Source organism: Methylobacterium sp. E-012 (assembly GCF_057836545.1).
In genome coordinates this window covers 1,649,559-1,695,000 of record NZ_JBYQEY010000001.1, presented here as the reverse complement: position 1 = coordinate 1,695,000, position 45,442 = coordinate 1,649,559, and the positions used below count along the sequence as shown (strand labels likewise).

Annotated in this window: 45 protein-coding genes (1 of these 45 running past the window's edge); 21 read left to right on the top strand and 24 right to left on the bottom strand. The window is 70.3% G+C overall.

Annotated features, from left to right (window positions below):
* The 10 genes from AC3IF1_RS08035 to purC form a co-directional block, all read left to right on the top strand.
* A protein-coding gene (locus AC3IF1_RS08035; protein WP_489217071.1) for a sigma-70 family RNA polymerase sigma factor crosses the window boundary here: on the top strand, positions 1-259 show its 3' portion. 338 nt of this gene lie to the left of the window's left edge; the window shows 259 of its 597 coding nt (coding positions 339-597); its start codon lies off the left edge, out of view; the stop codon is at positions 257-259.
* A 6-nt stretch (positions 260-265) separates the two neighbouring features.
* Entirely contained in the window at positions 266-1,273 is a 1,008-nt protein-coding gene (locus tag AC3IF1_RS08030; RefSeq protein ID WP_489217070.1) for a DUF4880 domain-containing protein, read from the top strand.
* Positions 1,274-1,570: 297 nt separating this feature from the next.
* The gene (locus tag AC3IF1_RS08025) at positions 1,571-2,383 is read left to right on the top strand and encodes an energy transducer TonB family protein (protein ID WP_489220351.1); all 813 of its coding nucleotides are present in this window, start codon (positions 1,571-1,573) and stop codon (positions 2,381-2,383) included.
* Between the two features lie 120 nt (positions 2,384-2,503).
* Positions 2,504-3,475, top strand: a complete 972-nt coding sequence (gene exbB, locus AC3IF1_RS08020; protein ID WP_489217068.1) for a tonB-system energizer ExbB — start codon at positions 2,504-2,506, stop codon at positions 3,473-3,475.
* 4 nt (positions 3,476-3,479) lie between these two features.
* The gene (gene exbD / locus AC3IF1_RS08015) at positions 3,480-3,911 is read left to right on the top strand and encodes a TonB system transport protein ExbD (protein ID WP_489217066.1); all 432 of its coding nucleotides are present in this window, start codon (positions 3,480-3,482) and stop codon (positions 3,909-3,911) included.
* A 129-nt stretch (positions 3,912-4,040) separates the two neighbouring features.
* Entirely contained in the window at positions 4,041-5,345 is a 1,305-nt protein-coding gene (locus AC3IF1_RS08010; protein ID WP_489217064.1) for a M16 family metallopeptidase, read from the top strand.
* Positions 5,346-5,431: 86 nt separating this feature from the next.
* Positions 5,432-6,712: a M16 family metallopeptidase gene (locus AC3IF1_RS08005; RefSeq protein WP_489217062.1), complete on the top strand. Its 1,281-nt coding sequence runs from the start codon at positions 5,432-5,434 to the stop codon at positions 6,710-6,712.
* Between the two features lie 90 nt (positions 6,713-6,802).
* Positions 6,803-9,388: a TonB-dependent siderophore receptor gene (locus AC3IF1_RS08000; protein WP_489217060.1), complete on the top strand. Its 2,586-nt coding sequence runs from the start codon at positions 6,803-6,805 to the stop codon at positions 9,386-9,388.
* A 132-nt stretch (positions 9,389-9,520) separates the two neighbouring features.
* A complete protein-coding gene (locus tag AC3IF1_RS07995) occupies positions 9,521-11,314 on the top strand; it encodes an ABC transporter ATP-binding protein/permease (RefSeq protein WP_489217058.1) in 1,794 nt (597 codons plus the stop codon).
* A gap of 290 nt (positions 11,315-11,604) precedes the next feature.
* The gene (gene purC, locus AC3IF1_RS07990; RefSeq protein ID WP_091789573.1) at positions 11,605-12,399 is read left to right on the top strand and encodes a phosphoribosylaminoimidazolesuccinocarboxamide synthase; all 795 of its coding nucleotides are present in this window, start codon (positions 11,605-11,607) and stop codon (positions 12,397-12,399) included.
* A 5-nt stretch (positions 12,400-12,404) separates the two neighbouring features.
* Here the strand turns inward: purC and AC3IF1_RS07985 are convergent, their stop codons facing one another.
* From AC3IF1_RS07985 to AC3IF1_RS07970, 4 genes are all read right to left on the bottom strand, one after another.
* Positions 12,405-13,982 carry a glycosyltransferase gene (locus AC3IF1_RS07985; protein ID WP_489217056.1) on the bottom strand — a complete coding sequence of 526 codons (1,578 nt, stop codon included), beginning with the start codon at positions 13,980-13,982 and terminating at the stop codon, positions 12,405-12,407.
* Positions 13,979-15,859, bottom strand: a complete 1,881-nt coding sequence (locus tag AC3IF1_RS07980) for a glycosyltransferase family 2 protein (RefSeq protein WP_489217054.1) — start codon at positions 15,857-15,859, stop codon at positions 13,979-13,981. Before AC3IF1_RS07980 ends, AC3IF1_RS07985 begins: the two co-directional genes overlap by 4 nt.
* A 151-nt stretch (positions 15,860-16,010) precedes the next feature.
* Positions 16,011-16,676 (bottom strand): hypothetical protein, encoded by a 666-nt coding sequence (locus AC3IF1_RS07975; RefSeq protein WP_489217052.1) that lies wholly within the window; start codon positions 16,674-16,676, stop codon positions 16,011-16,013.
* A gap of 23 nt (positions 16,677-16,699) precedes the next feature.
* Positions 16,700-17,245 (bottom strand): invasion associated locus B family protein, encoded by a 546-nt coding sequence (locus AC3IF1_RS07970; RefSeq protein WP_409564807.1) that lies wholly within the window; start codon positions 17,243-17,245, stop codon positions 16,700-16,702.
* Positions 17,246-17,430: 185 nt separating this feature from the next.
* Here AC3IF1_RS07970 and AC3IF1_RS07965 point away from each other — a divergent pair, with 185 nt between their 5' ends.
* Entirely contained in the window at positions 17,431-17,805 is a 375-nt protein-coding gene (locus tag AC3IF1_RS07965; RefSeq protein ID WP_243968427.1) for a hypothetical protein, read from the top strand.
* A 16-nt stretch (positions 17,806-17,821) separates the two neighbouring features.
* Here the strand turns inward: AC3IF1_RS07965 and AC3IF1_RS07960 are convergent, their stop codons facing one another.
* From AC3IF1_RS07960 to AC3IF1_RS07950, 3 genes are all read right to left on the bottom strand, one after another.
* On the bottom strand, positions 17,822-18,556 hold the full coding sequence (locus AC3IF1_RS07960) for a M48 family metallopeptidase (protein ID WP_489217050.1): 735 nt from the start codon (positions 18,554-18,556) through the stop codon (positions 17,822-17,824).
* A gap of 112 nt (positions 18,557-18,668) precedes the next feature.
* On the bottom strand, positions 18,669-19,220 hold the full coding sequence (locus AC3IF1_RS07955; RefSeq protein WP_489217048.1) for an A24 family peptidase: 552 nt from the start codon (positions 19,218-19,220) through the stop codon (positions 18,669-18,671).
* 185 nt (positions 19,221-19,405) lie between these two features.
* Entirely contained in the window at positions 19,406-19,570 is a 165-nt protein-coding gene (locus AC3IF1_RS07950; RefSeq protein ID WP_243968360.1) for a Flp family type IVb pilin, read from the bottom strand.
* Between the two features lie 318 nt (positions 19,571-19,888).
* Between AC3IF1_RS07950 and AC3IF1_RS07945 the strand changes: the two genes are divergently transcribed.
* The 4 genes from AC3IF1_RS07945 to AC3IF1_RS07930 all read left to right on the top strand — a co-directional run bounded on the left by AC3IF1_RS07945 (position 19,889) and on the right by AC3IF1_RS07930 (position 23,146).
* Positions 19,889-20,377: a pilus assembly protein N-terminal domain-containing protein gene (locus AC3IF1_RS07945; protein ID WP_489217045.1), complete on the top strand. Its 489-nt coding sequence runs from the start codon at positions 19,889-19,891 to the stop codon at positions 20,375-20,377.
* A gap of 171 nt (positions 20,378-20,548) precedes the next feature.
* Positions 20,549-21,190 (top strand): RraA family protein, encoded by a 642-nt coding sequence (locus tag AC3IF1_RS07940; protein ID WP_489217043.1) that lies wholly within the window; start codon positions 20,549-20,551, stop codon positions 21,188-21,190.
* Positions 21,191-21,245: 55 nt separating this feature from the next.
* Positions 21,246-22,409: a mandelate racemase/muconate lactonizing enzyme family protein gene (locus AC3IF1_RS07935; protein WP_489217041.1), complete on the top strand. Its 1,164-nt coding sequence runs from the start codon at positions 21,246-21,248 to the stop codon at positions 22,407-22,409.
* A 59-nt stretch (positions 22,410-22,468) separates the two neighbouring features.
* Positions 22,469-23,146: a metallophosphoesterase family protein gene (locus tag AC3IF1_RS07930; RefSeq protein WP_489217039.1), complete on the top strand. Its 678-nt coding sequence runs from the start codon at positions 22,469-22,471 to the stop codon at positions 23,144-23,146.
* Here the strand turns inward: AC3IF1_RS07930 and AC3IF1_RS07925 are convergent.
* From AC3IF1_RS07925 to hemA, 8 genes are all read right to left on the bottom strand, one after another.
* Entirely contained in the window at positions 23,138-23,515 is a 378-nt protein-coding gene (locus AC3IF1_RS07925) for a DUF423 domain-containing protein (RefSeq protein ID WP_489220350.1), read from the bottom strand. The genes AC3IF1_RS07930 and AC3IF1_RS07925 overlap by 9 nt on opposite strands.
* Before the next feature lie 2 nt (positions 23,516-23,517).
* Positions 23,518-24,171: a ribosome biogenesis GTP-binding protein YihA/YsxC gene (gene yihA / locus AC3IF1_RS07920; protein ID WP_243968365.1), complete on the bottom strand. Its 654-nt coding sequence runs from the start codon at positions 24,169-24,171 to the stop codon at positions 23,518-23,520.
* Between the two features lie 11 nt (positions 24,172-24,182).
* Complete coding sequence (yidC, locus tag AC3IF1_RS07915; protein ID WP_489217037.1) at positions 24,183-26,042, bottom strand: membrane protein insertase YidC; 1,860 nt, start codon at positions 26,040-26,042, stop codon at positions 24,183-24,185.
* The gene (gene rnpA, locus AC3IF1_RS07910) at positions 26,032-26,643 is read right to left on the bottom strand and encodes a ribonuclease P protein component (protein ID WP_489217035.1); all 612 of its coding nucleotides are present in this window, start codon (positions 26,641-26,643) and stop codon (positions 26,032-26,034) included. Before rnpA ends, yidC begins: the two co-directional genes overlap by 11 nt.
* 61 nt (positions 26,644-26,704) lie before the next feature.
* Positions 26,705-26,839, bottom strand: coding sequence for a 50S ribosomal protein L34 (gene rpmH / locus AC3IF1_RS07905; RefSeq protein ID WP_039893469.1), 135 nt, complete (start codon positions 26,837-26,839; stop codon positions 26,705-26,707).
* Positions 26,840-27,008: 169 nt separating this feature from the next.
* Positions 27,009-27,554, bottom strand: a complete 546-nt coding sequence (locus tag AC3IF1_RS07900) for an adenine phosphoribosyltransferase (protein WP_243968368.1) — start codon at positions 27,552-27,554, stop codon at positions 27,009-27,011.
* Between the two features lie 70 nt (positions 27,555-27,624).
* Positions 27,625-28,422: an inositol monophosphatase family protein gene (locus AC3IF1_RS07895; RefSeq protein WP_243968369.1), complete on the bottom strand. Its 798-nt coding sequence runs from the start codon at positions 28,420-28,422 to the stop codon at positions 27,625-27,627.
* Positions 28,423-28,730: 308 nt separating this feature from the next.
* Positions 28,731-30,011 carry a 5-aminolevulinate synthase gene (gene hemA / locus AC3IF1_RS07890; RefSeq protein ID WP_489220349.1) on the bottom strand — a complete coding sequence of 427 codons (1,281 nt, stop codon included), beginning with the start codon at positions 30,009-30,011 and terminating at the stop codon, positions 28,731-28,733.
* A gap of 330 nt (positions 30,012-30,341) precedes the next feature.
* On the opposite strand from hemA, the gene AC3IF1_RS07885 reads away from it, so the two are divergent.
* Positions 30,342-30,569: a hypothetical protein gene (locus tag AC3IF1_RS07885; RefSeq protein ID WP_489217032.1), complete on the top strand. Its 228-nt coding sequence runs from the start codon at positions 30,342-30,344 to the stop codon at positions 30,567-30,569.
* 85 nt (positions 30,570-30,654) lie between these two features.
* Positions 30,655-31,944, top strand: a complete 1,290-nt coding sequence (murA, locus tag AC3IF1_RS07880) for a UDP-N-acetylglucosamine 1-carboxyvinyltransferase (RefSeq protein WP_243968432.1) — start codon at positions 30,655-30,657, stop codon at positions 31,942-31,944.
* A gap of 187 nt (positions 31,945-32,131) precedes the next feature.
* On the opposite strand, the gene AC3IF1_RS07875 is transcribed toward murA, so the two are convergent.
* Together AC3IF1_RS07875 and AC3IF1_RS07870 are read right to left on the bottom strand one after the other, a co-directional pair.
* A complete protein-coding gene (locus AC3IF1_RS07875) occupies positions 32,132-33,775 on the bottom strand; it encodes a DHA2 family efflux MFS transporter permease subunit (protein WP_489217030.1) in 1,644 nt (547 codons plus the stop codon).
* Positions 33,776-33,780: 5 nt separating this feature from the next.
* Positions 33,781-35,064 carry an HlyD family secretion protein gene (locus AC3IF1_RS07870; protein WP_489217028.1) on the bottom strand — a complete coding sequence of 428 codons (1,284 nt, stop codon included), beginning with the start codon at positions 35,062-35,064 and terminating at the stop codon, positions 33,781-33,783.
* 205 nt (positions 35,065-35,269) lie between these two features.
* Between AC3IF1_RS07870 and AC3IF1_RS07865 the strand changes: the two genes are divergently transcribed.
* Entirely contained in the window at positions 35,270-35,905 is a 636-nt protein-coding gene (locus tag AC3IF1_RS07865; protein ID WP_489217026.1) for an HdeD family acid-resistance protein, read from the top strand.
* A gap of 103 nt (positions 35,906-36,008) precedes the next feature.
* On the top strand, positions 36,009-38,459 hold the full coding sequence (locus AC3IF1_RS07860) for a PBP1A family penicillin-binding protein (RefSeq protein ID WP_489217024.1): 2,451 nt from the start codon (positions 36,009-36,011) through the stop codon (positions 38,457-38,459).
* Between the two features lie 4 nt (positions 38,460-38,463).
* On the opposite strand, the gene AC3IF1_RS07855 is transcribed toward AC3IF1_RS07860, so the two are convergent.
* Positions 38,464-38,892 carry a DUF1810 domain-containing protein gene (locus tag AC3IF1_RS07855; RefSeq protein ID WP_489217022.1) on the bottom strand — a complete coding sequence of 143 codons (429 nt, stop codon included), beginning with the start codon at positions 38,890-38,892 and terminating at the stop codon, positions 38,464-38,466.
* A 98-nt stretch (positions 38,893-38,990) separates the two neighbouring features.
* Here AC3IF1_RS07855 and AC3IF1_RS07850 point away from each other — a divergent pair, with 98 nt between their 5' ends.
* Positions 38,991-39,356 carry a hypothetical protein gene (locus AC3IF1_RS07850; protein WP_489217020.1) on the top strand — a complete coding sequence of 122 codons (366 nt, stop codon included), beginning with the start codon at positions 38,991-38,993 and terminating at the stop codon, positions 39,354-39,356.
* 27 nt (positions 39,357-39,383) lie between these two features.
* Here the strand turns inward: AC3IF1_RS07850 and AC3IF1_RS07845 are convergent, their stop codons facing one another.
* On the bottom strand, positions 39,384-39,584 hold the full coding sequence (locus tag AC3IF1_RS07845) for a hypothetical protein (protein WP_489217018.1): 201 nt from the start codon (positions 39,582-39,584) through the stop codon (positions 39,384-39,386).
* A gap of 280 nt (positions 39,585-39,864) precedes the next feature.
* On the opposite strand from AC3IF1_RS07845, the gene AC3IF1_RS07840 reads away from it, so the two are divergent.
* Positions 39,865-40,140, top strand: a complete 276-nt coding sequence (locus AC3IF1_RS07840; RefSeq protein WP_243968378.1) for a DUF2061 domain-containing protein — start codon at positions 39,865-39,867, stop codon at positions 40,138-40,140.
* Positions 40,141-40,254: 114 nt separating this feature from the next.
* On the opposite strand, the gene lanM is transcribed toward AC3IF1_RS07840, so the two are convergent.
* The 5 genes from lanM to AC3IF1_RS07815 all read right to left on the bottom strand — a co-directional run bounded on the left by lanM (position 40,255) and on the right by AC3IF1_RS07815 (position 45,211).
* The gene (gene lanM, locus AC3IF1_RS07835) at positions 40,255-40,668 is read right to left on the bottom strand and encodes a lanmodulin LanM (RefSeq protein ID WP_243968379.1); all 414 of its coding nucleotides are present in this window, start codon (positions 40,666-40,668) and stop codon (positions 40,255-40,257) included.
* A gap of 183 nt (positions 40,669-40,851) precedes the next feature.
* Positions 40,852-42,471 (bottom strand): ABC transporter substrate-binding protein, encoded by a 1,620-nt coding sequence (locus tag AC3IF1_RS07830; protein ID WP_489217015.1) that lies wholly within the window; start codon positions 42,469-42,471, stop codon positions 40,852-40,854.
* A gap of 130 nt (positions 42,472-42,601) precedes the next feature.
* The gene (locus AC3IF1_RS07825; protein ID WP_489217013.1) at positions 42,602-43,663 is read right to left on the bottom strand and encodes an MBL fold metallo-hydrolase; all 1,062 of its coding nucleotides are present in this window, start codon (positions 43,661-43,663) and stop codon (positions 42,602-42,604) included.
* Between the two features lie 88 nt (positions 43,664-43,751).
* Positions 43,752-43,988, bottom strand: coding sequence for a DUF6894 family protein (locus AC3IF1_RS07820; protein ID WP_243968382.1), 237 nt, complete (start codon positions 43,986-43,988; stop codon positions 43,752-43,754).
* Between the two features lie 185 nt (positions 43,989-44,173).
* Positions 44,174-45,211: an aromatic ring-hydroxylating oxygenase subunit alpha gene (locus AC3IF1_RS07815; protein ID WP_489220348.1), complete on the bottom strand. Its 1,038-nt coding sequence runs from the start codon at positions 45,209-45,211 to the stop codon at positions 44,174-44,176.
* Positions 45,212-45,442 lie beyond the last annotated feature (231 nt).

Below are 45,442 nucleotides of genomic sequence, written 5' to 3'. Positions count from 1 at the left end.
GGCCGAACTCGCGCGGGCCCCCGTCGGCACGGTCGCGTCCCCCGAACACCAGCTCATCGTGCTGGAGGCCCTGCGCGAGATCAGCAGGATCCTGGCGTCGATGTCGCCGCGGGCCCGGGCGGCCTTCCTGCTCAGCCATATCGACGGCATGACATACACCGATGTCGCCCGGGAACTCGGCGTGTCGGTGACGATGGTCCGACGCTATATCGCGCAGGGCCTGATGCGCTTCTACCAACACCACCCGGACCGGGGCTGAGAGCCCGTGGCGAAGTCCAGATCCTCCGAGAGATTTCGCGCCGATGCGCCGGTCTCGGGTTCGTCCGAAGAGGTTCCTCCCGCGGTGATCGAGGCGATCACCTGGATGGTCAATCTGAATTCCGGCGCGGTGACGGCGTGCGAGCGCCGGGACTTCGCCGCCTGGTATGAGGCCGATGCCGCGCACAGGGAGGCCTGGGGCCGCCTGTCCGCGTCGCTCGCCCGGGCGGATCTCGTCCGCGACGCGCAACCCGTATCAGGGGACGGCCTCGGCCGGCGCCTCGTCCGAGGCGAGATGAGCCGCCGCCGCTTCGTCAAGACCGTGGCCCTCGGCGGCGCCGCGGTGGCCGGAGCCGGTTTGGCGGACAGGGTGCGCCCCCTCGGTGATCTCCTCGCCGACCAAACAACATGGACCGGCGAGCGGCGGGCGCTCGACCTCGCGGGCGGTGGGAGCCTGATCCTGGGGCCGCGCTCGGCCGTCAATCTGGGCGGCGACGCGGGGACCGACCGCATCGATCTCCTGACCGGCGACCTGTTCGTGACGCTCGATGCCGCACGGCGCCGGCCCCTCCACGTCACGATGGGCGACTGGCTGCTCGAACCGACGGCCGGGCGCCTGTCGCTGCACCGGAACGGCCCGTCCCGCGCGATGGTCGGCCTCGATGCGCCGGTGCGGGCGACCGTCGGGGGGCGGCGGCTCAGCATCGAGGCGACCGAGACCCTCACGTTCGAGGACGGCGCGCTGCGTCAGGGACGTGCCGATGTCGAGGTCGAGGCCGCCTGGACCAGGGGCCTCCTGATCCTCCGCGACGGCCATCTCGCCGGCGTGGTTCGCGCGTTGCAGCCGTATTTCGTCGGCCTCATCCGGGTCTCGCCGGCGGCCGCGGCGGTGCGGGTGGCGGGCGTGTTCGACGTCAGCGACCCGCACGGCACGCTCGACGCCCTCACCGAAATCGCCCCGGTCACGATCCGCGCCGTGACGCCCTTCTGGCTGAGCGTCGACGTGATCGCCTGAGCCGACCGGAGGACCATGCATTCCCGCAAACTTTTTCGCCGCGGGGGGTGTCACTCCGGGCGTCAGCCCCGTCTTCCTCGAAGCGGTGCTGCGAAGCGGCCGTGCCGTCGCGGGGCGGTGTCTTCAAGGAGATGAAGCATGTCGGCTCGGGGATGGCCAGCCTTGCAGCTCTTCGTCCCGCGTCTGGAAGCGCGGCGCCCCCTCCATGAGGCCGAGATCGGCCGTCGGGGCACGCATGGCCGCGCACGGCCGGGTCGCGAGGGGGGCTCCGATGGGCGAATGTGGTCCGTGGCCGCGATGCCCCCCACCGCCCAGGGTCGGATCCATCCGGATCGCAGGCGGGCGCTTCAGGCGGAGGAGAGGAGCCGCCGCCGGGCGCTGGCCGCCGGATGGGGCGCCGCCGCCCTCCTGGTGGTCGGGCTGCATGTCGGCGCCGCCTTTCTCCTGACGCGCGCCCGGATCCCGGACCCGGCCCGCCCCGACGAGATGGGGGCGATCGTGATCGACCTCGCCCCCGAGATCCGGCAGGCCGCCTCGCAGGTGGACGCCGCCGTCGCCAAGCCGGAGGAGCAGGCCGAGCCCACCATGCCGGAACCGGCACCACCGGAGGAGACGGTCGAGCCGGTACCGAAGGTCGCGGAGGCGCCGGTCGAGGCGGTCGCGCCGCTTCCGCAGCACAGGGAGAAGGCGAAGCCGGCCGAGCGGAAGCCGGTGACGCGCAAGCCGCCCGAGCGGACGCCGCGGGTCGTGCGCAAGGTCGGCCTCCGCACCGCCAGCGCGCCGCGCTCGGAGCAGCACGCCGCGGCGACCGCCGCGGCTGCGGCCGGAGCGGCCAATTCCCTGTCCGCCGCCGACTGGAAGAGCCTCGTCTCGGCGGCCCTCAACCGGAACAAGCGCTTTCCCTCCGGCGTGGCGCTGAGCGGCAGCCCGACGCTCCGGGTCGGCATCGCCGCCTCAGGGCAAGTCACCGCCGCGGCGGTGATCGCGTCCTCCGGCTCGCCGGAACTCGACGCCGCCGCGGTCCAGACCGTCCACCGGGCCTCGCCGCTGCCGCCGCCGCCCGCGGGCCCGCAGACCCTGACGTTCCGGATGAACTTCCGCCCCCGCTGAGCGGCCCCTGAACCCGGAGCAGCGCCGGCGCGAGGCGAAGAAAATCGCGGCGCCCCGTTTCGGATTCCGGGGCTCGTCGCACAAGCATAGGGAACCGTCTTCTCCAGGGGGCTAGAAACGATGCCGGCATGGATCGCAGCAATCCATCCGTTCCTCCCGTCCGGCGCGGTGCGCCGGCTGCTGAGGCTTGTCGTGCTGGCCATGCCGCTCATCGGCCCGGTCGCGGGATCCGCAGGCGCCCAGGATGTCGAGACAGTCGGTCAGACCGCGCCGGCCGTATCGGGCGGGGAGACCGGCGCGCCGTCCGTCGCGGCTCCGCCGTCCTCGTCGTCGGCAGAGGCCCCGTCACCGCCCGTCTCCGCCGGGCCCGCGGTCGCGGCCACGACCCCGAAGGACCACGACCTGACGCCGGCCGGCATGTTTCTCCACGCCGACCCGGTCGTGCAGGGCGTGATGATCCTGCTGGCGTGCGCCTCCATGGCCTCCTGGGTGGTGCTGCTGATCAAGGGACTCGGCCTCCGGCTCGCCAGATGGCGCCTGAACGCGGACCTCGCGGCGATCGGCGCGGCGCGCAGCCTCGCCGAGGCGGGGCTCAGGGTCCGCCGGGGGATCGCCGCCCACCTTCTCCTGGAGGTGGAGGAGGAGCTCGCCGCCTCGCAGGGTCTGGCCGCCGAGGGGATCAAGGAGCGCGCCGCCATCGGCCTCCAGCGCATCGAAGCCGCCGCGGCCAGGCGCATGGCGGTCGGCACCGGCATCCTGGCCACGACCGGTTCGATCGGTCCCTTCGTCGGCCTGTTCGGGACCGTCTGGGGCATCATGCACAGCTTCGTCGGCATCGCGAAGTCCAACACGACGAACCTCGCCGTGGTCGCCCCCGGCATCGCCGAGGCGCTGCTCGCCACCGGCATCGGCCTCGTCGCGGCGATCCCGGCGGTGGTGATCTACAATGCCCTGACCCGCTCGATCGGAGGCTACCGGATGCTGGTCGGCGATGCCGCCGCCCTCGTCCTGCGTCACCTCTCCCGGGACCTCGACCGGCGCGACTCCGAGGCCGCCGGGCCGACGGTCGGCCTGCGCGCGGCGGCGGAGTGACGCGATGGCCTTCCAGGTCGGATCGGGCGACGGCGGCGATCTCAGCGAGAACGCCGACATCAACATCACGCCGTTCATCGACGTGATCCTGGTGCTGCTGATCATCTTCATGGTGGCGGCCCCGCTCTCGACCGTGACCGTCCCGGTCGAACTGCCGACGTCGAACGCCAAGCCGCAGCCGCACCCGAACAAGCCGATCTTCCTCAGCGTGCGGGCGGACCTGTCCCTGGCCCTGGGCGAGGAGCCGGTGGCCCGCCCGGCCCTCGCCGCGGCCCTCGACGCCGCCGCGAACGGCTCGAAGGAGGAACGCATCTTCCTCCGGTCCGACAAGGGTGTGCCCTATGGCGAACTCATGCAGGTGATGAACCTGCTGCGGGCGGCGGGCTACCTCAAGATCGGCCTCGTCGGCCTCGAAGACGCGACCGGCGCCCTCTGAGCCCAACGGCGGCCGGTCACGCAGATCGGCCAGCGCGCCATGGACCGGCGCCCGCTCAAAAGATCCGTCCGGCCTACCGAGGGGCCGAGGCGCCCGTCCGAAACCCGCCGGCCCAGGATGCCGCCCGTGATGCATCGTCCCACCGCATCCAACAGCCCGGCGCCCAACGGCGGCGAGCCGGTCGCTGTCGAGGCCGCATGCCTGCCGAACGGCCTGCAGATCGTCGTGATCCCGGACCGGCGCAGCCCCGTGGTCACCCATATGGTCTGGTATCGGACCGGGGCGGCCGAGGATCCGCCCGGACGATCGGGCACCGCGCACTTCCTGGAACACCTGATGTTCAAGGGTACGGCGCGCCACCCGGCCGGGGCGTTCAGCGCGTTCCTGGGAAGCGTCGGCGGCCAGGAGAACGCGTTCACGAGCTGGAACTACACCTGCTACCACCAGCAGGTTCCCCGTCCGCACCTGAGTGCCTGCATGGCGTTCGAAGCCGACCGGATGGGCCGGCTCACCATCGACGCGGCGGTGGCCGCGACCGAGCGCGCGGTCATCCTCGAAGAGCGCGCCCTGGTGGCCGACGGCCGGCCGCAGGCGCTCCTGGAAGAGGCCATGGCGGCCGCCTTGATCCCGGAGCATCCGGCCGGGCGCCCGATCATCGGCTGGCGGCATGAGATCGCCGGCCTCACGGGCGCCGACGCGCAGGCCTATCACGGGCGCTTCTACGCACCCGCCAACGCCACCCTGATCGTCGCCGGCGACACCACGGCCGAGGAGGTCGTGCGGCTCGCGGACGACGCCTACGGCCCGGTTGCCGGCGGGGCGGCCTTCATCCGGCACCCGGCGCCGAACCCGCTGCCCCCGGTCGGCCGGCGGATCACCCTGGCGGATGCGCGCGTCCGCCAGCCGCAACTGCAGCGCCTTCACGCGGTACCCTCGCCCCGTACGGCAGCCCCCGGCGAGGCGGAGGCCCTGGAGGTTCTGTGCCACCTGCTGGGCGGGGGCCGGACCTCCGCGCTGCACCGGCGGCTGGTGGTCGAGACGCGCTGCGCGACCTCGGTCGGCGTGTACTACCTGAGCGAGTACTTCGCCCAGCAATCGCGCTGCTACCTCGTCGCCGAGCCGGCCGCCGGGGTCACGCCGGAGGGCCTCGACGACGCGGTGGAGGCGGCCCTTCAAGCCGTGCGCGACACCGGTTTCGCGCCGGCCGCGCTCGCGCGGGCCAAGACGCAGATCGGCGCCGACGCCCTCTATGCCCGCGACAGCCAGGTGCAGCTGGCGACCTGGTATGGGCGGTCCCTGGCCCTAGGCGCGAGCCTCGCCGATCTCGGGGGCTGGCAGGACCGCATCGAGGCGGTGACGCCGGAGGCGCTGGCCGCGGCGCTGACATTCCTCGACCGCCGGCACGGCGTCTCCGGCTACCTCGTCGGCGGCTGAGGGCGCCGGGGGCCCGGCGCGACCCGGCCTCCGGGAGATCGACCGTCCCCAGCCGTGCCGTTTCCACCCGGATCGAGACCGCGTCCATGCCATCGCAGCCCCCCTCGCCCGCCCCCTCGACCTACGCGGAGCGGATCCGAATCCTGCGCAGTCCCGGCGGCATCGCGGCCTGGCTGATCGAGGACCACACCCGCCCGGTCCTGACCTGTGCCTTCGATTTCCGCGGCGGCGCGCGTCTCGATCCAGAGGGCGCCGCCGGGGCGACGCGCATGCTGGGGGGCCTGCTCACGGAGGGGGCCGGCGCCCTCGACGGGACCGCTTTCCACGAGGCCCTCGGCGACGGGGCGATCCGGCTGGGGACCAGCGTCGGGCTCGATGGCCTCCAGGGCAGCCTCACCTGCCTCGTCCGGACGGCGGAGAGCGCCTTCACGCTGCTGGGGCTCGCCGTCCGGGAGCCCGCTTTGGCGCCCGACGCGGTGGAACGGCTGCGCGCCGTGATCGCCGCGCAGATCCGGTCCGCCGGCGGCCGGCCCGAGGCGGTCGCCCGGCAGGCCTTCATGGCGCGGGGCTTCCGGGGCCATGCCTATGCGCGGCCGGTCCAGGGCGACCTCGCCTCCATCGCGCGGATCGGCGAGGCCGACCTCCGGGCCGTCCAGGCGCGGCTGCTGACCCGGGACAACCTTCACGTGGCGGTGGTCGGGGCGATCACCGCAGACGCGCTCGGGCCGCTCCTCGATTGCGCCTTCGCGGCGCTCCCCGGCGGGGCCGCGCCGCCGGTCGCCCGAACCGAACTCGGCGGCCTGGGCGAACTGGTCCGGACCGACCACGCCGCGCCGCAGACCGCGATCGCCTTCGGCCGGCCCGCCCTCCCCCGGGACGATCCGGATTTCGCCGCCGCGATCGTGGCGAACCATTCCTTCGGCGGCGGTGGCCTGACCTCCCGCCTGTTCCGGGCGCTGCGGGAGAGAGACGGGCTCTGCTACGCGGTCGGAACGAGCGTGGCCCCGTTCCGGGGGGCAAGCACGCTCATCGGCTCGACGCGGACCGGCAACGACCGCGTGCCCGAGATGATCGACCGGCTCCACGGCGAGATGCGACGCCTCGCCGAGACGGGCCTGGACGCCGCCGAATTGGAGGCGGCGAAGAGCTACCTGATCGGTTCGCACGACATGGGGCTCGCCAGCTCCTCCGCCCTCGCCGGCGCCCTGCTGACGCTTCAGGTCGAGGATCGGCAGCCAGACTGGCTCGACGCATGGCCGGCGATGATCGCGGCGGTCGGCGCGGCGGAGGTGGACCGGGCCATCGGCCGCGTCTTCGGAGACGGCGCGCTGCTGTTCTCCGTCGCGGGCCCAGCAATCAACACCTGACGCGCCGGAACCGGTTGCGCTTTCGCGATCTCGCTCGTCCTCCCAGGACAACAGAAAGGGCTGGAACAGCCCGGTTCGTGGGGGCGTGGCATGAGCTTGCGGCGTATCGGAAAAGTATGTCTGCTATCGAGCCTGCAAATATTATTGGCGGTGCCGGCAAACGTAATACTCGGCAACTTGGCACGCGCCGAAGACGGCGCGGTCGACTTCGCGATAAACTCTGGTACACTCGGCGACGTGCTCACGCAGATCGGAACGGCTTCGGGGTCGCCGATCTCGTTTCCGCCGCAGGCGGTCCAGGGCCTGAAGGCCGGGCCGATCCGGGGACGGATGAGCAAGACGGATGCGGTCGCGCGGGCCATCGCGGGCACGCCCCTGCGGATGAGCGTGGGCGCCAACGGCATGGTGATGGTCACGGCCCGGCCGGCCCCCGCGGCGTCCGGGGGCGCCGCCACCGACATCGCCGACATTGACGTCACCGGCAACGGCATCAACGCCAACGGCAGCAGCGACCCCCTGGCGACCGAGGGATCGGGAAGCTACGGCGCCGCCGCCGCCAACGTGGCCAGCAAGACACCCCTGTCGCTCAAGGAGACGCCGCAGAGCGTCTCAGTCATCACGCAGCAGCAGCTTCAGGATCAGAAGATCACGACCCTCGATCAGGCCGTCGATGCCGCGCCGGGCCTGATAAGGCAAACAGGCGGCGGCGCCGGCCAGAGCAACCTCAGCAGCGCCTATTATTCCCGCGGCAACCAGATCACCAGCCTGTCGGTGGATGGCGGCACCCCGATCCTGATCGGTGACCTCGGCGAATCGTTCAGATCCAACTACATCCCGGTCATCGACCTGTCGCAATACGACAGCGTGCAGATCCTGCGCGGCTCCGGCGGCCAGTACAGCGGCACCGGCTCGCCCGGCGGCACCCTCAGCCTGCAGCGCAAGCGGCCCCTCGACCGGCTGACGGGCTCAATCGACCAATCGTTCGACTCGTTCGGAAGCAAGAGAACCGTCGGCGATATCAATACCGGCCCCATGCTCGACGGACTGGTCAGCATCCGGGGCTCGTTCGTCCACGACGACACCGAGAATTTTTACCGGATCTCGAACAAGACCGTCAATCAAGGCTATCTCAACGCCGAGATCCGTCCGGCGGAGGGGACGCAGATCAATCTCGGCGGGACCCACAACGAGACGAACGCGGTGCCGTGGTTCAACGGTCTGCCGACCTACAAGGGCGGCGCCTTCATCCCGTTCTCAAGGTCGATCTGCCTCTGCGCACCGTGGGCCAAGACCGATATCGTCACCGACGAGTATTTTGCCCAGATCCGGCAGGATATCGTGGAGGGTTGGCAATTCAATCTGAACAGCTCCGTCAATTTCCAGAGCTCGAAGAACGACAATCTGAATTTCAACGCCAGAGACAATAACGGCATCCTTGCGAACAACACCGGATCGCGCTGGTTTGCGACATACAACCAGAGCAAATCCGATCAGTATCTGCTCGACAGTTTCATTACCGGAAAAGACGATCTTTTTGGGGTGCCGATCGAGACAACGTTCGGCACCAGCATCCAATACATCAACCAGGCCCTGCCGAATCAGCCGCTCAGTTATTCCTATCCCAACGCGACACGCATCAACGTCCTCGGGTATTCGGGATATGAACTGCCGCGGATGCCCCTGTCCAAATATTTCAAGGTGGATCAATACGACAAGGCCTATGACCTCACCCAGATCGGCGGTTACGCAAGCATACGTCTGTCGCCCGTTCCGTGGGCGCATCTCCTGATAGCCGAACGGATCAGCGGCTTCCAGCAGAATATCCAAGAGTATAATAATGGAACGACCATTACCTCCAACAGCGGCAACATTCACATCCCGATCCCGGATGTCGGGCTGACGCTGGATATCGATCCGCAGACATCGATATACGGAAGTTACACGACGATCTATCAGATCACCCAGAACCTGTCCGCGCCGGGTAAGCTGATGCCGCCGATGGAGGGCCATACCTGGGAGGCCGGCATCAAGCGCAGCGATTTCGATAATCAACTCCAATCGTCGCTGGCATTCTATCAATCGGAATTAATCAATGTGCCCCTCCTGGATCCGAGCCAACCCTACAATCAGGATCCGACATCGCTGCTGAGCTGCTGCTTCCTGCCGGCCGGCCGGGCGATCTCGCAAGGGTTCGATGTGGCCGTGTCGGGCAAGGTCACGCCGGATTGGGATGTAAACGCGAACTACACGTTCAACGACAACAAATCATTTTCCGGCGACGGGTCGAACCAGAAGACAACCTCCCTGTTCCCGAAACATATTGCCAAGCTGTTCACGACCTTCCGGCCCCGGACCGGGTGGGACGAACTGGATCAGCAATTTCGGCGGGTACGGATCGGGTTCGGTACCGATTTCCGCAGCACAACGGTCCATTCGGGCGTGTATTACGATGTTGTCGGACGCCGTCGGCAAGCGTTCTCCTATCAGATCAGGCAGCCGAGCTACGCGACGTTCAACGCGCTCATCAAGTATGACATCACCGAAACGGCCTTTGCCCAGATCAACGTGTACAACCTCTTGGACCGTCGGTACTATCAGTCGATCGGTACCTTCGGCGGCGGCAATTGGCTCGGCCAGGGGCGGACGGTGGTGGGTTCGGTCCATCTCACGTTCTGACCTGTGCCGGGATCCTCGGGCCCGCTGTGCAGGCCCGCGATCTCCAGGGCTGCGCCCAGAACCCGCACAAGGTCCAAGACCTTCTGAAACCGGGATTTTGCCGACACGTGATCGAATGCCGGACACGATGCGATGCAGGACCAATCCGTGACCGGCCTCGCCTCGGCCGAGGCGAGCCGCGTCGCGACGGATCCCGGCAATTTCAAGCTGGACACCCGCTTCGCGCGGCGACTCTGGGCAGTTCTCAAACCCTACTGGCTGCGTCGGGGGGCGTGGCCATCCTGGCTGCTCGCGCTCGCGGGGATCGTCCTGTCGGCCGCCTACGGCATCGCGGGCGGCTACGTGACCACCACCACCGCGAGCCTCACGAACCAGCTCGTCGCCAGGAACGCATCGGCGTACTGGCCGCTGTTCTTCGCGCTGCTCGGACTCAATTTCCTGCGCCAGATCATCAGCACGCTGCAGATCCTGTCCAGCCAATACCTCAATGTGCACTGGCGCGGATGGCTGACGACCCGGTTGATCGATCAATACCTGTCGGCGCGGACCTATTACGAGATCAGCCTCACGCAGTCGATCGACAATCCCGATCAGCGCATCCAGGAGCAGGTCGAGCCATTCTGCGAGGCCGTCAGCCGCTTTCCGCGGGAGCTGACCCATGCGAGCATCGATGTCGGCGTCCAGGTCGCGATCCTGTCGAGCATCTCCCGGTCGATGCTGATCGCGACGCTGGCCTATGTCGGCTTGCAGATCGTCCTGAACTACGTCGTCTATCGGCCACTGATCCGGAAGCAATGGGACGTGACGGTCGCGGAGGCGGACCTGCGCTACGGCCTGCTGCACGTGCGCGATCACGCGGAAACCATCGCGTTCTATCAGGGCGAGGCCGCGGAGCGGGGGCACCTGCTCGATCGGCTGAGGATCGTCCTCGCCAGGAGGCTGCGCATCGTCCGCTACGCCCTGGTGATCGCCGGGGCGGGCGAACTCACCGCCATCATCTGGCATGCCATGCCGGCGATCTGCCTGGCGCCGGTGTTCTTCGCGGAGGCGATGGATTTCGGGACCATGACGGCCGGGATCGCGGCGGCGAGCATGATCGTCGGCGGCCTCAGCGTGGTCTCGCGCTTCATCCCGAGCATCGTCGAGGCCGCCCCGACGGTGGTGCGCATCGCGGAGATCCAGGAAACGTTCAACGCGCTGGCCGCCAACGCCCGGCCGGACGACGTCCCGCGCATCACCCTGCGCTATGGGAGCACCGACCGGATCGCGCTCCGCGACGTGTCGGTCCAGACGCCGGCGGGCGAGCGCCATCTCGTCGAGCGGCTCACCCTCAGCCTCGGCGCCGGGGAGCGCCTGCTGATCGTGGGCCGGACGGGCATCGGCAAGAGTTCGCTCCTGCGCGCGATGGCCGGGCTCTGGACCCGGGGACAGGGCACCATCGAGATGCCCGATCCCGCCACGATGATGTTCCTGCCGCAGCGGCCCTACATGCCGCTCGGTAACCTGCGGCTCCAGCTCACCTATCCCCGTCAGCAGAGCCTGTCCTTGAGCGACGGGGAGCTTCAGGCGATCCTCGAACGCGTGCACCTGCCGGACCTTGCGGAACAGGCGGGGGGCTTCGCGGCGCGGCGCGACTGGGGCCGGATCCTGTCCCTCGGCGAGCAGCAGCGGATCGCCTTCGCCCGTATCCTCGCGAGCCGGCCGCGCTGCGTCTTCCTCGACGAGGCGACCAGCGCCCTCGATCCGGAGACCGAACGGCTCCTGTACGACCAGTTGCGCCGCACCGGCGCGACCGTGGTCAGCGTCGCCCACCGGCCCAGCCTCACGGCCTATCACGACACGGTGCTGCGCCTGTCGCCGACGGACTGGACCCTCGAGCGCCTCGACGCGGCGGTGGATGAGCCCGCTCAGCTCCATCCCGCCTGAATCGGATCCCGGGGCGGGCCTGACGCCGAACCCCGCCGCCCCTGCACCGCTCGCTCCGCCCGAGGCCGGCCGGGGGAGACTCGGCCGGCCATCCGCGCCCGCGCCCCGCGTCAACGCGGATCCGGCACCCCTGCCCCGCGGGCTAACGCGTTGTGCTGGAAGCCCGGTTCGGCTAGTTTAGAAGCCGGTCGCCGGGGCTCTCGGGCAGAGGTCGTCCGGCGGCCCGACCTCGCGTCCGGTCGCCGCGCCGCGGATTCCGCCCCATCGTCGCGCATCAGGAGCCTCGGCCCATGGACTTCCTCAAACCACGGTACACGCCTATGAACCGCCGCCGTCGCATCTACGAGGGCAAGGCGAAGGTCCTCTACGAGGGACCCGAGCCCGGCACGCTCATCCAGCACTTCAAGGATGACGCGACGGCCTTCAACGCGAAGAAGCACGAGGTCATTGACGGCAAGGGCGTGCTGAACAACCGGATCTCGGAATTCGTCTTTCAGCACCTCAACGACATCGGCGTGCCGACGCATTTCATTCGCCGGCTCAACATGCGCGAGCAGCTGATCCGCGAGGTCGAGATCATCCCGCTCGAGGTCGTGGTGCGCAACGTGGCGGCGGGCTCGCTGGCGACCCGGCTGGGCCTGGAGGAAGGCACCCAGCTGCCGCGCTCGATCATCGAGTTCTATTACAAGAACGACGCGCTCAACGACCCGATGGTGTCGGAGGAGCACATAACGGCCTTCGGCTGGGCGACGCCGCAGGAGATCGACGACATCATGGCGCTGGCGATCCGCGTCAACGACTTCCTGTCGGGCCTCTTCCTCGGCGTCGGCATACGGCTCGTCGACTTCAAGATCGAGACCGGCCGCCTGTGGGAGGGCGACATGATGCGCATCGTCGTCGCCGACGAGATTTCCCCGGATTCCTGCCGGCTCTGGGACATCAAGTCGTCCGACAAGCTCGACAAGGACCGGTTCCGCAAGGATCTGGGCGGCCTGATCGAGGCCTATACCGAAGTCGCCAAGCGGCTCGGGATCATGTCGGAGAACGAGAAGGTCCAGGGCAGCGGGCCGCGGCTCGTCCAGTAGCGGCGTCAGGCGCGCGGACGGCGCAGGCCGGCGGATCCGCCCCCCGGGAAGCCCGTGCGCAGGCGCGCATGGGTCGAGAGGTCCGGATCGAAAGCCGGGTGATAATGGGGGTCCTGCGCAAGCAGCGGCCCCCATCGCTTTTCGAGGGCCGCGATCTCGCGCTCGTGCCGGGCGCGGGCCTCCGGCGTCCAGCGGCGGCTCGCCGCCTCCCGGTGATGCAGCACCGCCGCCGGCACGAGGAGGGTGCGGTAGCCGGCCGCGCCGAGGCGCAGGCACAGATCCACGTCATTGAAATCGACGGCGAAATGTTCGTCGTCGAAGCCCCCGACCGACCGGAACTTCGCCGCTTCGACGACCAGGCAGGCGGCGGTGACCGCCGAGACCGCGTGCGTCGCGCGCAGCGCCGCGAGATAGCCCGGCGCCTCACCGGGGAAGTGGCGGTGCCCGTGCGTCACCAGCCCGCCGGTGCCGAGCACGATGCCGCCGTGCTGGATGCGGCCCTCGCCGTCGAGGAGCTTGGCGCCGACGGCCCCGACCTCCGGCCTCAGGGCCTCGCGGGCCATGAGCGTCAGCCAGTCGGGTCGGAACGCCTCGACATCGTTGTTGACGAAGACCAGCAGCGCCCCCCTGGCCCGGGCGGCGGCGGCGTTGTTCATCGCGGCGAAGTTGAACGGACCGGGACAAAGCACGACGTGCCCCCTCCCCTGCCGTTCCAGATCGACGAGGTAGGCCAGGGTCTCCGGCTCGCGGCTGTCGTTGTCGCAGACCAGAATCTCGAGGGACGGCCAGTCGGTGGCGGTCCGCAAGCTGTCCAGGCAGGGGCGGAGCAGGTCGAGGCGGTCCCGGGTCGGCACGATGAGGCTGGCGAGCGGCGGCGGCTCGGGGAGCGGGTGCTCCACGCGCAGCAGACCGCCCGCCGCGGCGGCGATGCCGGTTCCGGCGCGGCCGGTCCGCGCGAGATGGGCCTCCACCACCTGATGTTGGATGGCCCCCCTCCCCTCCCCCGCAAGCGGGGCGGTGCCGGACGTGCCCCCACGGCGGACCGACAGGATCTCCGGCAGATGGCCGACCGATCGGGCACCGTGCCGCTCTGCGATGCGGAACGCGGCATCGGCCGGGCTGAGCGGGGCTTGGCCGGGATCGAGGGCGCCGCGCCGATAGGCCAGGACCGGCCCGAGATAGTCGAAGGCCGCGAGCCGGTCGGCGTCGAAGACCGGCGGCAGCAGCGGCAGAACCGGGCCGCCGGGGTGATCCTGCGCGAGCGCGTCGCCGTAGACGGCCTGGAGATCGGGATCGGATGCGAAGGCCGCGGCGATCCGTGCCGGGGCACCGGCGACGAGTTCGCCGTCGCCGATCAGAATGATGTCGTCGCCCGGTCCGTCGGGAGCCGGCGGAAACCGCGCGAGGATCCGCTCCGGCAGGGCGAGCCGGTGGTCGATGCCGACGAGCGCCGCAAGTCTCTGGCGGGCGCGCAGCCGCTTCCCGGTCAGGCGCGCCCAGGCGATCGCCCCCGCCTCCCGGGGATGGCTCAGGGCCCGGCGCATCGCATCGGCCAGCCAGCGCCGGGATCGGCGCGGCGTCATTCGAGATCCTCGCCGAAGGTCGTGAGCGACAGGGCCGGATGGTAGAACGGATCGTGGCGGATCGCCTCGCGCCAGCGCTCGGAGAACCGCGCGGCCTCCCGCTCGAACCGGATGCGCTGCGCGCCGACCGAAGGCCCCCGGCTGACCGATTCGAGATGGGCCAGGGTCGCGGCCGGGGTCCAGACCGTCTTCCAGCCGGCGGCGCCGAGCCGCAGGCAGAAATCGACATCGTTGAAGTCGACCGGGAAGGCCTCGGCGTCGAAGCCGCCCACCGCCCGATATTTCTCTCGCGACACCGCCAGGCAGGCCGCCGTCACCGCCGCGACCTCGTGGGCGACGCGCAGGCGACCGAGATGGCCGGGGGTGTCCCCGGGCCGGCGGCGCAGGATGTGGCCCGCCCGTCCGCCGAGGCCGACGACGACGCCGGCATGCTGCAGGGTGCCGTCGCCGTAGACGAGCTTGGCGCCCACGGCGCCCACCTCGGGCCGGCAGGCGTGGCGAACCATCGCGTCCAGCCAGCCGGGTTCCAGCACCGCCACGTCGTTGTTGAGCAGCACGATCACGGTGCCCGTCGCCAGGGCGACGCCGGCATTGACCATGGCGGCGAAGTTGAACGGCTGCGGGTCGATGCGGATACGCACCCGCGGATCCCGGCGCAGGACCTCGTAATGGGCCAGGACCGCGGGGTCGGTCGAACCGTTGTCGACGATGATCAGTTCGAGGGGCGCGTAGGCCGTCTCGTGCAGGACGCCCCGGCAGACGCGGGCGATCAGGTCGAGCCGGTCGCGCGACGGGATCACGACGCTGACCGTCGGCGCCGGCTGCGGCAGCGGCCAGTCCAGCCGGACGGCACTCTCACGAAGAGCGGTCGCGGCCGGTGCGCCCGCTCCCTCCAGGCGCGCGCCGAGCGCCCGCGCCCGGGCAGCAGCATCGAGGGGCGCCGCCACGGTGCGGGCGAGGATCCGCGGGATGTGGGCCACCTGCGCCCGCGCCGCGACGGCCGCGACCTCCAGGGCGAGGTCCATCTGCGCCATCGGCCCCACCGGGGCCGGCAGGGCCGTGGCGAGAAACGGCCGCGCCGCCAGCAGGGGCCGGCCCGGATAGCCCGTCGCCAGGGCGAGATCCGGGCTCCAATCCGGGTTCAGGCGCGGGTTCCCGTCGGGACCGATGGCGTCGCCGTAGGCGAGGTCCGCCCCCGGCATCGCCTGCGCGAGGAGCGCCAGGGCATCGGGCTCCGGGATGTCGCCCGCCCGCAGGAGGCACAGGGCCTCGGCGTCCCCGATGAGATCGTCCGGGCCGGCGCGCTCGTCCCAGCTCCGGTGGGCGGCGCGGGCGTCCGGCGCCCCGGGCGGCTCGCCAGCCCAGGCGACATCGATCTCCGGCGCGCGGTGCGTCTGCGCCGCGAGCGCGTCGAGCGTGGCGGTCAGGGCCGTAGCCTCCCCTGGCCGCGCGAGGACGAGGCAGCGGATCCGCAGGCTCGAAGGCGGCAGGGGGCTCGGCCGGGTCCGGGCCGCGGCCCAGGACGGGAAGCGCGCCAGCGGCGTCACCGCGCAGGCGCCGCGCAGGGTGTCGCGATAGGGGCGCTGCGCGCCGCGGGCCCGTTCATAGAGCGCCCCGACGCAGCGCCAGGGCCGCCGCAGGAGGCATTGCGCCAGCACCCCGATCTCCCGCCGGGCTCCGACCCGCTCCAGAACGAAGTCGGGACCGGCGCAGAGGCGGATCTCCCGTGCGTCGGGCGGGATCAGGCCGAGCCAGTGCGCCACGCCCTGGGATGCCCCCGGCAGGACGAAATCCTGGGGCGTTTGGTCGGACCCGCGCAGGACGCGGAGGATCGGGCGGCGCGGCGCCCCCGTGGCGGCGCCCCCGTAGCTCAGCACGACCCAGCCGGTCGGATGGTCCGGGAGGACGAGGTGGCGGTCGAAGACGGGGTCGTCTGCCGGTTCCAGGCGGAAGCGGGTCGCGCGGCCCGACCAGAGCCGGTGGCGATCGATCGTCGACGGGCGCGGATCGACGCGGCGCGCCGCGGCGTCACTGGGCAGCGTCGTCGCCTCCGCCCGCGGGGGGCGACGCGGCGACCGCCGGCTTCCGGCGGTGCGGCTTGGAGGCGGTCTTGGTACCCTTGCCGCCGGCGCCGACGGCCACCGCGATGTCGTAATCCGCCGTCAGCGCGGTGGGGACCAGGAGCGCGTCGGCCACGATGGTGGCAAAGCCCTGCGCCTCGCCGGGCCCGACGACCACGCTGGCGCGCTCGACGCGGCTCGTGACCACCTTGCCGTCATGGCGGATCTGGAGCGTGACCGGGACATCGAACCGCCCCGGCGCGCCGGCAGGCCCGAGCAGGACGTTCACCTCGACGCCGGCCTTGACCGAGATCGAGCCGTCCTGGAGCCGCGTGCATTCCCGGGCGAGACGGCCGAGGGAGAATTGCGTGCGCACCTCGGAGCCGGCCAGGGTGCGGGTTGCAGCCGCGCCTTCGGCGACTTCCACGGGCGGGCAATAGGGCGGCTCGAGGCCCTCGGCCTGCGACGGCGGGACGGTCGTGCCGCCGAACTTGAGCAGGTTGGAGAAGATGTTGCCCTCTTCGGCCCGGGCCGGGAAAGCCGCAAGCGCCGCCGCGACCACCAGAACCGCGGCGGTCGCGCACAGGGGCGCAAACCGGCGGCAGATCCCCGCTCCGTCCCGACCTCCAACCATCGCACGGCTCCCGAGCGGCATCGTCATTTCAGGCTGTCGAACCCGGCCGCGAAGCCCTTCATCGAGAGCGGGATGCCGACGCCTTCCTCGGGCGTCTGGAACACGATGAAGGTCGCCTGCGTGCCGCTCTTGAACTGCCGGACCAGACCGTCATCCATCACCACCTCGGCCACGCAACCGGTGGTGAGGCAGCGGACGAAGCCGGCCCGGCCGATATCGGTCTGGTCGATCTTCAGGCCGAGGCCGGAGGGCAAGAGCACCCCCAAGGGCGCCACGACCCGCAGCAGGTAGCCGCGGTTGTCGGCCGTCTTCAAGACGATGACCACGAGGGTCAGGTTCGGCCGGTCCTCGGCGGCGAGATACTGGACCAGGGCGCATTGCTCGGCCTTGGCGCCGGCCGGCGTCTCGCAGCGCAGCTGCCAATCGTCGAAGGTCTTGCGCACCATGCCCTGAGCCATGGCGGGCCCCGCGGGGGCGAGCGCCGCCGCGACCAGGGCGAGGAAAACCGGCGGCGCGGCGCGCCGGACAGCGCGCCGGAAACGAACGAGCCTCGCGTGAAGCGGCACCACCGATCCCTTCGGAACGCTCCGGCCCGGACGGGCGGGAGCCGTACAATCGGGCGTGTTCGGACCATGGTCGGGCCCGCGCTGTCAAGCGATGCGGGCCCTGTGTTGCGCGACGGTGCTACCCGGCGCGCGGCTTACGGCCTAGATAAGTCTTCATCAGTCCTCAAGCGCCGGATCGTGACGTCGTGATGCGCCTGCTCGCCCTCTCGGCCGCCTGCTTGATGGCCGCCGTCACCCAGGCCGGGGCCCAGTCCCTGCCGGTCGATGAGACCACCTATGTCGAGCGCTCGCTCAACCACACCGATACGCTGGTGATCGAGCATCCGCCCGTGGCGGAGAACCCGTATGGCCGCCGCAACGGCCAGGCGGCGATCGCCGGCTATTGCCGGGAGGGCGGCCTGATCCGGCGGCGCGACGCGTTCGGCAACCCGGTGATCCTCCGTCAGCGGGAGATCTGCGACGGCGTCGCCCCGCGCACCCTCAATCCCGGCGAAGTCGAGCCGCGGCCGGCATGGCCGGCCGACGCCGTCATCGGCCAGCGCGTGCTGCGCGCCAAGGGCTGACCGGCCGCCGCCGCGCTCAGCCGTACCGGTGCAGGTCGGTGCCGTTGCGCTTCAGCCACGCCTCCGCGGCCTCCACGTTCGGGCACAGCTCCCCCAGCAGCGTCCAGAACCGGGGCGAGTGGTTCATCTCGCGCAGATGCGCCATCTCGTGGGCGACGAGGTAGTCCAGCACCATCGGAGGTGCCAGGATCAGGCGCCACGAGAAATTCAGCTCGCCCCGCGCGGTGCAGGATCCCCAGCGGCTGCGGGTATCGCGCAGGGTGATGCGGCCCGGCCGCTGGCCGAGCCGCGGCGCGTAGCGCTCGACCGCCGCGGCGAGATCCCGCCGGGCCTCCCGGGCCAGGAAATCCCGGATCCGGCGGGCGACGTGGGCGGGCTCGCAGGCGAGCGAGATCACCGGCCCGCCGGCATCGTGTTCGACGCGCACCGCGCCGCCGCGCCTGTCGCGGAGGGTCACGCGGTGCGGCGCGCCACGCAACGGCAGGTGTGCGCCCGGCTCGAAGACCACGCGTTCGGGCAGACGGGCCAGCCGCGCGGCGATCCAGCCGGCGTGGCTGGCGGCGAAACGCTGCGCGGTGTCCACGGCCGTCCGGCTCGGGAGCGTGATCACCACCTCGCCGGTGACGGCCGAGACCCGGAGGGTGATGCGGCGCGCGGTCGGGCGGCGCCGGAGCGCGATGCGCAGGCGCGCGCCCTCGTGCTGGACCTCGAGATGTTCCGGATCGGGGCGACGCAGCAGCGCGAGGGGCATGCCGGACTTTTAGCGGGGCCCGGACCGGGGCTCCAGACGGCGGCCCCGGGAATCGAGTCGGGCCGGTGGAAACGGCAGGGTCAGCGCGGGACACAATCCCGCGCGCCGCGTGTCAGCCGGCGAGCGCCCGGGTCCAGACCTCGGTCTCGGGAAGGACCAGGAGGGCAGCGGCCGCGAGCGCGATCCCGTAGGGGATGCCGGTCTTGGCGTCGTGCAGGTGCAGGGCGAACGGCATGCGGGCGATGCGCAGGGGCAGCGGGTGCGTCCGCGCGAACAGGATCGCCAGGGTCAGGGCGCCGCCGAGGATCGACGCGACGAGGAGATAGTCGGCAAGACCGTCGAAACCGAGCCACAGGGCCGTTGCGGCCGCCAGCTTGGCGTCGCCGCCGCCGATCACGCCGCAGGCGAACAGCGTGAAGGTGACCGCGAGGATCGCGGCCCCCGCGCCGAGGTGGGAGCCGACCTCGGCCCAGCTCATCGGGCCGGCGAGCGCGAGCAGCGCGAAACCCGCCACCAGGGCCAGCGAGATCCGGTTCGGGATCAGCATGGTCAGCAGGTCGCTCGCGGCCGCGTAGGCCATCAGGAACGGGAACAGCACGAGCAGGCCGAAGCCTGCGGGGCCGAGGCCCGCCATCTCAGAGCCTGCCGCGCCTGCACCGACCATGACGGGGCCAACCTGCGTTGTCAGTTGCCGGAAAGGAGATTTGCGCGGGGCCGGGACCATCCGCCCGTCGGAGGCCGTCTCCGCTCCGCGCCACGTCGGCGCCGGCCGGCCGAGAACGCCCCCGTCCGCTCACGCGCGACGGGGGTGTCCCGGACCTGCCGCAGATCGTGATCGTCGGGGTTCGATCAGTTCAGGTTGCCGGAGATCTGGGTGAACTTGTTGGTGAGGTTGTTACCGACGGTCTTCAGCGCGGCGATGATGGCGACGGCGATCAGGGCCGCGATCATGCCGTACTCGATGGCGGTGGCTCCGGACTCGTCGGAGGTGAAACGCGTGAACAAGCTCTTCATGGGGGGCGATCCTTCGATCAACACGGGGCGACGGAAACTCAAGCGATGACCGACGAAGAATTATGATGTCTCGATCGGCGGCTTGCACAGACTGCCAATTACGCCTTGAAAATCGGTTAAATCGGATTTTGGATGCATCGTCGGCCGTAACCATTGGAAGCTTGGTGAAGGTTCAGTTTCGGCGATGCCCCGCAAATCGGCCGACGGGCTGCGGTTCCACCACGCAAGTTTGCTTAGCGCTTCCTTCACCGGTGCGGCGTATCCCCGACACCAAGGGTGGAGCCCCGTCCTCCGCCCGCCTCCATTCGAGCACGTCCGATGCGCCGCACCCTGTCGAATGCGGGCCGAGCCGGCCTCCTACTCCTGATGACGGGCGTCGCGGCGGCCGGCCAGTCCGAGCCGCTGCCGGTGGTGACCGTGCTGGTGGACAACGCCAAGGTCATCCGCCTACCCGAGAAGACCGCGACCGTCATCGTGGGCAATCCGATCATCGCGGAGGTCACCCCGCAGAAGAACGGCGTGCTCGTGCTCACGGGCAAGAGCTTCGGCTCGACCAACCTGATCGCCCTGGACAACGCGGGCGCGATGATCGCCGAGACCATGATCCGGGTCGAGGCGTCACGGGATTCGACCATCACGGTCCAGCGCGGCCTGGATCGGGAATCGCTGTCCTGCACGCCGAACTGCCAGCCGGCGGTCCAGCTCGGCGATTCGGCGAGCTATTTCGGGGCCGCCAGCGGCCAGGCGGACGCGCGGCGCAAGCTCGCCACGGGCGGCGGCGGGGCGGTGCCGGCGGCCGATCACTAGCGCATCGTCCCGAACGGTGGTCGCCGGCCCCCGGCCCTCGACGATACCTTTCAAGAAGCGAACGCCGAGATCCGCGAACGACAATGGGCGGTTCCTGAGGCAAGATCCCCCGACGCGTCGCCGGTTCCGCACGGAGCCGGCGGGCAAGCCGCTGGGGTGAGATCCGGGCCGATGACCGCCATCACGCACAACCCGCCGCCGCCTTCCGTCGATCCCGGCCTGCTCGCCGCGTTCGGGGATGTCGCGACGGCGACGATCAGCGACTGCCTCGACCGGATGCCGGTCCTGGCGGGCCTGCGCGCGTTCCATCGCGGCGGCCGGCTGATCGGCACCGCCTTCACGGTGCGGGTCCGGGCGGGGGACAACCTCGCCATCCACCAGGCGCTGGAGGCGGCCCGCCGCGGCGACGTGATCGTGGTCGATGGTGGCGGCGATACGAGCCGCGCCCTCGTCGGCGACGTCATGAAGGCGATCGCCGAGAGCCGGGGCGTCGCGGGCTTCGTGATCGACGGCGCCGTACGCGACACCGACGCCTTCGCGGCGTCCGATTTCCCCTGTTACGCCCGTGCCGCGACCCCGCGCGGTCCGTTCAAGACGGGCCCCGGCGCCACCAACCTGCCGGTCTGCATCGGCGGCTGGACGGTAAATCCGGGCGATGTGGTGGTGGGCGACGCGGACGGCGTCGTGACCTTCCCGCCGGGACTCGCGCCGACGCTGCGCGAGGCCGTGCGCGCCCAGGCCGACCGGGAGGCGGAGGTTCTCGCGCTGATCCGGGAAGGCCGCTACGACGGGCGCTACGCCCGGCCCGCTTAGGACCAAGGCGCCACCGGCGATACGGTGGCGGAGGCCAGCGAAAGGACAGCCCACCATGCGCATCGTCGACGTCCGCGAGGTGACCAAGCCGATCGCCTCGCCGATCCGCAACGCCTATATCGACTTCTCGAAGATGACCACGAGCCTCGTGGCGGTGGTCACCGACGTCGTCCGGGACGGGCGCCGGGTCGTCGGCTACGGCTTCAACTCCAACGGCCGATACGGCCAGGGCGGCCTGATCCGCGAGCGGTTCCGCGACCGGATCCTGGAGGCCGATCCCGCGAGCCTGCTCACGGAGGGCGGCGACACCCTGGATCCGCACCGGATCTGGGCCGCCATGATGCGCAACGAGAAGCCCGGCGGCCATGGCGAGCGCTCGGTGGCGGTGGGCACCCTCGACATGGCGATCTGGGATGCGGCGGCCAAGATCGCCGGCAAGCCACTGTTCCGGATGCTGGCCGAACGGACCGGGAAGCACGCGAACCCGCGGGTCTTCGTCTACGCGGCGGGCGGCTATTACTACCCCGGCAAGGACGATTCCGCCCTGCGGGCCGAGATGCGCGGCTATCTCGAGCGCGGCTACACGGTGGTGAAGATGAAGATCGGCGGCGCCCCGATCGACGAGGACCGGCGCCGGATCGAAGCGGTACTCGCCGAGATCGGCGGACGAGCCCGCCTCGCGGTGGACGCCAACGGCCGCTTCGACCTCGAGACCGCCATCGCCTACGCGCGGATGCTGCGGGACTACCCGCTGTTCTGGTACGAGGAGGCGGGCGACCCGCTCGACTACGCGCTTCAGGCGGCGCTGGCGCCCTATTACCCCGGGCCGATGGCCACCGGCGAGAACCTGTTCTCGCACCAGGACGCGCGCAACCTCCTGCGCTACGGCGCCATGCGGCCGGACCGCGACTGGCTGCAATTCGACTGCGCCCTGTCGTATGGGCTGGTGGAGTACCTGCGCACCCTCGACGTGCTCGCCGATTTCGGCTGGTCGGCGTCCCGCTGCATCCCGCACGGGGGACATCAGATGTCGCTCAACATCGCGGCCGGCCTCGGGCTCGGCGGCAACGAGAGCTACCCCGACCTGTTCCAGCCCTACGGCGGCTTCCCGGACGGCGTGCGGGTCGAGGACGGCCACATCACCATGCCGGACCTGCCGGGCATCGGCTTCGAGGGCAAGGCGGATCTGATCACGGTGATGCGGGATCTCGCGGCGTAGCGCCCCTGCGGATCCGGCACGGCCTTGCGGCGGGCGCCGCCGCGTTGGACGATGGCGCCATGGAATCCGAATCCCTCACCTACGCCGTCGGCGACATCCACGGCTGCGCGGCCCTCCTCGATACCCTCCTGGAGCGGATCGCCGACCATGCCGGCGGCCGGGCGCACCGGCTCGTCTTCCTGGGCGACTACATCGACCGGGGGCCCGACAGCGCCGCGGTCCTGCACACCCTCGGCCGCCTCAACTGGGCGGAGCCCGACCGCGTCACCTGCCTGATGGGCAATCACGAGCGCATGTTGCTCGACGCCTTACACACGCCGCAGGCGGCCGAGCGCTGGCTCAGCAACGGCGGCGACGCGACGCTCGAATCGTTCAACGCGCACGAGGTCGGCGAGCTTCCCCGCGACACCCTCGACTGGATCGAGGCCCTGCCAACCCTGCATGCGGACGCGGCCCGCTGGTACGTCCATGCCGGCTTCCGGCCGGGCGCCCCGATTCCGGATCCCGACGACCACAATCGCCTGTGGATCCGCGAGCCGTTCCTGGAGGGCGACCACGATTTCGGCCGGCATGTGGTCCACGGCCACACGCCGCAGCGGACCGGACGGCCGGAGCGGCGCCGGTTCCGCACCAACCTCGACACCGCGGCGGTCTACGGCGGCGCATTGACGGCCGGGGTGTTCTCCCAGGCCCAGGGACCGGCGCTGGCGTTCCTGCAGGTCCGGGCGTCAAGCTAGGCGGCGCAGCGGTAACACGGCGCACACAATCCCGGTGAGCCAGCCGCCCATGAGGGCGAAACCACCGGTGGGCGCCACCATCGGGAAGAGCGGGTGCTGCAGCCAGGTCCGCACCGCGAGATCGCCGCAGAACAGGATCAGGCCGAGGACCAGCAGCCCCGCCGCCGCGCGGGCGAGGCCCGGCCGGACGAGGCCGGCCGCGCCGAATCCGCCGAGGGCCAGGATCGCCGGGGCATGGAACAGGAGGAACTGCGCCGCCGTCTTCAGCGAATCCGCCCCGGGGATGTGCGCGGCGGCGGCGCTGAGCGCGACGCCGAGCAAGCCGGCGAGGCAGGCGAGCGCCGCGAGCGCGCGGTCGAGGCCGGACAATCTCACGCCGGGCGCTCCACGAGGAGCTTGGCGATCGCCGCCCGGAGTTCCGGGACGCCGCTGTCGTCGCGGCTGGAGGTCAGGATCACCTGCGGATAGGCGGCCGGGCGCCGGGCGAGCCCCGCCTCGATGCCGCTGATGCGGTCGGCGACCTCGCCCTTCTTGAGAGAATCGCCCTTGGTCAGCACGACCTGATAGCTCACCGCCGCCTTGTCGAGGCCGTCGAGCACGTCGGTATCGATCGCCTTGAACCCGTGCCGGGCATCGATCAGCATGAACACCCGGGCGAGGTTGGCGCGGCCCTTGAGATAGGCGTGGATCAGCCGGGTCCAGGCCTCGACCTTGGCCTTCTCGACGGCGGCGTAGCCGTAGCCCGGCATGTCGACCAGCGACAGCCGCTCCCCGATCCGGAAGAAGTTGAGCTGCTGCGTCCGGCCCGGGGTGTGCGAGGTCCGCGCCAGGGTGTTGCGGCCGGTGAGCGCGTTGATCAGGCTCGACTTACCCACGTTCGAGCGTCCCGCGAAGGCGATCTCGACACCCTCCATGGGCGGGATGCGCTCGAGGGTCTGGGTGGCCGCGTAGAAGTCGGCGGCGCCGGCGAACAGCAGGCGGCCGGCCTCGACGAGGTCGGCCGCGTCGTCGTTGGTCTCGGTCACGGCTTTCCCTGTCAGCCCTTGGTGGTGGCCGCCGCCTTGGTGCCACCGCGCCGGAATGTGGATCGCAGGTTGTCCCACAGCTCCACCTTCACGCCGTTGCGGCGCATGATGACGTATTGCTGGATCACCGACAGGGTGTTGTTCCAGGCCCAGTAGATCACGAGGCCGGCGGGGAACGAGCCCAGCATGAAGGTGAACACGATCGGCATGAAGGTGAAGATCTGCGCCTGGACCGGGTCCGGCGGCGCGGGGTTCATCTTCATCTGCACGAACATGGTCACGCCCATGATCAGCGGCCAGACGCCGAGATGGACGAAGTCCGGCGCCGGGAAGGGCAGCAGGCCGAACAGGTTGACGATGCTGGTCGGATCCGGGGCCGCGAGATCGTGGATCCAGCCAAAGAACGGCGCGTGGCGCATCTCGATGGTGATGAACAGCACCTTGTAGAGCGCGAAGAATACCGGGATCTGGATCAGGACCGGCCAGCAGCCGGCGACCGGATTGATCTTCTCCTTCTTGTACAGCTCCATCGTGGCCTGCTGCTGCTTCATGCGGTCGTCCTTGTACCGCTCGCGGATGCTGGCCATCTCGGGCTGCACGGCCTTCATCTTGGCCATGGACACGTAGGAGCGGTTGGCGATCGGCAGGAACAGCAGCTTCAGGCAGAAGGTCACCACCAGGATCGAGACGCCGAAATTGCCGAACAGGTGGTAGAAGAAGTCCAGCGCCCGGAACATCGGCTTGGTGATGAAGAAGAACCAGCCCCAATCGATCATCAGATCGAAGTGCTTGATGTTCAGGTCCTTCTCGTAGTTGTTGATCAGATTGACTTCCTTGGCGCCGGCGAACAGCCGCTGGGTCGCGGTGGCCGAGGCGCCCGCCGCGAGGTTCACGGCATCGCCGCGCACGCTCGCCTGGTAGACGTTGGTGGTGCCGTCGGTGCGGTCGGTGAAGGCACCCGTGTACGGCATGTCCTGATCGGGGATCGCGGCCGCCGCCCAGTACTTGTCGGTGATGCCCACGAAGCCGCCGCTCACGCCGGTCCATGCGCGGCCCTTGGTGTTGGCGCCGCCATAGGCGCCCTCCTTGGCGAGCTTGTCGTAGGTGAATTCCTGCAGGCCGTCGTTCCCGAGATAGCCGATCATGCCCTCGTGCAGGACGTAGTAGCCCTGGGTGTGCGGCTTACCCCAGCGGGAGACGAGGCTGTACGGATAGAGCGTGATCGCGCCCGAGCCCTTGTTCTCGACCTCGTCGCGGACCGTGAACATGTACTTGTCGTCGACCGCGACGATCCGCTTGAAGACGAGGCCGGCACCGTTGTCCCAGGTCAGGGTCACCGGCGCGCCGGGGGAGAGCACCTTGCCGTCGCTGGTCCAGAGGGTGTCGTTGGTCGGCAGCGGACCGGCCTCGGCCCCGACCCAGCCGAACTCGGCGTAGTACGGCGTCTCGCTCCCGGCCGGCGAGAACAGCACGATCTCCGGGCTCTTGGGGTCGACGGTCTCGTGATAGTTCTTGAGGGCCACGTCGTCGACGCGGCCGCCCTTGAGGGCGATCGACCCGGAGAGCGCCGGGGTCTCGATCCGGATCCGCGGCGAGCGGGCGAGCGCGGCCTCGCGGGAGACCGGGCCACCCTGCGCGGTCGGCAGGGTTCCCGGCGCCGGGGCGGCCGGGCCGCCCTCCTTGGGCGAGGGCGAGGGCACACCGTCCGGGGTCACGCCCGGGGGCTGCTGCTGTTGCTGGGCGGCCTTGTTCTGCGCCTCGATCAGGCGCTGTTGCTCCATCCGCGGGCCGGCCACGAAGTACTGCCACCCCAGCAGCACCAGCAGCGACAGGCCGATGGCCACGAACATGTTCGTCTTGTCATTGCCCATCAGGGACACCGCCGCACGCGTTCGGAGTGACGTCAGGGCGGACGCCGGTCCCGTCGGACCCGCGCGCGCCTGTGATTCGGGGACCTCTGCCGCGCCCGTACGACGTGCCGATGTCGGCTTGGCCGGACGGCGCGGGCTCACCCGCCAGGTGCGGGAGAGGCGTGGTCTTGGGTGTGGTCTCGGAAGACCGATCGCCAGGCTTGCCGGAGGGCCGCTTGCCGCGGCCCTGTCCCGGAGGCCGGGGGGCGGCCGGGCGCGTCACCGCGGGCAACGCCCGGCGCAGATCCTCGGCGAGGGTCTCGAAGGGTGCGTCCAGTGCGGGGCGGCGGGCGATCAGCACAATATCGGCCGGCAGGCTCGCGAGGTCGCTTGGGAGATCGGCCGCAACCAGGGACACGGCGGCGCGCAGGCGGCGGCGGATGCGGTTGCGCTCCGTCGCGTGGCCGACCCGCTTCGTGATGGTGAAGCCGAGCCGGAGGCCGGGCGGTCCGTCCGCCGTCCGGAGACGGCCCTGGGCGCTCATCCGCTCGGTGTGGAAGCGGCGCCCCTCGGCCGCCGCCAGGAAGTCGGGTCGTTTCTTGAGCCGCTCGATCGTCGCCATCGATGGTCCGATCCCGGCCAATCCTATCCCCCGCGGCATGGCCGCGAAGGGCTATCCAGCCTTAGGCCGACAGCTTCTTTCGGCCGTGGGCGCGGCGGCGCGCGATCACCTTGCGGCCGCCGGCGGTGGCCATGCGCGCACGGAAACCGTGACGGCGCTTACGGACGAGCTTGCTCGGCTGGTAGGTTCTCTTCATGGCTCAGAGCCTTCAAAGGTCGAGGCGCGCTCGCGGGCGGCTAATGCCGCACCCGACCTTCACGCGTCCTTGGTTGTCTGCAAACACGAAGGGCGCCCAGGCGGGGCGCCACGTCGCGAGTGGCGGGCTTATGGCGGAAGGGTCTTGCGAAGTCAACGTTTCGCCGACCTCAATGACCCTCGAACTGCATCAGGGTGCGCACCTCGACGCCCATGTCGCGCAGGCGCTGCGCCCCGCCGATCTCCGGCAGGTCGATCACGAAGCAGGCGGCCACGATCTCGGCGCCGATCTTCTGGAGCAGGTTCACGGCGGCGGTGGCGGTACCGCCGGTGGCGATCAGGTCGTCGACCAGCAGCACCCGATCACCGGGCCGCACGGCATCGACGTGGATCTCGATCTCGTCGGTGCCGTATTCGAGGGCGTAGGCCATCGAGACGGTCTTGTGGGGCAGCTTGCCCTTCTTGCGGATCGGCACGAAGCCGCAGGAGAGCTGATGGGCGATGGCGCCGCCCAGGATGAAGCCCCGCGCCTCGATACCGGCCACCTGATGGATCTGCCCGCCCGCATAGGGGTGGACCAGCGCGTCCACGGCCCGGCGGAAGGCCCGCGGGTCGCTGAGGAGGGTGGTGATGTCGCGGAAGACGATCCCGGGCTTCGGGTAGTCGGGAATCGAGCGGATCGATTCCTTCAGCGCGACGTGGCGGCGGGCTTCCATGCGTTCGGCCTTCCGTGGGGATCCGCGGGCTTAAAGCAGAAGCGCGCCGCCCTGACCAGTTTCCGACGGCTCAGGCCGCCTGGACCTTCTTGAGGATGGCGACCAGCTCCCGGTGCAGCCCCTCGTTGCCGCAGGCGACCGAGCGCGGCGCCAGCGGTTCGGCCGCGCCGTCCGCCGAGGTCACGTAGCCCCCCGCCTCGCGCACCAGGATCACGCCGGCGGCGAAATCGTAGGTCTGAAGGTCGCGCTCCCAGTAGGCGTCGAGGCGCCCGCAGGCGACGTAGGCCAGATCGAGGGCCGCCGATCCCATCCGTCTTGTGCCGCCCGCCACCGCCATGACGGCGCCGAGTTCGCGCAGGAGGCGCGGATGGCTGCCCCGGCCGAGGTAGGGCGTGCCGTAGCCGACCAGGGCGTCGGCCATGTCCTGGCGGCCGGAGACCCGCAGGCGGCGGTTGTTGAGGTAGGCGCCCTTGCCACGCTCGGCGACGAACAGCTCGTCCTTGATCGGGTCGAAGATCACGCCGGCCACGATCTGGCCCTCGCGCTCCAGGCCGACCGACACCGCGAAATGCGGCACGCCGTGCAGGAAGTTCGACGTGCCGTCGAGGGGGTCGATGTGCCAGGTGTGGCTCTTGTCGGTGCCCTCGATGATGCCGTTCTCCTCCATCACGAGGCCGTAGCCGGGCCGGGCCTTCATCAGCGCCTCGCGCAGCACCTCCTCGGCCTTGCGGTCGGCCGCCGAGACGAAGTCGCCGGGGCCCTTGCGCGAGACCTGGAGGTTCTCGACCTCGCCGAAGTCGCGGCGCAGGCCGCGCGCGGCCTTGCGGGCGGCGTCGACCATCACGGTCATGAGCGGGGAGGAGATCATTTCTATGAGACTTTTCGCGAGAACGGGTTGGCGCCGTGGTTACAGGGGCGCGCCGGAAAAGACGAGATGGGGGCGGGAGATGGGCGGGCGCAGAAGAGTACAGCGGCTCCCCCTCCCCCCTGTGCGGGGGAGGGTGGCCCCTGCGTCAGCAGGGGTCGGGAGAGGGGAGCGCGGGTTCAGAATGAGGCGGGGCCTTCAAGACGGGCATAGCCTCGTCCTGCACCGTCGCTCCCCTCTTCCGACCCGCTTCGCGGGCCACCCTCCCCCGCAGAAGGGGGAGGGAATGGCGCGGCGAGCCTCGAAAAAACCTACTCCGCTGCCTCGACGAACACCGTCCCGGCCCGCGGCAGGTCCAGCGTCTCCCAGGTCTCTGTCAACGCCGCAGCCAGGCGTTCGATGTGCCCGGCATCGTGGAACGGCGAGGGCGTGATCCGCAGGCGCTCGGTGCCGCGCGGGACCGTCGGGTAGTTGATCGGCTGGATGTAGATCGCGTGCCGCTCCAGCAGGTGGTCGGCCGCCGCCTTGCACAATTCGGCATCGCCGACCATCACCGGCACGATATGGGTCTCGGTCTCCAGCACCGGCAGACCCGCCGCCGCCAGCGCCGCTTTGGTGGCCGCCGCCTGGCGCTGATGCGCCTCGCGCTCGGCGCTGGAGCGCTTGAGATAGCGCACCGAGGCCCGGGCCGCAGCGGCCACCGCGGGCGGCAGCGCGGTCGTGAAGATGAAGCCCGGCGCGAAGCTGCGCACCGCGTCGCAGATCGCCGCCGAAGCGGTGATGTAGCCGCCGACGCAGCCGAACCCCTTGGCGAGCGTCCCCTCGATCACGTCGACCCGGTGCATCACGCCGTCGCGCTCGGCGATGCCGCCGCCGCGCGCGCCGTAGAGCCCGACCGCGTGGACCTCATCCAGGTAGGTCATTGCCCCGTAGCGGTCAGCGAGGTCGCAGATCCGGCCGATCGGCGCCACGTCGCCGTCCATGGAATAGACCGACTCGAACACGATCAGCTTGGGCCGGTCGCCGGCCTCGCGCAGGAGTTCCTCCAGGTGCTGGAGATCGTTGTGGCGGAAGATCGTCTTCGCGCAGCCGGAATGGCGTACGCCCTCGATCATCGAATTGTGGTTGAAGGCGTCGGACAGGATCAGGCAGTCCGGGATCAGCTTGGCGATGGTCGAGATGCCCGCTTGGTTCGAGACGTAGCCCGAGGTGAAGACGAGGCCGGCCTCCTTGCCGTGCAGGTCGGCGAGTTCGCGCTCCAGATCGACCAGGGGCGAGTTGTTGCCGGCGATGTTGCGCGTGCCCCCCGCGCCGACGCCGCAGCGGGCGGCGGTCTCGGTCATGGCGGCCACCACCTCCTTATGCTGGCCCATGCCGAGATAGTCGTTGGAGCACCATACGGTGATCTCGGCGGTCTTGCCGTCGGGCTGGCGCCACTTCGCCGTTGGGAAACGCCCGGAGATGCGCTCGATATCGGCGAAGACGCGGTAGCGGCGCTCGCCATGCAGCTGTTCCAGGGCGCCGCGGAAATACCGTTCGTATCCCGAGCCGGCGCGCGTCGATCCCGCTTGGGCGAGCACCGTGCTGGGCATCCGGGTGACGGTCATCGAGCGTCCTTCGCGTGTTCGGCCGGCGGGGTGGCGCCATCGGGCACCCGGATCCCGCGATCGAGGTCCGGCCTCGGTTCAATCCTTCGCGTGAGTGGCCGAAGATACGCGCGGATTTGGAACTGGTTCAAGGTAAGGCTCCGACATCGCTGCCCTGCATCCGTTGAGAGGGCCGGCCGAACGCGATAGCGTCGACCCGATCTCATTCCCCCAACATGGCGCCCGTTCCTTGAGCCTCCGCGACTCTTCCTTCCGAGACGGACCTTGGCCGGTCCAAGGACATGCCGCGATCTTGCGGCGGCGAAGGGTCGCGCGGTGACGGACGGCAAGGACGGGGGGGGCGCCAGGGATGGGCGTGCGAAGGACGGGGGCGCGAAGGACGGGCGCGCGGAGCGCCTCAAGGCCGCGCTGCGCGAGAACCTGCGGCGCCGGAAGGCACAGGGCCGCGGGCGGGCCGAGGCGCAGCCCTCCCCCGAAGCGGACCAGATCGTCGATGGCGGGGTCGCGCCGAGCGGTCCAGATTCCGACAAATCCCGGCTATAGGAACGGCCAAGCCCGGGCGCCGCAGCGTCCGCGGGGAAGACGGCCGGCCGCGCGCCCCTCTGGGCGCGCCGCCCGAGGATACATGATGGACCGCATCCACATCACCGGCGGCGTGCCGCTCAACGGCGTGATCCCGATCTCGGGCGCCAAGAACGCGGCGCTGCCGCTGATGATCGCGAGCCTGCTCACCGGCGAGACGCTCGAACTCATCAACGTGCCGCGGCTGGCCGACATCGCCGCGCTGACGCGGATCCTCGGCAATCACGGCGTCGACCACATGGTCGTCGGCAAGCGTCCCGGTCAGACCACGGAGACCGGGCAGACGATCCGGCTCACCGCCTCCAACGTGATCGACACCACGGCGCCCTACGAGCTGGTCTCGACCATGCGGGCGAGCTTCTGGGTGATCGCCCCGCTGCTTGCCCGGTTCGGCGAGGCGAAGGTCTCGCTGCCCGGCGGCTGCGCCATCGGCACGCGGCCGGTGGATCTGCTGATCATGGCGCTCGAGAAGCTCGGGGCCGAGATCGAGATCGACGCCGGCTACGTGGTCGCGAAGACGAAGAACGGATTGCGCGGGGCCGAGATCGCCTTCCCGAAGGTCACGGTGGGCGGCACCCACGTGGCGCTGATGGCGGCGGCGCTGGCCTACGGCACCACGGTGATCGAGAACGCCGCCCGGGAGCCCGAGGTGGTCGACCTCGCCGAGTGCCTGAACAAGATGGGCGCCAAGATCCGCGGCGCCGGCACGCCCCATATCGAGATCGAGGGCGTGGCCCGGCTCGGCGGCGCTCGGCACGCGGTGCTGCCCGACCGGATCGAGACCGGCACCTACGCCATGGCGGTGGCGATGGCCGGCGGCGACGTGACCCTCAAGGACACCCGGGCCGACCTGCTGCATTCCGCCCTCGACATCCTGTCGACCACCGGGGCCGAGATCAGCCAGGTCGAGGGCGGGATCCGGGTGCGCCGCAACGGCGCCGGCATCGCGGCGGTCGACGTGACCACCGACCCGTTCCCGGGTTTCCCCACCGACCTGCAGGCGCAGTTCATGGCGCTGATGACCCTCGCCAAGGGCCAGTCGCACATCCGCGAGACGATCTTCGAGAACCGGTTCATGCACGTGCAGGAACTGGCCCGCCTCGGCGCGAAGATCCGGCTGGACGGCGACCTGGCCGTGGTCGAGGGCGTCGAGCGGCTGAAGGGTGCCCCCGTGATGGCGACCGACCTGCGCGCCTCCGTCTCCCTGGTCATCGCCGGGCTCGCCGCCGAGGGCGAGACGCAGATCAACCGGGTCTACCACCTCGACCGGGGCTTCGAGGCCCTGGAAGCCAAGCTCGCCCGCTGCGGCGCCCGGATCGAGCGCGTCCGGAGCTGAGTCGCTCCGCGGAGCCGGGACCCTGGTCGAGACCCGGGGGCCGCCCGGCACCGCGCCTGTGACGAACCCCCGTCCGCGCGTATGGAAGGGGCCCCCGCTTCCGATCCCGGCGACCGCGTCGGGCAGCGCCGCCGGGATGGGCACGGCATCGCACCCCCCAACCGCGATCGGCGAACCACGAGTCCCGTCAATGCCCCCCGGCCGGCGCGCCGCCGCCGAGCTTGACGGTCTTCAGGCTGAGCGCCAGGGGCACCGCGCAGGCGGCCACGAGCCCGAGCACCCAGAACACGTCGATATAGGCCCAGTAGGCGACCTGGGTCTGGAGGACGCTGCCGATCCAGGCGGTCGCTTGGTTCTGGGCCTCGACGCCGGCATAGCCGTGCTCGGAGAAGTACTGCGTCGCCTGCCGCATGGTCTCCTGATAGGCCGGCGCGGAGGGGGTCACGGTCTCGACAAGCCGGCTCTGGTGGAACTGGCTGCGGTAGGCCAGGATGTTCTGGGCCAGCGAGACGCCCATCGAGCCGCCGACATTGCGGGCGACGTTGATCAGCGCCGAGGCCTGATCGGTCTGGTCCTTGCGGATCCCCTCGTAGGAGGCGGAGGTGATCGACAGGAACACCATCGGCAGTCCGATCCCGATATAGACCCGCGACCACGCGAAGAACGCGAAGGTGGTGGTGCCGTCGAGCCGGGTCAGGTCCACCATCCCGAGCGCCACGATGGCCATGCCGGCGGCGATCAGCCATTTCGGCTGGATGTAGGCGGAGACACGGCCGGTCAGGAACATCATCACCACCGTGACGATGCCGCCCGGGCCGAGCACCAGCCCCGACAGGGTGGCGGTGTAGCCGTAATACTCCTGCGTGATCTGCGGGATGAACTGCGTGGTGGCGATCAGGATCGCCCCGGTGAACATCATCACCAGGAAGCAGGAGCCGAACTGGCGGTTGCCGATGAGGCTCAGATCGACGGCCGGGTTCTTCTTGTTCAGGAGCCACGGGATCATGGCGATGAATGAGACCACCATCAGCACGGCCGAGACGTTCATCAGCGTCGAGGTGCCGAACCAGTCCTTCCGCTGGCCCTCGTCGAGGATCACCTCCAGGGAGCCGAGGAACAGGGCGACCAGCAGGAAGCCGACGATGTCGAAGCGGATCCCCTTCCGAACCAGGGCGCGGCGTTCGGTCTTGGCCGCCTCGCTGTCCTCGATGAGCCAGTACATCAGCCCGAGGGCGATGATACCGATGGGTCCGTTGATCAGGAAGCACCAGTGCCAGGAGGCGTTGTCGGAGAGCCAGCCCCCCAGTGTCGGGCCGATCACGGGCGCGACCACGATGGCGACGCCGTAGAGCGCGAAGGCCTGTCCCCGCTTCGCCGGCGGGAAGGAATCGGCCAGGATCGACTGCGCGAGCGGTGCCATCCCGCCGCCACCGAGGCCCTGGAGCACCCGGAAGAACAGAAGCGATTCCAGGCTCCAGGCGAAGCCGCACAGGATCGACGCGATGGTGAACAGGCCCACCGACCACATGAAGAAGGCCTTGCGGCCGTAGCGCTTGGCCAGGAAGCTCGACGCCGTCAGCGTGATCGCGTTGGCCACGAGGTAGCTCGTCACCACCCAGGCCGCCTCGTCGGGCCCGACCGCGAGCCCCCCCGAGATGTAGCGCAGCGCCACGTTGGCGATCGTGGTGTCGAGCACCTCCATGAAGGTCGCGAGCGCCACCACGCCGGCGATCAGCCATGGATTGTGCCCGCCCGGCGCGGTGCCGGAGGCGGACTTGCCTGATGCCGCTTTGCCTGATGCCGCCTTGCCGGCCCCGGTGCTGCCGGCCATCCCGCTCACCGCACCGTGACGGTGGGGACGATCGACATGCCCGGGCCGATCGCGACGTCCTTCGGCCAGTCCTTGACGACGATCTTGACCGGGATGCGCTGCGTGACCTTCACGTAGTTGCCGGTGGCGTTCTGCGCCGGCAGCAGGCTGAAGGCGGTGCCGGAACCGGGCTGGACCGAGGCCACGGTGCCGTGGATCTTGCGGTTCGGGTAGGCGTCGATCTCCAGGTCGACCGGCTGGTCCGGACGCATGTCGGTGATCTGGGTCTCCTTGAAATTCGCGGTGACCCAGATGTCGTCGGGCACGAACATCGACAGGCTCTGACCGGCCTGGGCGAGCTGGCCGATGCCGCCGGTGAGCCGCACGACGCGGCCGGACTGGACGGCACGGACCGTCGTGTAGCCGAGATTCAGCTCCGCCTGCTCGACCTGCGCCTGGTCGCGGGCGAGCTGTGCCTGTGTGGAGGCTTTCTGGGCTTCGAGCGAGCCGATCTGCTTCTGCGCCGCGACCACGCTGGCATTGGCGCTCTGCAGCGCGGCCTGACGCTGCTGGAGCGTCGAGGTCGCCGATTGCGATTGCTGGATCGAGCCCGAGCCACGATCGGCGAGGTCCTTGTAGCGGGCGGCGTCCTCCTGGGCGAATTTCAGGGCCGCTTCGGCGGTGGCGACCTGCGCCTTCGACACGTCGATATTGGCGTTCTGCGCCTGGATCTGGGCATCGATGTTCCGGATCGCGGCTTGGTCGGCCACGACCTGCGCCTTTGCCTGATCGAGGGCGATCGCGTAGTCGCGCTGATAGATCTGGAACAGGATCTGCCCCGCCTCGACGTGCTGGTTGTCGGTGACCGGCACGTCGACGAGATAGCCGCCGACCTTGGGCTGGATCGAGATGCTGCGGGCATCGACGAACGCGTCGTCCGTGCTTTCGTAGGGATGCATGTACAGGAGCCAGTAGAAGAACACCCCGACGCATAGGGCGACCACCGCGAGGCCGCCGAGCAGGAACGCGACGGGGTGCCGCCGCAGGATGTTGGGGCGCCGCGCGTCGCCCTGCGCGTCGTCCTCCGTCGCGTCGGCCTTGTCCTCGGCCTGCGCGGCCTGATCGTCGCCGTCCGAGCCGGGTTTGCGAGCGGTCTCCGGGTCCCGCTCCGGGCGATCTCCGCCGAGATCCATGACGTCGCGGTCGGAGAGGGCGCGGCCCGCGCCGTCCCGGTCGCCCGCATCAACCCGGCTGTCGGCCGGCCGCGCGCGTGCCTCGGCCTCGGAGGCCTGCCGCTGATCGTCAAGCATGGGAAGTCGCCGCCCGATGGGCCGGCCACCTCACGGTGACCGGGCTCTGCACATCGCCCGCCTCGCGGTTCAAAAGCCGGGCGCCGGCCCAAGGTTCCATCGCGGTTCCCCAGCGATGCCGCCCTGCACAGGAACGGTTGCCGCGATGCGGCGTTTTGCGCGGGAATCTCGGCCGTTCAAGGCCGTGCAGATTCGGAGTCCCACCATGACCAGCAGTCCGACCCCCTCCCCCGGGCCGACAGCGACCTCTCCCACCGGAATCCCGCTGGTGGGTGTCGCGCGTCTCGATGCCATGAGCGCGGCGCTCGCCCGCAACTGGTGGCTCGTCGCCCTGCGCGGGGTCGTGGCGATCCTGTTCGGCGCCCTCGCCCTCACCGCCCCGGGGGCGTTCGTGCTCTCCCTGGTGCTGTTCTTCGCCGCCTACATGTTGACCGACGGCGTCTTCGCCATCCTCGGCGCGGTCCGGGCCGCGCAACGTCACGAGCGCTGGGGCTTCCTGCTCCTGGAGGGGCTGGTCGACATCGTGGTGGCGGTCGCCGCCGCGCTGGTGCCGGCCGCCGCCGTCTGGGCCTTCGTGCTCATGCTCGCCGCCTGGGCGCTGGTGACCGGTGGCCTGATGATCGCGGCCGCGTTCCGGCTGCATCTCCATTACGGGCGCTGGTGGCTGATCCTGGGCGGCCTCGTGTCGATCCTGTTCGGGATCGCGCTCATCGTCGCGCCGGGCATGTCGGCCCTGGTGCTGACGTGGTGGATCGGTGGCTACAGCCTCGCCTTCGGTATGCTCCTGCTGATCCTCGCCATTCAGCTGCGAAACCGGCACGGCGCGGCCGGGCTGCGGTGAGGCCGGGCGCACCGTCTTTTCCCCAAAGGCCGGTGGTCACCGTTCCGAACGATGCTCTAGAACCGACCCACGGCCGGAACGCCCGGCCCCGGAACCCCATGCGATGATGCCCGATGCGCCGGAGCGCAGCCCGGCCGACGGGCCGACCCCGTCAGGTTCGAATGCCGGGCCGGACCCGCGCTCGGCGGCCCGGGAGGCCCGCCGCGCCGCCGGCGACCTCGCGCGCAGCCTCTGGGCCCTGATCGCCGCGGGCGGCCTCGGTATCGCCGGCCTGGCGCGCACGATCTCTGTGCGGGCGCGGGGCCTTCTGGAGCGACGGCGCCGCGCCGGCCCGGTGGTCCGATCGCCGGAGCCGATCGGGACCACCGCCCCCTCACCTCTCCGTGGCGACCGGCCGCTCCGCTCCCGCCTGCGCCGGCACCCGGCCCTGATCGCCGCCGCGGCCGTGATCCTGCTCCCGGTCCTGGCGCTGGCGGTCTACCTGCTCGCCGCCCTCCTGACCCTGCCGCCACTCGGCGGGGCCGTCATCGAGAGCGGCCAGCGGGCGATCACGGTCGAGGCCGATGACGGACGCGTCTTCGCCACCCGCGGCAGCTTCCGGGGCCAGAAACTCACCGCGGCCGACCTGCCGCCACATCTCGCCCAGGCGATCGTGGCGATCGAGGATCGGCGTTTCTACAGCCACTGGGGCATCGACCTGCGCGGCCTCATCCGGGCCGCGTGGCGCGACGTCGCGGGCGGCGGCGTCCGCGAGGGCGGATCGACGATCACGCAGCAATACGCGCGCCTCACCTCCCTGAACCAGGAGAAGACACTCTGGCGCAAGGCGCAGGAGGCGCTGCTGGCTCTGCGGGTCGAGGCGACCATGAGCAAGGACGAGATCCTGCTCGGCTACCTCGACACCGCCTATTTCGGCGCCGGGGCCTACGGGGCCGACGCGGCGGCCCGGCGCTACTTCGGCAAACCGGCCAAGGCCCTGAACCTCCCGGAATCGGCCATGCTGGCCGGGCTGGTGCGCGCGCCCTCGCAGCTCGCCCCGACGCGCAACCTCGGCGGCGCCAAGGAGCGGGCCGACGTGGTGCTCCAGGCCATGGTCGAGACCGGCGCGATCACCCAGAGCGAGTCCGACGCGGCGCGGCGCCAGAGCGTGACCCTGAAGACGCCGCCCGAGGCGCCCCCCGGCACCAACTACTTCCTCGACATGATCGCCGGCGACGTGAAGCGGTTGGCCGGCAAGGACGGCGACCTCACGGTCCGCTCGACCCTGAACCTCGACCTCCAGAGTCTCGCCGAGGGCGTCGTCGCCCGGCGCCTCGACAAGGACGGGCGCCGCCGCAAGGTCGGCCAGGCGGCCATGGTGGTGCTGTCGAAGGAGGGCGCGATCCTCGCCATGGTGGGGGGCCGCGACTACGAGGACAGCCAGTTCAACCGCGCCGTCCAGGCCAAGCGCCAGCCGGGCTCCCTGTTCAAGCTCCTCGTCTACCTCACCGCCTACGAGCAGGGCTACACGCCCGACTCCGTGCTGGTCGACCGGCCGGTGCAGATCGGCGACTGGGAGCCGGAGAACGACGACGGGCGCTTTCGCGGGCCGGTGCCGCTGCGGACCGCCTTCGCCCTCTCGATCAACACGGTGGCGGCCCAGCTCGGCCAGGAGGTCGGCATCCCGGCGGTGATCGCGACCGCGCGCAAGCTCGGGATCCAGTCCGACCTGCCGAACGTGCCGAGCCTGGTCCTCGGCTCGGGCGCCGTGAGCCTCCTGGAGATGACCCGCGCCTACGGTTCGGTGCTGTCCGGCCGCGCTCCGCTCCAGGCCTTCGCCATCCAGGCGATCCGCGGGGCGGCACCGCAGCCGCTCTATGTCCAGCCCGACGCCGCACCCGGGGCAACCCTCGCCCAGGAGCCGCGCACGGCAATGCTCGATTCGCTCCAGGCGGTGGTCGAGTCCGGAACCGGACGGGCGGCGCGGGTGCCGGGCCAGATCATCGGTGGCAAGACCGGCACGAGCCAGGATTTCCGCGACGCGTGGTTCGTGGGCATGAGCCCGGATCTCGTGGTCGGGATCTGGGTCGGCAACGACGACGACAGCCCGATGAACCGGATGTTCGGCGGCGAGATGCCCGCCGGGATCTTCCACGACTTCGTCCAGCGGGCGTCGGAGAAGCTGGCCAAGGGGAAGCCGCGCCCCTCCGCGGAACGGTCCGAGCCGGCCCGGGCGCCCATGCCCGCGCCGGCCGCGGCGGGGGATATCCGGGGCGTGCCGGAGGTGGTCGATACCGGGACCCTGTCCCTGCGCGGGCGCACGGTGCGCCTCCTCGGCGTCGAGGGGGAGCGTGGCCATCTCGCCCGCCAGCTCGCGAGCTACCTGCGAAGGCGCGAGGTGGTCTGCACCGGGGCCGCCGACGCCGCCGGCGCCCGGTGCCGGATCGAGGGCGACGATCTCGCCGGGCTGATCCTGGCGGCGGGCGGGGCCCGGGCCGCGGAGGATGCACCCCCGGACCTACTCGGCGCCGAGGAGCAGGCGCGGGCCGAGCGCGTCGGGCTCTGGGGCCGCTGAGGCGTCAGCCCGTCCCGAGCTTGGCCAGGGTCAGCGGATCGGGTTCGGCGGCGAAATACCGGGCCAGCGCCTCGGCGAAGAGGGCCTCGTCCGGCGCAGCGGCGGAAAACAGCGTCAGGCTGGAGCGGAACTTCACGTCGTCCGGGGAGCCGAAGATCGCGTGTGCCGAGCGCCCGGACACGGCGTTGACCGCCTTCGTGCAGTCCCGCAGGCGCACCCCCAGTACCGGATGCGCGAGATAGGCGCGCGCCTCGGCCAGGGAACCGAGCGCGTAGCGCTGCGCCATCGGGCTCGAACCCAGGCCAGCGATCTGCGGGAAGATGAACCACATCCAGTGGCTGCGCTTCTCCCCGGCCCGCAATTCCGCGAGGGCCTGCGGATAGACGCCGTCCTGGGCCGTGACGAAGCGTCCGAGATCCTGCACGTCCGCCATCGCCCTGCTCCTCGCCGCCTCGGTGGGACAACGGCCCGGCGCGCTCCGGGATGCAGGGCGTCCCTGACGTCCCGGCTGGTTTCGTGTAAGCGCGGCCTATGTTCGGCACCCTCGTCGCCTTCATGGTCGCGAATCCGGCGACAAGCCACGCCCTGACGGCCATCCTCGAGACCGGCGGGATGGCGGCCGCCCTGATCCTGCTGCGGACGCCCCGGCCGGAGGGCACCGCTGCGCTCCTGGTCTCGACCTACTATTACGGCCGGGAGGCCGGCCAGCGCGAGCACGACGTCAAGCACGCGGGCTGGGACGCCGTTCAGGCGCATCTCGGCGCCGAATTCCTGTACGGCTGGGCCCTGCCGAACCTTCAGCAATGGGTGGCGCCGACCTGCGCAGCCTGGGCGGTGGCGGCCACGATCCTCCTGCTCCGGTCGCGGACCCGGCGCGCCGGCAGCGCGCTCCGGTAGCCTGCTCCGGTTCGAACCGCCCCGCGCTCAGGTCCGCGCGAAGGGGCCGTCCGACGGACCGATCTCGCTCCGGTCGCCGAGGAGCCGGCGGGCCGAGGCGATGATCTGGACCGTGTCGCGGTTGTCGCACTGACGCCGCGCCAGGGCTTCCAGATCACGCAGGTAATCGATCACCGGACTGCGCTGCTTCTCGCCCCGTCCGATCACCGGCTCGACCTTGGCGGTCACCGTCCCGGCGACTGTCTCCCAGAATCCGGGCTGGCAGCCCGCGGAATCTCGACGTGAAGGCTGGTGCATCGCGCGTACCCTTCTGCCTCGCAGGCCGGGTTTGTCGAGCGTTTCGCGGCGCGCCGCATTCACCCATGTTGGATGCGGCGCCGCAATGCCGCGGACGCCCCGACACGCGTGCGCCATTGTCATCGCCGGCCGCCGAACGTCAGGTGTCGGGGCCATCAGGGCGGCCCGCGCCTCCAGGCGGCTGCGTCCGGGCGGGCAGGAAGGGATCGCTATGCCGGCCGATGATTCACCAACCGAGGACCAGTCGGTTCGACCCGATCCCGGCGCGCGACCGGCCGCGCCGCCCGGGGAGACCCGCCTTCGCTCGATCGCCAAGGCCGTGAGCTGGCGCGTCGTCGGAAGCCTCGACACGCTGCTGCTGTCCTACCTGTTCACCGGGAATGTCCTGATCGCCGGTTCCATCGCGTCGACGGAGACCCTGACCAAGACGGTACTGTACTACCTGCACGAGCGCGGCTGGGGCCTGGTGCGTCTGGGCCGCGCCTGAGAGGGGGCGTATCCCTCCGACAGACCGCGTTTGGCGCGCCGCGACGAAAAAACCCCCGTGGAGGGATCCACGGGGGTTCGGATCGGAGGCACCCCAGTTGGGGACCCGGTGCGGTTACTTGATGAGGGCGAGCAGCGCCTTGCCGGCCTTCGTGTTCAGCTCCTTGGCGTCCAAGGTGCCGTCGCCGTCCGGATCGGCCATCTTGAAGCGCGCGGCGACCGCAGCGAGGTACTCCTTCTTGTCGAGGGTGCCGTCGCTGTCCGGGTCGGCCTGCTTCACGCCGACCTGGCTCAGGCGACCCTTCAGCTCACGGGCGTCGAGGGTCCCGTCGGAATCCTTCTCGAGACGGTCGAAGGTCGCGGAGGCCACCGCCTCGACTTCCTTCATGTCCACCGTGCCGTCGCTGTCGGTGTCGATCATCTTCACGGCGCTGGCGCCGCTCACGGGCTTGGCCCACGCGGCCGGAACCGAAAGGGTGGACAGCGCGAGGGCTGCGGCGGCGAAACCACTGAGAACACGAAGGGTCATTGCCAAATTCTCCCGAAAAATTATGCCCGATCTTCCTAGTTCGCGATTCGCTTTGCTGCAAGTGCGAAATTGCCGGCCCGAGGTCGTCGGCACGGACAAGATAGATCCTTCATGAGAAAGGGGCCGGCGGTTGCCGGCCCCTCATGTGTTGGACAATCGTCGGAATGCGGGTCGGGGATCGGATCAGGCGAGGGTCGCGAGATCCTGGAACCAATGCTGCGCCTGCACATAGGTCTTCACCCGCGGCGACAGGGCGTGCGGATTGGTGTCGTGCACCACCCAGACCTGGACCGCGTCATCGACGACGATCTCGTGGATGCGCGCCAGCAGCCTGTTCTGCTCGTCCGTATCGAGGCTGGCCTTCACCTTGTCGCAGAGGGCATCGACCTCGGGGTTGCGATAGTGGCTCCAGTTCACGCCGTTCGGAGCGATCTGCTTCGAGTCGTAGAAGCGCAGGATCGCGTAGAACGGGTCCGAGGTGACGTAGGCGATGTTCTCGGCCGTGACGCCCTTGAGGCTTGGATCCGCCGCCCCCTGGCGCCAGGCGGTGTAGGCCACCTCCAGCTCCACCGTCTTGAATTCGACCTGGATCCCGACCTCCGCCCAGCTCTGCTGGATGAACTCGTTGATCGGCAGGGACAGCATCTGCCCGGTTCCGCCGGTCGGGATCAGGATCGTGGTCTTGACCGGATTCTTCACCGAGAAGCCCGCCTCCGCGACGAGCTTGCGCGCCTGATCGACGTCGGTCTTGATCTGGAAGCTCGGCTTGCCGAACCACGGGCTCGACTGCTGCACCTGACCCACGGCCGGCTGCGCGAGCCCGCCCATCAACTCCACGACGCCCGCGCGGTCGACGGCGAGGTTGGCGGCCCGGCGCAGGCGCAGGTCCCGCCAGGGCGAGCCCTCCAGCATCGAGAGATGGTAGTTCCAGACATGCGGTGTCTCGTTGCCGACGACCCGCATGCCGGCGCCCTTCAGGCGCGGGACCGCGTCGGGGGCCGGCGATTCGATCAGGTCGACCGCGCCGGACAGGAGCGCGTTCACCCGGGCGAGGTCCTCGGGGACGCAGCTGAGCGTGAGCTTGCCGAGCTTCGGCACCCGCTTCGGGTTCCAGTATCCGACGTTCGGCAGGAGTTCGAGGCGCACCCGCGGGACCAGCTGACCCATGCAGAACGGCCCGGTGCCCGAGGGTTCGAAGGCGAACTTCGCCCAGTCGCGGCCGACCTTCTCGTACTGGGCCGGCGAGGAGATCAGGAACCAGAGCATCTGGTAGGGGAACAGGCTGTCGGGCGCCTTGGTGGTCACCTGAACGGTCCTGGGGTCGAGCTTCCGGTAGCTCGCCACGCCGGGCAGGCGCGGGCGGACCTGCGCGGCCTGGCGCTGGTCGAAATGCGGCGCCTCCTTGTTCAGCACCTTGTCGAAGTTCCAGATCACCGCGTCGGCGTCGAAGGCCGAGCCGTCGTGGAAGGTCACGCCCTCGCGCAGGTGGAAGGTCCAGACCTTGGGATCCGCCGGATCGGCCTCCCAGGCGGTGGCGAGCCCCGGGACCATCTTGCCCGGCCGGTCGGCGACGTCGAGTTCCCAGGCGACCAGGGGGTCGTAGAGGGTCAGGCCGGTGAACTGATAGCCGCCGGCGCCCCGGTCGGGCTGGCCGGTGGTCAGCGGCAGATCGGTCATCGAAATGCCGTAGGTCAGGCTGCCGGGGGCCGCACCCTGCGCCCCGGCCCGGCCCGGCGCCCCGAACGCGGCCAGGGCGGCGCCTCCGGCCATCAGCGAGCGGCGTGTCGGCTTGATCGAATCCATCGTGTCTCTCGGCAGAGGGGAACGCGCCGCCCGGAAGCGCCGCCCATCCGTCGAGGGCGCCGCGCCCAGGGCTGCATACGGTATCTTGCATGCATCGTGCCCAACGCCGCGGCCGTCGGTATTCGGCGCCCTACCCCTCCCAGACCTGCCCAGGCCTCAGCGCCAGGAACCGATCGGGGGCGATCCCCTGCGCTTCGAGCGCCGCGGACAGCGCCTCGGCCGGGCGTTCGATGCCCTCGTCGGTGAGCTGGAAGGTGCCCCAATGGTGGCCGAGCGCCTGCTCGGCCCCGAGCAGCGCCAGGGCCTCCACGGCCTCGGCGGGGTTCACGTGCTGGGCCTTCATGAACCAACGCGGCTCGTAGGCGCCGATTGGCAGGGTCGCGAGGCGGGGCGCCCCGAACCGGGCGCGGATGTCGCGAAACAGGCTGCCGTCGCCGAAGCCGGTATCGCCGACATGGTAGTGGATGCCCCGGGACGAGGTGATCACGAAGGCGCACCACAGCGCCATGCGCCGGTCCTTCACGCCCCGGGCCGACCAATGGTTCGCCGGGGTCAGGTGGACCTGCAGCCCGTCGCCGAGATCGACCGACTCACCCCAGTCGCGGGTCTCGACATGCATCGTGTCGTCGTAGCCGCGCAGGATCGCGTCGTTGCCCAGCGGCGCCACGATCAGCGGCTGGTGCGCCTGCCAGATCCGCGCGAGGGCCGGCCCGTCGAGATGGTCGTAGTGGTTGTGGGTGATCAGCACCGCGTCGATGGGCGGCAGGTCGGACAGGGCGATGCCCGGCGGGTTGACCCGCTTCGGGCCGGCGAAGCGGACCGGGCTCGCGCGCTTGGCGAAGACCGGGTCGATCAGGATGTTGCGTCCGGCGACCTGAACGAGGTAGCTCGCATGGCCGATCAGCACGACCCGCAATCCCGCGACGCGTTCGGGCGGCCGGTCCGCCGGATAGGGGCTCGGAAAACGCTTCGGCCAGGGCTCCCGCTGGCGCTTGGCCTGCCAGCGCAGGACATCGGGCAGCGACTTGTCGGTGGCCTGGTCCGGCAGGAAAAACCGCAGACCGTCGAAATGGTCGGAGACGGGCCCGCGATAATAGGGATTCTTGCCGCGCCGGTGGGCGGCATAGCCGACGCCGCCGAGCGTCATCACCGTGGCCGCACTCGCGACCGTGAGCAGGCTGCGCCGTTTCATGGATGTGAGATGGCCGGTCGCGCGCGCCGGTCAAGTTCACCGGCCTTGCGGCGGCGGGCCTCAGGGCCTGTCCGGGCCGCGGCGACGGTCAGTCGACGGCCTCGGCGGCGAGCGAGAGCCGCGCCCGATAGACCACCTTGCCGACGCCGTCGCGCACGCAGGCCACGTAATCCTGGCGCTCGACATCCGGCAGCATGTCGCGGGCGATCGCCGACATGATCCGGGTGACCTTGGCACGGGCGGCCGGAAGGTCCGGGAGCTCGAAGCCGACCTCGTCGCGGATCGGCTGGGAGCCGTCGTGAAGATCTATGAAGAAGCGAGGCATCGGCCCGAAGCGTCTCGAGAAGAGGTAATGCTTCGCAATCATTGCTCTAGCTATGGTTAACGAGCACTTAATTTCGGGGATGGACGGTTTTAACGGCCGACCGGCCTACAGACGAAGAACGCCTGAAACCATCGTCACAGCCAGAACGAGTCTCCAGCCCGCGCCCTCATCCTGAGGTGCCACGCTCACGAGCGCCAGCGCAACTCCCGTCGCTCCAGCGGATTGGCGAACGCGCGCCCGTCCCGGGCCGATTCCAGCGCCTCGCGCTTCAGGCGGAAGTACCATTGCGAGGGCAGGTCGCCCTGGCCGAACAGCACCATCGTGGGCTTGCGGTCGAGGCCGTCCTGCGCGTGCTGGAGCACCTGCTGATCCTGGGTCAGGAACTGGCGCATCAGCGGGCGGGCGACCGGCCTGAGCAGGTTCAGGGCCGGCATGCTCCAGTAGAGGGCGTTGGTGAGCAGCGTCCGGTCCGGCGTCAGCGGCGTCGCGAAGGTGTAGTTGGCGACACGCTTCGCACCGGCACGGATCCGCTCCAGGCGCACGCCCGGCAGGCGGAACTCGATCTCGACCTCCGGTACGCCGCCGAGCAGGCGGTAGACCGGCGAACTCGTCGTGGTGGCGTGGCTGGTCATGACGAAGCCGTGGGGCACCGGCTGGAAGGTCTTCACCTTCTCGCGGAGCTGCTTCGAGGGCCGGAACCACCAGGAATCGTGGACGAAGGCCACGTGCCCCGGATCCACCAAGCTCAGGGTCGTGAGATCGAAGGAGGCTTCGACCACGAGTTCCACCACCAGAGCGCCCGCCGGCGCGAAATCCAGGTCCGGCACGGCCGGCACGTCCCCGCCGTCCGGTCCCGTATGCGGATTGACCCAGAGGAAGCCGGCGCTCTCACGCACCGGAAAGCGCTGGACCTGGATGCGGGAGAAGTCGGCGGCGTCGTGTTCCGACAGGGTCGGCACGTCGCGGCAGCGCCCATCCGTGCCGAAGCGCCAGCCGTGGAACGGGCACATCAGCGTATCGCCGTCGAAGCGGCCCTTGGACAGGGCCATGCCGCGATGCGGGCAGCGGTCGCGGAGCGCGAACGCGGTCCCGTCGGGGGCGCGGCCCAGCACGATCTGTTCGCCGTTCAGTTCCACGGCGCGGAGGCCGGTCTTGCTGCCCGGCGGGCCGAGGCCGCGGGCCTGGCCGACGCAGTACCACGCGTTCCCGAGCGGCTGGCGCATCGCGTCGGGGTCGAGGGCGGCCTCGTCTGCGGGACGCGGCGGGTTGGTGAAGGGGGCGTTCAAAGGGGTTCGGGCTGACCACGGGGCACCCGTCATACGCCCGGCCGGCGGGGCGGGAAAGCGCGCCCCCGGGGAGGACAAACGGGCGCAGCCCCGGGGCTTCACAAGCCGGCCCGGGCCGCCTACCTTCGCTTCACCCGCAACGAACGAAAGGAGGTGATCCAGTGTCTC

Bases quoted from the DNA above. Each gene is read 5' to 3' on its own strand.
- rpmH (WP_039893469.1), bottom strand. From the start codon at position 26,839: ATGAAGAGAACCTACCAGCCGAGCAAGCTCGTCCGTAAGCGCCGTCAC.
- AC3IF1_RS07825 (WP_489217013.1), bottom strand. From the start codon at position 43,663: ATGAAACGGCGCAGCCTGCTCACGGTCGCGAGTGCGGCCACGGTGATG.
- AC3IF1_RS07850 (WP_489217020.1), top strand. From the start codon at position 38,991: ATGTTCGGCACCCTCGTCGCCTTCATGGTCGCGAATCCGGCGACAAGC.
- AC3IF1_RS08005 (WP_489217062.1), top strand. From the start codon at position 5,432: ATGCCATCGCAGCCCCCCTCGCCCGCCCCCTCGACCTACGCGGAGCGG.
- AC3IF1_RS07965 (WP_243968427.1), top strand. From the start codon at position 17,431: ATGCGCCTGCTCGCCCTCTCGGCCGCCTGCTTGATGGCCGCCGTCACC.
- AC3IF1_RS07930 (WP_489217039.1), top strand. From the start codon at position 22,469: ATGGAATCCGAATCCCTCACCTACGCCGTCGGCGACATCCACGGCTGC.
- AC3IF1_RS07940 (WP_489217043.1), top strand. From the start codon at position 20,549: ATGACCGCCATCACGCACAACCCGCCGCCGCCTTCCGTCGATCCCGGC.
- AC3IF1_RS07875 (WP_489217030.1), bottom strand. From the start codon at position 33,775: ATGGCCGGCAGCACCGGGGCCGGCAAGGCGGCATCAGGCAAAGCGGCA.
- murA (WP_243968432.1), top strand. From the start codon at position 30,655: ATGGACCGCATCCACATCACCGGCGGCGTGCCGCTCAACGGCGTGATC.
- AC3IF1_RS07860 (WP_489217024.1), top strand. From the start codon at position 36,009: ATGATGCCCGATGCGCCGGAGCGCAGCCCGGCCGACGGGCCGACCCCG.
- yidC (WP_489217037.1), bottom strand. From the start codon at position 26,042: ATGGGCAATGACAAGACGAACATGTTCGTGGCCATCGGCCTGTCGCTG.
- hemA (WP_489220349.1), bottom strand. From the start codon at position 30,011: ATGCCCAGCACGGTGCTCGCCCAAGCGGGATCGACGCGCGCCGGCTCG.
- AC3IF1_RS07975 (WP_489217052.1), bottom strand. From the start codon at position 16,676: ATGGTTGGAGGTCGGGACGGAGCGGGGATCTGCCGCCGGTTTGCGCCC.
- AC3IF1_RS07820 (WP_243968382.1), bottom strand. From the start codon at position 43,988: ATGCCTCGCTTCTTCATAGATCTTCACGACGGCTCCCAGCCGATCCGC.
- AC3IF1_RS08010 (WP_489217064.1), top strand. From the start codon at position 4,041: ATGCATCGTCCCACCGCATCCAACAGCCCGGCGCCCAACGGCGGCGAG.
- AC3IF1_RS07950 (WP_243968360.1), bottom strand. From the start codon at position 19,570: ATGAAGAGCTTGTTCACGCGTTTCACCTCCGACGAGTCCGGAGCCACC.
- AC3IF1_RS07955 (WP_489217048.1), bottom strand. From the start codon at position 19,220: ATGGTCGGTGCAGGCGCGGCAGGCTCTGAGATGGCGGGCCTCGGCCCC.
- AC3IF1_RS07995 (WP_489217058.1), top strand. From the start codon at position 9,521: ATGCAGGACCAATCCGTGACCGGCCTCGCCTCGGCCGAGGCGAGCCGC.
- exbD (WP_489217066.1), top strand. From the start codon at position 3,480: ATGGCCTTCCAGGTCGGATCGGGCGACGGCGGCGATCTCAGCGAGAAC.
- AC3IF1_RS07840 (WP_243968378.1), top strand. From the start codon at position 39,865: ATGCCGGCCGATGATTCACCAACCGAGGACCAGTCGGTTCGACCCGAT.
- AC3IF1_RS07865 (WP_489217026.1), top strand. From the start codon at position 35,270: ATGACCAGCAGTCCGACCCCCTCCCCCGGGCCGACAGCGACCTCTCCC.
- rnpA (WP_489217035.1), bottom strand. From the start codon at position 26,643: ATGGCGACGATCGAGCGGCTCAAGAAACGACCCGACTTCCTGGCGGCG.
- purC (WP_091789573.1), top strand. From the start codon at position 11,605: ATGGACTTCCTCAAACCACGGTACACGCCTATGAACCGCCGCCGTCGC.
- AC3IF1_RS07960 (WP_489217050.1), bottom strand. From the start codon at position 18,556: ATGCCCCTCGCGCTGCTGCGTCGCCCCGATCCGGAACATCTCGAGGTC.
- AC3IF1_RS07870 (WP_489217028.1), bottom strand. From the start codon at position 35,064: ATGCTTGACGATCAGCGGCAGGCCTCCGAGGCCGAGGCACGCGCGCGG.
- lanM (WP_243968379.1), bottom strand. From the start codon at position 40,668: ATGACCCTTCGTGTTCTCAGTGGTTTCGCCGCCGCAGCCCTCGCGCTG.
- AC3IF1_RS07895 (WP_243968369.1), bottom strand. From the start codon at position 28,422: ATGATCTCCTCCCCGCTCATGACCGTGATGGTCGACGCCGCCCGCAAG.
- AC3IF1_RS08000 (WP_489217060.1), top strand. From the start codon at position 6,803: ATGAGCTTGCGGCGTATCGGAAAAGTATGTCTGCTATCGAGCCTGCAA.
- AC3IF1_RS07855 (WP_489217022.1), bottom strand. From the start codon at position 38,892: ATGGCGGACGTGCAGGATCTCGGACGCTTCGTCACGGCCCAGGACGGC.
- AC3IF1_RS07935 (WP_489217041.1), top strand. From the start codon at position 21,246: ATGCGCATCGTCGACGTCCGCGAGGTGACCAAGCCGATCGCCTCGCCG.
- AC3IF1_RS07815 (WP_489220348.1), bottom strand. From the start codon at position 45,211: ATGCGCCAGCCGCTCGGGAACGCGTGGTACTGCGTCGGCCAGGCCCGC.
- AC3IF1_RS07985 (WP_489217056.1), bottom strand. From the start codon at position 13,982: ATGACGCCGCGCCGATCCCGGCGCTGGCTGGCCGATGCGATGCGCCGG.
- AC3IF1_RS07945 (WP_489217045.1), top strand. From the start codon at position 19,889: ATGCGCCGCACCCTGTCGAATGCGGGCCGAGCCGGCCTCCTACTCCTG.
- AC3IF1_RS07830 (WP_489217015.1), bottom strand. From the start codon at position 42,471: ATGGATTCGATCAAGCCGACACGCCGCTCGCTGATGGCCGGAGGCGCC.
- AC3IF1_RS07900 (WP_243968368.1), bottom strand. From the start codon at position 27,554: ATGGAAGCCCGCCGCCACGTCGCGCTGAAGGAATCGATCCGCTCGATT.
- AC3IF1_RS08025 (WP_489220351.1), top strand. From the start codon at position 1,571: ATGCCCCCCACCGCCCAGGGTCGGATCCATCCGGATCGCAGGCGGGCG.
- exbB (WP_489217068.1), top strand. From the start codon at position 2,504: ATGCCGGCATGGATCGCAGCAATCCATCCGTTCCTCCCGTCCGGCGCG.